The sequence below is a fragment of the Cupriavidus sp. YAF13 genome, from assembly GCF_052113425.1.
Taxonomy (GTDB): Bacteria; Pseudomonadota; Gammaproteobacteria; order Burkholderiales; family Burkholderiaceae; genus Cupriavidus.
On record NZ_JBFRDD010000007.1, the window covers coordinates 1 to 57,478 of the forward strand.

49 protein-coding genes (1 of these 49 cut by a window edge) are annotated in these 57,478 nt (G+C 66.3%); 32 read left to right on the plus strand and 17 right to left on the minus strand.

The window, feature by feature from the left end:
- The 9 genes from AB4061_RS07645 to AB4061_RS07685 all read left to right on the plus strand — a co-directional run.
- Positions 1-567: hydrolase (locus AB4061_RS07645; RefSeq protein WP_441632409.1), on the plus strand; the 567-nt coding region annotated here is incomplete at its 5' end.
- A 116-nt stretch (positions 568-683) separates the two neighbouring features.
- On the plus strand, positions 684-1,673 hold the full coding sequence (locus AB4061_RS07650) for an alpha/beta fold hydrolase (protein ID WP_441632411.1): 990 nt from the start codon (positions 684-686) through the stop codon (positions 1,671-1,673).
- A gap of 81 nt (positions 1,674-1,754) precedes the next feature.
- Positions 1,755-3,626: an amidohydrolase gene (locus AB4061_RS07655; protein WP_441632413.1), complete on the plus strand. Its 1,872-nt coding sequence runs from the start codon at positions 1,755-1,757 to the stop codon at positions 3,624-3,626.
- A 28-nt stretch (positions 3,627-3,654) separates the two neighbouring features.
- On the plus strand, positions 3,655-4,089 hold the full coding sequence (locus tag AB4061_RS07660) for a DoxX family protein (protein WP_441632415.1): 435 nt from the start codon (positions 3,655-3,657) through the stop codon (positions 4,087-4,089).
- A gap of 204 nt (positions 4,090-4,293) precedes the next feature.
- The gene (locus tag AB4061_RS07665) at positions 4,294-4,587 is read left to right on the plus strand and encodes a XapX domain-containing protein (RefSeq protein ID WP_441632417.1); all 294 of its coding nucleotides are present in this window, start codon (positions 4,294-4,296) and stop codon (positions 4,585-4,587) included.
- Positions 4,588-4,591: 4 nt separating this feature from the next.
- Positions 4,592-5,740, plus strand: coding sequence for a porin (locus AB4061_RS07670; protein ID WP_441632419.1), 1,149 nt, complete (start codon positions 4,592-4,594; stop codon positions 5,738-5,740).
- Between the two features lie 33 nt (positions 5,741-5,773).
- Complete coding sequence (locus AB4061_RS07675; protein ID WP_441632421.1) at positions 5,774-6,502, plus strand: YoaK family protein; 729 nt, start codon at positions 5,774-5,776, stop codon at positions 6,500-6,502.
- Positions 6,503-7,069: 567 nt separating this feature from the next.
- Complete coding sequence (locus AB4061_RS07680) at positions 7,070-8,512, plus strand: catalase (RefSeq protein WP_441632423.1); 1,443 nt, start codon at positions 7,070-7,072, stop codon at positions 8,510-8,512.
- Positions 8,513-9,060: 548 nt separating this feature from the next.
- Positions 9,061-9,453 carry a response regulator gene (locus AB4061_RS07685; RefSeq protein WP_441632425.1) on the plus strand — a complete coding sequence of 131 codons (393 nt, stop codon included), beginning with the start codon at positions 9,061-9,063 and terminating at the stop codon, positions 9,451-9,453.
- Between the two features lie 72 nt (positions 9,454-9,525).
- Here AB4061_RS07685 and AB4061_RS07690 read toward each other — a convergent pair whose 3' ends face one another.
- Entirely contained in the window at positions 9,526-10,236 is a 711-nt protein-coding gene (locus AB4061_RS07690; protein ID WP_441632835.1) for a response regulator transcription factor, read from the minus strand.
- Positions 10,237-10,446: 210 nt separating this feature from the next.
- Entirely contained in the window at positions 10,447-11,367 is a 921-nt protein-coding gene (locus tag AB4061_RS07695) for a helix-turn-helix domain-containing protein (RefSeq protein ID WP_441632427.1), read from the minus strand.
- Positions 11,368-11,933: 566 nt separating this feature from the next.
- On the opposite strand from AB4061_RS07695, the gene AB4061_RS07700 reads away from it, so the two are divergent.
- The 9 genes from AB4061_RS07700 (at position 11,934) to AB4061_RS07740 (ending at position 22,856) form a co-directional block, all read left to right on the plus strand.
- On the plus strand, positions 11,934-12,173 hold the full coding sequence (locus AB4061_RS07700; protein WP_441632429.1) for a hypothetical protein: 240 nt from the start codon (positions 11,934-11,936) through the stop codon (positions 12,171-12,173).
- Positions 12,174-12,768: 595 nt separating this feature from the next.
- Positions 12,769-13,467 carry a hydrolase gene (locus AB4061_RS07705; RefSeq protein ID WP_441632431.1) on the plus strand — a complete coding sequence of 233 codons (699 nt, stop codon included), beginning with the start codon at positions 12,769-12,771 and terminating at the stop codon, positions 13,465-13,467.
- An 85-nt stretch (positions 13,468-13,552) separates the two neighbouring features.
- A complete protein-coding gene (locus tag AB4061_RS07710) occupies positions 13,553-13,747 on the plus strand; it encodes a hypothetical protein (protein WP_441632432.1) in 195 nt (64 codons plus the stop codon).
- A gap of 61 nt (positions 13,748-13,808) precedes the next feature.
- The gene (locus tag AB4061_RS07715) at positions 13,809-14,048 is read left to right on the plus strand and encodes a DUF2789 domain-containing protein (RefSeq protein WP_441632434.1); all 240 of its coding nucleotides are present in this window, start codon (positions 13,809-13,811) and stop codon (positions 14,046-14,048) included.
- 168 nt (positions 14,049-14,216) lie between these two features.
- A complete protein-coding gene (locus AB4061_RS07720; protein ID WP_441632436.1) occupies positions 14,217-15,887 on the plus strand; it encodes an amidohydrolase in 1,671 nt (556 codons plus the stop codon).
- A 694-nt stretch (positions 15,888-16,581) separates the two neighbouring features.
- The gene (locus AB4061_RS07725) at positions 16,582-17,919 is read left to right on the plus strand and encodes an HlyD family secretion protein (protein ID WP_441632438.1); all 1,338 of its coding nucleotides are present in this window, start codon (positions 16,582-16,584) and stop codon (positions 17,917-17,919) included.
- 109 nt (positions 17,920-18,028) lie between these two features.
- Positions 18,029-19,306 (plus strand): hypothetical protein, encoded by a 1,278-nt coding sequence (locus AB4061_RS07730; protein WP_441632837.1) that lies wholly within the window; start codon positions 18,029-18,031, stop codon positions 19,304-19,306.
- A gap of 2 nt (positions 19,307-19,308) precedes the next feature.
- Positions 19,309-21,294 carry a glycosyltransferase family 2 protein gene (locus AB4061_RS07735; protein WP_441632440.1) on the plus strand — a complete coding sequence of 662 codons (1,986 nt, stop codon included), beginning with the start codon at positions 19,309-19,311 and terminating at the stop codon, positions 21,292-21,294.
- Between the two features lie 5 nt (positions 21,295-21,299).
- Positions 21,300-22,856, plus strand: coding sequence for an efflux transporter outer membrane subunit (locus AB4061_RS07740; protein ID WP_441632442.1), 1,557 nt, complete (start codon positions 21,300-21,302; stop codon positions 22,854-22,856).
- 12 nt (positions 22,857-22,868) lie between these two features.
- Here AB4061_RS07740 and AB4061_RS07745 read toward each other — a convergent pair whose 3' ends face one another.
- From AB4061_RS07745 to AB4061_RS07755, 3 genes are read right to left on the minus strand one after another with little or no spacing between them, the layout of a single operon-like run.
- On the minus strand, positions 22,869-23,663 hold the full coding sequence (locus tag AB4061_RS07745) for an amino acid ABC transporter permease (RefSeq protein WP_441632444.1): 795 nt from the start codon (positions 23,661-23,663) through the stop codon (positions 22,869-22,871).
- Positions 23,656-24,402: an amino acid ABC transporter permease gene (locus AB4061_RS07750; protein WP_441632446.1), complete on the minus strand. Its 747-nt coding sequence runs from the start codon at positions 24,400-24,402 to the stop codon at positions 23,656-23,658. Before AB4061_RS07750 ends, AB4061_RS07745 begins: the two co-directional genes overlap by 8 nt.
- Positions 24,403-24,436: 34 nt before the next feature.
- Complete coding sequence (locus AB4061_RS07755) at positions 24,437-25,267, minus strand: ABC transporter substrate-binding protein (RefSeq protein WP_441632448.1); 831 nt, start codon at positions 25,265-25,267, stop codon at positions 24,437-24,439.
- Between the two features lie 228 nt (positions 25,268-25,495).
- On the opposite strand from AB4061_RS07755, the gene trhA reads away from it, so the two are divergent.
- On the plus strand, positions 25,496-26,113 hold the full coding sequence (trhA, locus tag AB4061_RS07760) for a PAQR family membrane homeostasis protein TrhA (protein WP_441632450.1): 618 nt from the start codon (positions 25,496-25,498) through the stop codon (positions 26,111-26,113).
- Here trhA and AB4061_RS07765 read toward each other — a convergent pair.
- Both AB4061_RS07765 and AB4061_RS07770 read right to left on the minus strand, forming a co-directional pair.
- Positions 26,110-26,589 carry a GNAT family N-acetyltransferase gene (locus AB4061_RS07765; RefSeq protein WP_441632452.1) on the minus strand — a complete coding sequence of 160 codons (480 nt, stop codon included), beginning with the start codon at positions 26,587-26,589 and terminating at the stop codon, positions 26,110-26,112. The genes trhA and AB4061_RS07765 overlap by 4 nt on opposite strands.
- 128 nt (positions 26,590-26,717) lie before the next feature.
- On the minus strand, positions 26,718-29,159 hold the full coding sequence (locus tag AB4061_RS07770; protein ID WP_441632454.1) for a penicillin acylase family protein: 2,442 nt from the start codon (positions 29,157-29,159) through the stop codon (positions 26,718-26,720).
- A gap of 310 nt (positions 29,160-29,469) precedes the next feature.
- On the opposite strand from AB4061_RS07770, the gene AB4061_RS07775 reads away from it, so the two are divergent.
- The 7 genes from AB4061_RS07775 to AB4061_RS07805 all read left to right on the plus strand — a co-directional run bounded on the left by AB4061_RS07775 (position 29,470) and on the right by AB4061_RS07805 (position 37,556).
- Positions 29,470-30,333: an IclR family transcriptional regulator gene (locus AB4061_RS07775; protein ID WP_441632456.1), complete on the plus strand. Its 864-nt coding sequence runs from the start codon at positions 29,470-29,472 to the stop codon at positions 30,331-30,333.
- A 15-nt stretch (positions 30,334-30,348) separates the two neighbouring features.
- A complete protein-coding gene (locus tag AB4061_RS07780) occupies positions 30,349-31,404 on the plus strand; it encodes a cyclase family protein (protein WP_006159126.1) in 1,056 nt (351 codons plus the stop codon).
- 48 nt (positions 31,405-31,452) lie between these two features.
- The gene (locus AB4061_RS07785) at positions 31,453-32,703 is read left to right on the plus strand and encodes an ABC transporter substrate-binding protein (RefSeq protein ID WP_441632459.1); all 1,251 of its coding nucleotides are present in this window, start codon (positions 31,453-31,455) and stop codon (positions 32,701-32,703) included.
- Positions 32,704-32,757: 54 nt separating this feature from the next.
- A complete protein-coding gene (locus AB4061_RS07790) occupies positions 32,758-33,900 on the plus strand; it encodes a thiolase family protein (RefSeq protein ID WP_441632461.1) in 1,143 nt (380 codons plus the stop codon).
- 48 nt (positions 33,901-33,948) lie between these two features.
- A complete protein-coding gene (locus AB4061_RS07795; protein WP_441632463.1) occupies positions 33,949-34,308 on the plus strand; it encodes a Zn-ribbon domain-containing OB-fold protein in 360 nt (119 codons plus the stop codon).
- 67 nt (positions 34,309-34,375) lie between these two features.
- On the plus strand, positions 34,376-35,374 hold the full coding sequence (locus tag AB4061_RS07800) for a tripartite tricarboxylate transporter substrate binding protein (protein WP_441632465.1): 999 nt from the start codon (positions 34,376-34,378) through the stop codon (positions 35,372-35,374).
- A 61-nt stretch (positions 35,375-35,435) separates the two neighbouring features.
- Entirely contained in the window at positions 35,436-37,556 is a 2,121-nt protein-coding gene (locus AB4061_RS07805) for an acetate--CoA ligase family protein (protein ID WP_441632467.1), read from the plus strand.
- Positions 37,557-37,573: 17 nt separating this feature from the next.
- On the opposite strand, the gene AB4061_RS07810 is transcribed toward AB4061_RS07805, so the two are convergent.
- From AB4061_RS07810 to AB4061_RS07830, 5 genes are all read right to left on the minus strand, one after another.
- Positions 37,574-39,178 (minus strand): sulfite reductase subunit alpha, encoded by a 1,605-nt coding sequence (locus AB4061_RS07810; protein ID WP_441632839.1) that lies wholly within the window; start codon positions 39,176-39,178, stop codon positions 37,574-37,576.
- 122 nt (positions 39,179-39,300) lie between these two features.
- The gene (locus AB4061_RS07815) at positions 39,301-40,308 is read right to left on the minus strand and encodes an FAD:protein FMN transferase (RefSeq protein ID WP_441632469.1); all 1,008 of its coding nucleotides are present in this window, start codon (positions 40,306-40,308) and stop codon (positions 39,301-39,303) included.
- Positions 40,309-40,431: 123 nt separating this feature from the next.
- A complete protein-coding gene (locus tag AB4061_RS07820; RefSeq protein WP_441632841.1) occupies positions 40,432-41,256 on the minus strand; it encodes a DUF4198 domain-containing protein in 825 nt (274 codons plus the stop codon).
- A 67-nt stretch (positions 41,257-41,323) separates the two neighbouring features.
- Positions 41,324-41,848 (minus strand): DUF2271 domain-containing protein, encoded by a 525-nt coding sequence (locus AB4061_RS07825; RefSeq protein ID WP_441632471.1) that lies wholly within the window; start codon positions 41,846-41,848, stop codon positions 41,324-41,326.
- A gap of 53 nt (positions 41,849-41,901) precedes the next feature.
- Positions 41,902-42,537: a PepSY-associated TM helix domain-containing protein gene (locus AB4061_RS07830; protein WP_441632473.1), complete on the minus strand. Its 636-nt coding sequence runs from the start codon at positions 42,535-42,537 to the stop codon at positions 41,902-41,904.
- A 392-nt stretch (positions 42,538-42,929) separates the two neighbouring features.
- Here AB4061_RS07830 and AB4061_RS07835 point away from each other — a divergent pair, with 392 nt between their 5' ends.
- From AB4061_RS07835 to AB4061_RS07850, 4 genes are all read left to right on the plus strand, one after another.
- A complete protein-coding gene (locus AB4061_RS07835; RefSeq protein ID WP_441632475.1) occupies positions 42,930-44,486 on the plus strand; it encodes a methyl-accepting chemotaxis protein in 1,557 nt (518 codons plus the stop codon).
- A gap of 697 nt (positions 44,487-45,183) precedes the next feature.
- Complete coding sequence (gene fur, locus AB4061_RS07840) at positions 45,184-45,630, plus strand: ferric iron uptake transcriptional regulator (RefSeq protein WP_441632477.1); 447 nt, start codon at positions 45,184-45,186, stop codon at positions 45,628-45,630.
- A gap of 92 nt (positions 45,631-45,722) precedes the next feature.
- Positions 45,723-46,001: a hypothetical protein gene (locus AB4061_RS07845; protein WP_441632479.1), complete on the plus strand. Its 279-nt coding sequence runs from the start codon at positions 45,723-45,725 to the stop codon at positions 45,999-46,001.
- A gap of 172 nt (positions 46,002-46,173) precedes the next feature.
- On the plus strand, positions 46,174-46,971 hold the full coding sequence (locus AB4061_RS07850; protein WP_441632481.1) for a MipA/OmpV family protein: 798 nt from the start codon (positions 46,174-46,176) through the stop codon (positions 46,969-46,971).
- Positions 46,972-47,042: 71 nt separating this feature from the next.
- On the opposite strand, the gene AB4061_RS07855 is transcribed toward AB4061_RS07850, so the two are convergent.
- On the minus strand, positions 47,043-47,969 hold the full coding sequence (locus tag AB4061_RS07855; RefSeq protein WP_441632483.1) for a DMT family transporter: 927 nt from the start codon (positions 47,967-47,969) through the stop codon (positions 47,043-47,045).
- 346 nt (positions 47,970-48,315) lie between these two features.
- Between AB4061_RS07855 and AB4061_RS07860 the strand changes: the two genes are divergently transcribed.
- The gene (locus AB4061_RS07860) at positions 48,316-48,633 is read left to right on the plus strand and encodes a PadR family transcriptional regulator (protein ID WP_183034679.1); all 318 of its coding nucleotides are present in this window, start codon (positions 48,316-48,318) and stop codon (positions 48,631-48,633) included.
- Positions 48,634-48,952: 319 nt separating this feature from the next.
- Here AB4061_RS07860 and AB4061_RS07865 read toward each other — a convergent pair whose 3' ends face one another.
- The 4 genes from AB4061_RS07865 to AB4061_RS07880 all read right to left on the minus strand — a co-directional run bounded on the left by AB4061_RS07865 (position 48,953) and on the right by AB4061_RS07880 (position 56,245).
- Complete coding sequence (locus AB4061_RS07865; protein WP_416051353.1) at positions 48,953-49,972, minus strand: putative 2-aminoethylphosphonate ABC transporter substrate-binding protein; 1,020 nt, start codon at positions 49,970-49,972, stop codon at positions 48,953-48,955.
- An 81-nt stretch (positions 49,973-50,053) separates the two neighbouring features.
- Positions 50,054-51,799, minus strand: coding sequence for a putative 2-aminoethylphosphonate ABC transporter permease subunit (locus AB4061_RS07870; protein WP_441632485.1), 1,746 nt, complete (start codon positions 51,797-51,799; stop codon positions 50,054-50,056).
- Positions 51,796-52,896 (minus strand): putative 2-aminoethylphosphonate ABC transporter ATP-binding protein, encoded by a 1,101-nt coding sequence (locus AB4061_RS07875; RefSeq protein ID WP_441632487.1) that lies wholly within the window; start codon positions 52,894-52,896, stop codon positions 51,796-51,798. Before AB4061_RS07875 ends, AB4061_RS07870 begins: the two co-directional genes overlap by 4 nt.
- 115 nt (positions 52,897-53,011) lie before the next feature.
- Positions 53,012-56,245, minus strand: coding sequence for a bifunctional diguanylate cyclase/phosphodiesterase (locus AB4061_RS07880; RefSeq protein ID WP_441632489.1), 3,234 nt, complete (start codon positions 56,243-56,245; stop codon positions 53,012-53,014).
- Between the two features lie 287 nt (positions 56,246-56,532).
- Between AB4061_RS07880 and AB4061_RS07885 the strand changes: the two genes are divergently transcribed.
- Positions 56,533-57,478: the beginning of a diguanylate cyclase domain-containing protein gene (locus tag AB4061_RS07885; protein WP_441632492.1), read on the plus strand. 1,007 nt of this gene lie beyond the right edge of the window; the window shows 946 of its 1,953 coding nt (coding positions 1-946); it begins with the start codon at positions 56,533-56,535; the stop codon falls past the right edge of the window.

Consider the following 57,478-nt stretch of genomic DNA (forward strand, 5'->3'; position numbering starts at 1 on the left):
GTCGTTGGCCTGGCCAAGGCGGCAAAGATCTTCAATATCCCGACGACGATCACCACCGTCGAGAGCGAGTCGTTCTCGGGCTTCACCTATCCGGAACTGCTCGACGTGTTCCCGGACCAGAAGACGCTGGAGCGCACCTCGATGAACTCTTGGGACGACCAGAAGGTGCGCGACGCATTGGCCGCCAATGGCCGCAAGAAGGTGATCGTCGCCGGCCTGTGGACCGAGGTCTGCAACACCACCTTCGCGCTGTGCGCCATGCTCGAAGGCAACTACGAGATCTACATGGTCGCGGACGCTTCGGGCGGCACCAGCAAGGAAGCCCACGACTACGCCATGCAACGCATGGTCCAGGCCGGCGTGGTGCCGGTGACCTGGCAGCAGGTGCTGCTCGAATGGCAACGCGACTGGGCCCACCGCGACACCTATGACGCCGTCATGAAGCTGGCGAAGGAACACTCGGGCGCCTATGGCATGGGTGTCGACTACGCGTACACGATGGTCCACAAGGCCGCCCAGCGCACGGCTACGGGGCACGAATCCATCGCCCCGGTGCCCGCACGCTAAACGCTGATCAAGAAGAAGATAGTCATCGGCCTACGCACGATTTCCGTGTATAGGCCGATGCAACCAGCGATCTCAATCATCCCGGATTTCGAGCCAACTTTCGGCTAGCCCCAATCATGCAAACTGAACACACCCAGGAACACGGTCACAACATCGATGCATCGCGCCGGCAACTGCTGGTAGGTAGCACTGTTGGCGCCGCGGCCGCATCGGTGGCGTCGCTTGCCGCACTGACGCCCACGGCCGCGCAAGCCGCGCCAGCCAGCAGCCGCGCCACGAAGCAGGGCCACTACATCACGACCAAAGACGGCACGCGCATCTTCTACAAGGACTGGGGCACGGGCAGCCCGGTGGTGTTCTCGCACGGCTGGCCGCTCAATGCCGACGCCTGGGACGCCCAGATGCTGTGCCTGGTGCAGAAGGGCTTTCGCGTGATCGCCCATGACCGTCGCGGCCATGGCCGTTCGGACCAGCCCGCGCAGGGCAACAACATGGACACCTACGCCGACGACCTCGCCGCGCTGCTGGACGCCCTCGACATCAAAGGCGCCACACTGGTTGGCCACTCCACCGGCGGCGGCGAAGTGGCGCACTACATCGGCCGTCATGGCACGAAGCGCGTGGCCAAGGCGGTATTAATCGGCGCGGTGCCGCCAATCATGCTCAAGACCGCGGCCAATCCGAACGGGCTGCCAATGGAAGTGTTCGACAGCATCCGCAAGAACGTGACGGAGAACCGCTCGCAGTTCTACAAGGACCTGACTACGCCCTTCTTCGGCTTCAACCGCCCCGGCGCAAAGGTTTCGCAGGGCACCATCGATGCGTTCTGGGCACAGGGCATGACAGGTGGCATTCTGGGCCAGTACGCATGCATCAAGGAGTTCTCAGAGGTGGACTACACCGAGGACCTGAAGAAAATCACCGTGCCGACGCTGATCCTGCATGGTGACGACGACCAGATCGTGCCCATCGACAACTCGGCCCGCCTGTCGGCCAAGATCGTCAAGAACGCCACGCTCAAGGTCTACCCGGGCGCATCGCATGGCATGTGCGTAGTCAACGCCGATCAGGTCAATGCCGACCTGCTTGCCTTTCTGAACAGCTAAGCCGCGATGTCAGTTACCCGCCGGCAATTCATCGCCTCTGCTGCCGCCCTCGGTGCGGCGGCCTCTTCGGATCTTCTCGCCATGACCCCGAACCCGACTCCCGACCTGATCCTCGTCAACGGCAAGTTCGCCACGCTCGACAAGTCCAACCCGCAAGCCGACGCGGTCGCAATCCACGACGGCCGCTTCGTGGGGGTGGGCATGCGCCAGGACATCATGAAGCTCTCGGGGCCGCAGACAAACGTGATCGACCTGAACGGCCGGCGGGCCATTCCCGGGCTGATCGACAGCCACATGCACATCATCCGCGGCGGGCTGAACTACAACATGGAGCTGCGCTGGGACGGCGTGCGCTCGCTGGCCGATGCCATGCGCATGCTCAAGGACCAGGTGGCACGCACGCCCGCGCCGCAGTGGGTACGCGTGGTCGGCGGCTTTACCGAGCATCAGTTCGCCGAAAAACGCCTGCCGACCATCGAGGAACTGAATGCGGCGGCGCCGGATACGCCTGTGTTCATCCTGCACCTGTACGACCGTGCCATCCTCAACGGCGCCGCCCTGCGCGCAGTCGGCTATACCAAGGACACGCCGAACCCGCCGGGCGGCGAGATCGTGCACGACAAGGCCGGCAACCCCACGGGCCTGCTGCTCGCCAAGCCAAACGCCACGATCCTCTACGCCACGCTGGCCAAGGGCCCCAAGCTGCCGCCCGAGTACCAGAAGAATTCCACCCGGCATTTCATGCGCGAGGTGAACCGTCTTGGCGTGACCGGCGTCATCGACGCTGGCGGCGGCTACCAGAACTACCCGGAGGACTATCACATCATCGAAGAGCTGCACAAGGACGGGCAGCTCACGGTGCGCCTGGCCTACAACCTGTTCACGCAGAAGCCCAAGGAAGAGCTGAGCGACTTCAAGACCTGGACATCGACCGTCAAGCCAGGCCAGGGCGACGACCTCTACCGCCACAATGGCGCCGGCGAAATGCTGGTCTACACGGCGGCCGACTTCGAGGACTTCCGTGTCGAGCGCCCCGACATGGCGCCGTCGATGGAAAGCGACCTGGAGCCGGTGATCCGCCTGCTGGCGGAGAAGCGCTGGCCGTGGCGGCTGCATGCCACCTATGACCAGACCATCTCGCGCGCGCTGGATGTCTATGAGAAGGTAGCCAAAGACATCCCGTTCGACGGCCTGAACTGGTTCTTCGACCACGCCGAGACGATTTCCGACCGCAATATTGACCGCATCGCTGCGCTCGGTGGCGGCATCGCGGTGCAGCACCGCATGGCCTATCAAGGCGAGTACTTTGTCGAACGCTACGGTGCCAAGGCTGCCGAAGCCACGCCGCCAATCAAGAAGATGCTCGAGAAGGGCGTCAAGGTGGGCGCCGGTACCGATGCCACGCGCGTGGCGTCGTACAACCCGTGGGTATCGCTTTACTGGCTGACCACGGGCAAGACCGTCGGCGGCATGTCGATGTATCCACAGGCCAACCTGCTCGATCGCGAAACGGCGCTGCGCCTGTGGACCGAGGCCAACACGTGGTTCTCATCCGAAGTGGGCAAGAAGGGCCAGATCAAGGTGGGCCAGCTGGCCGACCTGGCCGTGTTGTCGGCCGACTACTTCTCGGTACCGGGCGACGACATCCAGGACATCACGTCGGTGCTGACCGTGCTCGGTGGCAAGGTGGTCTATGGCGACAGCGAATTCGGCAAGCATTCGCTCGACATCCCCCCCGCGATGCCGGACTGGTCACCGGCCCGCCACGGCAGCCAGTACCAGCCGCGCCCGCAGGCCCAGGCGCGCGCACTGGCGCTGAACACCGCGTGCGGCTGCGCCAGTTCGTGCGGCGTGCATGCCCATGCGCATGCCAAGGCCTGGACCTCGGGCGTGCCGACGTCGGACGAAAGCACGTTCTGGGGCGCGCTGGGCTGCTCGTGCTGGGCATTCTGATCCACGTTGTCCACATCGGAGAGCGGCCATGACCATCTCGACACCCCCGCTAACCACGGCCGGCAACAATACCCACCGGCTGCCTCGCTGGCTGCGCTGGATCGCCCTGCTTTTGCTGTGCGCAGCCTACCTGCAGGGCGGTTTGGTCAAGCTGTTCGTCTTCTCCAGCGCCGTGACAGAGATGCAGCACTTCGGCCTGTCGCCTGCTGTTCCGCTGGCCGGGGCGACGATTGCGCTGGAGCTTGGGGCGTCGGCAATGATCCTGACCGGCTTCTGGCGTTGGCTCGGCGCACTGGCGCTGGCGGCGTTCACGCTGATGGCCACGTTCCTGGCCAACCGGTTTTGGAGCGCACCGCCCGAAGCGCAGTTCATGATGGCCAACGCGTTCTTCGAACATCTGGGCCTGGTGGGTGGGTTCCTGCTCGTGGCGTGGGATGACCTTCGCACGCGGAGACAACCGTGACGCAATCTGCCATCTCCGCGGCCAAGCCTGCATCGGGCGGCACGTTTGCCCCGCTGGCCCAACCCACGTTTGCGGTACTGTGGGTGGCCACGATACTACCGCGCTGATCCCGAACCGCATGCGGCTGCCGCGCGGCGAAGACGGACTGGGCCTGCCGCCGGCGTAGCGCCGCCCCGATATCCCCCGTTTCCAACCTTGTCTCATATGAAGCTCTATCTCATCTCCCTTGGCGCCGGCATCCTGGTCGGCATCATCTATGCATTGATGCAGGTCCGCTCGCCTGCGCCGCCCGCAATTGCTTTGATCGGGTTGCTAGGCATGCTGATTGGCGAGCAGGTTGTGCCGCCGGTCAAGCGCATGCTGGCGGGCGAGCCAGTCACCATTGCATGGTTCCGCGGCGAATGCGTCCCGAAGATTACGGGTACACCGCCCAATGCGGACACGACCGTTGAACCGTCGGCAGCCCTCCGCGCGCGTAGCAAAGAAGGGAACCAGTAACGCCATGAGTCGTCTCCGAAACCAGCCCGAAGCACTTACCAGCCGTACTAACGCAATTGGGCCCCAGCGCATTTACGTCGCCTTGGCAGCGTCCTTGTCCGCGGCCGCCGCACCTGCCGTGGCGGACAGCAATGTGGCGGTCTATGGTCGGCTGAACACAGCAATCGAGTATGTGACCGTGACCACCGCAACCGACGGCACCAGACTAGGCAATACGGCGCGCCTCACGAATAACCGCTCCGTGTTCGGCTTACGGGGCGAGGAACAGTTGGCCAACGGGATCAAGGCGATCTGGCAAATCGAAAGCGCCCTGTCGATTGACAACGGCGCGGGGCAAATCGCCGCACGAGATACCCGGCTCGGCCTGCAGAGCCCGTACGGCACCCTCTTCATGGGCAACTGGGACACACCATACACAAGTGCGACCAAGAGCTACGACCCGTATTACCCCACCACCGCGGGTTACATGGCGCTGATAGGCAATGGCGCTGCGTCTACCAGCGACAATGTCCAGAACACCAGCTCATTTGATCGACGACAGAAGAACTCATTGCACTACCAGTCGCCGACGTGGCACGGCTTGAGCGGCGCCATTGCCTGGGGATTGCCGGAAGAAAAGACAACGGTGCCGCGCAATCCCGCGCTGTATTCCTTTGCCACCGCCTATGACCACGGCAACCTGAACCTGACGCTTGCCTATGAGATCCACCAGCGCTATCAGACCAGCGGACGCAATGACGATGCAATCAAGGCAGGAATTTCCTACCAGTTCCCGTCGACACGCGTCAGTGCCCTGTATGAACGCCTGCACTACCGTACCGCCACTGGAGACCTTACGCGCGATGGCTACTATGTCTCGCTGATACAGCAGCTTGGCACCGGTAGCATACGCGCCGGCTTCGCCTTTGTCGGCAATGGCACCGGCACGGCTATGGAAACAATTGGATCCGTCCGCAGTGGTTCGGAAACCGGCGCATTTCAGGTAACTGTCGGCTATGACTATCCCCTTTCCAAGCGAACCGCGCTATACGCTTACTACAGCCGCATCAACAACCGCAGCAACGCTACCTATGACTTCGCCATCAATAACATCGGCATCAGGGCCGGCGCCGACCCGCAGACGTTCGCCATTGCGATGCGGCACAGCTTCTGACCGTTCGCTGAACAACCTTCGTGGGAGACCGCATTGACACCCCCACAGCTTCCCGACACGGGCGGCCGCGCTGATCTTTCGGGACCGGCGTTCGGCTGCATCCTGGCCTTTGTCGCAGGCTATGTAGACGTGGTCGGGTTCATTTTGCTAACGGGCCTGTTTACGGCACACGTGACAGGAAACTTCCTGATGATCGGCGTCGACATCGCCGGTGATTCGACGGGCCTGCTCGCCAAACTGCTTGCGCTGCCGACTTTTGCCTTGGCGGTCGCTGCCGCCAGGCTGACCGAGTCACGCATCGTACGGAACAAACAATCGGCACCCTCGCTGTTGCTATTTGCCGAGGCCGCGGCGCTGGTTCTCTTCATCATTGCCGGGCTTCACGCCTCTCCCATTTCTGATCCGGGTACGCCGGCAGCCGTCGGCGCCGGCATGCTTGCCGTGGTGGCCATGGGTATTCAGAACTCACTGTCCAGGACGTCTTTGTCAGACCTTGGCCCCACGACGATCATGACGGGAAATACCACGCAAATTATCATTGACTTGGTGGACTTGCCATCCGCATCTGAGGCGGAACGCAAAGCCATACGCGGCCGGCTCAAGAAGATGGTACCGGCGCTCGCGGGTTTCGCATCAGGCGCCGCTCTCGGCGCCCTTGGCTATTCGATGCTCTCGATCTGGTGTGTCATGCTGCCAGCCGTATTGCTGACTGCGCTCAGTCTATTGACTTGGCGCAATGGCGCAAACAGCCTTCAGAAGTGAATTGGCAGACGAGTGAATTCGAGATGCCCTCGCGTTCCTCCGCTACATAGCTTGCAATCGGCAAAAGACCACCGCTGACCGAGCCTTGAGAACTTCCCCCGGCATCGACGATGCGCATGATCGAGCCGGGGAAAGCTTATAACTTCATTGGTATTGATCACTCAAAAGTACCAACGGATTATCCAGGTCTGTCAGCCATCCATACGGTTTGTGGGGCATCACCGAGGTATAGGTTGGAGACTAAGGAATAGTGCTAGCCGTTAGCAATCGTTCGCGGATCTCCCATCGCGCTACCAGTGCCGAGCTGAGCAAGTAGCATTCCGAAGTCCGCGACCAGACCGAAGACCCAGCCGGCTAATACGAACAGACAATAGCCATAGCCTGCATCGCCAATTAATCTCTCCTGGTTTTGCAGGATCACGACACAGCCGGAGCAGTGCACCGTGCGGAGGACAGTCCTGCGCGGAGATGGGTGACTCATCCGCTGCCGCCTCCGGTCTCGCATCCGTGCACTGATTTCCGGCACGAAGATCCCCCCAATCTCCCTCACCAACAAGAAGACTCGCGATGAACAGAGACACTCTCACCACGGCTGCGGGCGCACCGGTTACGGACAATCAGAACTCGCAGACCGCCGGTCCGCGCGGGCCGATGCTGCTGCAGGATGTCTGGTTCCTGGAAAAGCTCGCGCACTTCGACCGCGAGGTCATTCCCGAGCGCCGCGTGCACGCCAAGGGTTCAGGCGCGTACGGCACGTTCCGCGTGACGCACGACATCACGAAGTACACGAAGGCGTCGATCTTCACGGAAATCGGCAAGGAGACGCCGCTCTTCATCCGCTTCTCCACCGTGGCCGGCGAGCGCGGCGCGGCCGATGCCGAGCGAGACGTGCGCGGCTTCTCGGTCAAGTTCTACACGGACGAAGGCAACTGGGACGTGGTGGGCAACAACACGCCGGTGTTCTTCGTACGCGATCCGCTCAAGTTTCCGGACTTCATCCACACGCAGAAGCGCAATCCGCGCACCAATCTACGCGACCCGATTGCCGTGTGGGACTTCTGGTCGAAGCATCCGGAGTCGCTGCACCAGGTCACGATCCTCATGAGCGACCGCGGCCTGCCACAGAACTACCGCCAGATCCACGGCTTCGGCTCGCACACGTACTCGTTCATCAACGCGAACAATGAGCGCTTCTGGGTCAAGTTCCATTTCAAATCGCAGCAGGGTATCTCGAACTGGACCAATGACGAGGCAGCGAAGGTCGTGGCGGCCGACCGCGAAAGCGCGCAGCGCGACCTGTACGAGAACATCGAGAAAGGGAATTTCCCGCGCTGGAACCTGCGCGTGCAGATCATGCCGGAGGCCGACGCGGCAAAGTACCACGTCAATCCGTTCGACCTGACCAAGGTGTGGCCGCACAAGGACTACCCGCTGATCGACGTGGGCGTGCTGGAGCTCAACCGCAACCCGCAGAACTACTTCGCCGAGGTGGAGCAGGTGGCGATGAATCCAGCCAACATCGTGCCGGGCATTGGCTTCTCGCCCGACAAGATGCTGCAGGGGCGGCTGTTCTCGTACGGCGACACGCAGCGTTATCGCCTGGGGATCAACCACCACCAGATCCCGGTCAACGCGCCGAAATGCCCGTTCCACAACAGCTTCCACCGTGACGGCGCAATGCGCGTGGATGGCAACCAGGGCGGCAAGCTCAGCTACGAGCCGAACCGCCAAGGCGAGTACGCGACGAGCGAGCGGGCGGTCGAGCCGCCGCTGGCGCTCGATGGTGCCGCGGACCGCTGGGACCACCGCGTCGACGCGGACTACTACAGCCAGCCTGGGGCGCTGTTCCGCCTGTTCGACGACGGCCAGCGGCAGCGGCTGTTCGCGAACATCGCGGTGGCAATGCAGGGCGTGCCCGAGGAGATCGTGCGCGTGCAGATTGAGCATTTCACCAAGGCCGATCCGACCTATGGTGAAGGAATCCGGCGTGCAGTGAACTGCCTAAAGTGAGCTGACCGATTCACCGCTGTCCTGCTCGGGAGGGGGTGGGAACTTGAGTCGGTACCAGCAAGACTGGCACTCGCCTGCGGTCTGCGATCGAACTGCTGGCGGCACCAAGCCAAGCAAGGTCTCGCGCCTTCGAGCACTTCAGCAAGAAAACGCGTCACTGCGGGCAAGCAGGCCGACTGCAGGCTAAGGGAGCGACGCTGCTCCCCTACTACTGCAGCATCGACAATCCCGATAGCGCTATCTACCATCAATCGTCCATCATCAAACGGTCCCGGGGTCGCCCGCACGCACAAGGACTTTTTGCATATGCGGTGCCATTTCGAAGCAGCCATGCATGTAATACCTTGGTATGAATCGGACAGAATAGCTGGCCGGCTCACTATTGCGGGGGGACTGATTTTCCTGGCCAGCGTGACTTCATCGCAACGTAGCGTGGAACGTGCACCCGGGGGATCGGCAATACCATCGTATGACAGGGTATGCATGGGTCTGGCGTTACGCTTCCAGCAGAGCATTGCCAGCGCTCAACGCGTATACAAGGAGTCAGTGTGATAGCTCTCGCCACGATCGCAATAGTTGACGACGATGCCGCCGTCCGAAATGCCGTGGGGGGGCTGCTGCGTTCGCTCGATCTTGGCGTGCAATTGTTCGGAAGCGGCCAAGAGCTACTGCGGTGGACTTCGCTGCCTTGCCTGTCCTGCGTGATCACGGACGCGAAAATGCCCGGCATGGACGGCTTCGCTTTGATAGAGGCGCTGCGCGCACGCAATCTCGATATGCCTGTCATTTTCATGACTGCATTTGCGCATGAGGGATTTGATCAGCGTGCCAGGGCATTGGGTGCAACGTGCGTCCTCTACAAGCCCTTTCAGGACACGGACATCATCCAATGCATTGAAAAAGCACTACGGCCTCGCACGACGGACTCTCCTTCATCGTAAGTGTGTCGTGCAGTGGATCGATGAGACGTCCTTACATGACCTTCGTCCTCCGCACGCTGCCCGATGCCGTCCCTACGCTAGGGTTGCGGTTCCAAGCTGTCGAGGCTGCAGCCGGATAGCAGGCCGTTCATCGGCTTTGGACTTAAAGGGAAGCAACACGAGACCGAGAGTTTGCGCAAGTAGCACCAGATCGGCGAAGCTCCGGGCCCTCATTTTTCGCATTGCCTGGCATCGATGAACTTTGACAGTCACTACGCTGATGCACATGGCGGCGGCAATCTCCTTGTTTGTCAAACCTGATGCGGCATGCGCCATGACCTCACTCTCCCGCGGCGTCAGGGAGCGAAAGCAGTCGCGCACTGCAGCCAATCGGCACAAGCGCTCACGTCGCGGGCCCTCCTTCTGTAGTGCCTCCGTGACGGCATCGAGCAGTTCCTGTTCACGGAACGGCTTGGAAAGAAAGTGTTGTGCTCCCGCCTTCATAGCAGCAACCGTCATCGGAATGTCCCCGTAGCCGGTCATGAAGATGATGGGAATATGAATACCGAGCTCTGCCATGCGGGCTTGCACATCCAAGCCACTTTGCCCCTTCAGGCGCACATCGAGAACCAGGCAACAAGGCGCATCTGGGAAGCCGAAGGCAAAAAGCTCGGCGGCGGAGCCGAGCAGCACGGCTTGAATGCCGACTGAACGAAACAGGCTTCCCAGCGCGTTTCGCACCTGCAAGTCATCATCGACAACAAGGACCACCGCGTCGTCCTGCGGCGCTGATTCGGCGCGCATCGGTAGTACAGCAGTCACGGTAGGGCCTCCACGTAGCATCGACATCAGAGGCGCGAATCACCCCACGGCTCCATGCGGGGAGATAAGACGCGCCCGGCAGCAATGTAGTGTTACACCAGCCCTTTGGCTTGAACACGTGTGCGCTCTATTGTCGTTTTGTGCTCAGCGCGGGCCAGATAATGGCTGGCGAGTGCCGGCACCCAGGCGTGCCTAGTCCTGCCGACCGCTCCGCCAGTCACCCGGCGTCAGGCCAAGCTTCTTGGAGAAACTGCGTGTGAGATGGCTCTGATCCGCAAAGCCGCACGACGCAGCGATCCCAGCTATCGGCAAGTCCGTGGTGCGCAGCAGTGCCGCCGCGCGCTCGAGGCGACGCTCAAGCAGCCATTCATGTGGTGTTTTGCCAGTACTCTGCCGAAATGCCCGGGAAAAATGGCTTCGGGATAATTGACACGCATCAGCGACCGCCGCAATGGACACGTTTCCGTCGTCAAGTCGCGCCGCGAGGAACTCCTGCGCCCGCGCGAGTATGCGAGGCGAAAGTTGGCCCATGGAGTGAATGCGTTTCCGATTGACACCTCCATAGTGTTCGACCAGGTATGTGCCGATCGCGTGTCCGAGTTGATCGACAAACAACCTGCTGGCGCCTTCAGGCCGCGCGAGCGCGGGTAGGAGTGCCTGGGCGAGATGGGCCAGCACGGCGTCCGTCTGCGCCGCGGCATGTCGCAGTTCAAGACCTGCGGGGCAGCCGAGTTCCAGGGCTGTACGCTCCATGAAGGGGCGCGGCAGTTCGATGAGTACGAAATCAAACGTCCCATACATATCCGCCTTGTAGTCATCCTGGAAGTTCCGCAGATAGATGGAGCCTGCCTCGAATGCATGCATGTTCGCCTGATTCGGACGGAAAATGCGTCGACGATGGCCTTCCATCAGGGAGACGCCAACCAGAAACCCTCGTGCTGAAGCAGGGGTCACTACCTGACTCATCCGCTCAATCACGGAACTCTTGCGATAGAAATGGAGATCGCCGGCGGCAAGCGCCTGATCGTATCGCAATGCCTCCGACAAACAACCCAATGAGTCGCGCTGAATGGCCGGCTTGGCGGATTCGTGAGTAGATGTGGAGAGTCGCATGGCCAGGTAGTCATGATCGTCGCGCCAAGCCAAACACGACCGGGCGACCTTGCGTTACTGAAAATACCGTTGACGCTGGCAGCTCGAAAAGCGCCCGCCTTCCTACAGTCAAACGATTGCTTGGAGAACATACCATCATCGCCAAGCATGAAGGAACTAAGGCTGCTGATTTCGCCCCCGATCGTCAGGCTGATCGCGGCACTCTTGCCGGCCCGGCTGCCGAATACACCTCTTGCGACGCCGCCCGGCCCCGCAAATTGGACGTTGGCCGGAGGTTTACCGAAACGAACGTCTTGCGGTAGCCCAGGGCCTCCATCACTTCTCTGACATCGTCCGATGAAGTTTGCTTCCGCGGGCAGTCCGATTTCATGTAGCCGGGGGCGAGTCAAGCACTTGTGCACCAGTCCTTTCCGGTTACGAACGCGCCAAGCATGTGGGCCACTCATACCAGAAGACGATGGAAACTGTGGACTCATCCGAATAATGTGCGCAAACCCCAAGTCAACATTTGGCTGCGCTAAGCCGGCACTTGAGACAAACACGGGATGAACAATCACGGAGTTTCCATGAATGGCAACATCTACTTGAAGATGGCCCAGCTCCAAGCGGCGGTCCATGCCAATGAACAAGACGCGACATTGTGGCGCTGGTTCTCAGATCAGATGGAGGACCAGACAATGCGCTGCGAACGCAAAAAGGGGGACTGGGTCATTTGCGTGGCCGGTCGCGAGCTGGCGCGTGACCCGTCCTTCGACCTGGCGGTTCGCGCCGCTCACTTCCTTTGCCGCGCACTGAGAGCCTTGTAGACGAGCCGGTGACAATGTACGCGCCGCGCAGGGTCGACAAGCGGCGCGCATACCGCCGCGGCCTTTTCCTGCGGTACGGGGCCTTCCCACTGCTCTGCCGCCTAGACTTCGACGCTCTCGACGTGGCGCATCGCCGGTGTTCGATTGCAGTTCTTCGGTGACGACTCTGGCCATCCTCCCGTCTTCACGCAGTGCCTTGCATACGCAAATGTGATTGGGCGGTCTACGTCGGTTGTCCATTCGTGGGGACCTGAAGGAGTGCTCCCTATTTGTCGCGCTATATCGGTCGCGCGGAAATTTTCAACAATCGGCTGGTTACCCGGCTACCTAAACAAGGTGCGCACTGACAAGAAGACGATGACGCGCGAGACCGCGGAACTCCTGTGGCGCGTCGTCCAAGGGCGATGGACCCACTGGGACAGAGTCCTCTCGCGCCTCAATGAACTAAATTCAATTATTTTGAATAACTATTGCAGAGATAGGCCACTTTCTGGAAAGGGGCAGTCGGTATAGTTCTGCACATAGACAGGCCAGCCCGAATCATCTCTGCCAGACAAAACGCGAATCGTTGAATCAAATTTTTTGGATAAAAATCATGTCGAACGCCAAACTGCAAGTCCTGACCCCGCGCAACAGCCAACTGATCATCATCGACCATCAGCCCCAGATGGCCTTTGGCGTGCAGTCGATGGACCGCCAGACCATGAAGAACAACGTCGTGGGCCTGGCCAAGGCGGCCAAGATCTTCGACGTGCCGACAACCATCACCACGGTAGAGAGCGAGTCGTTCTCCGGCTATACGTACCCAGAGATCCTGGACGTGTTCCCCGGCAAGGAAACGCTGGAGCGCACCTCGATGAATTCCTGGGATGACCAAAAGGTGCGCGACGCCCTGGCCGCTAATGGCCGCAAGAAAATCATCGTGGCCGGCCTGTGGACCGAGGTCTGCAACACCACCTTCGCGCTGTCCGCGATGCACGACAGCGACTACGAGATCTACATGGTTGCCGACGCCTCCGGCGGCACCAGCAAGGAAGCGCACGACTACGCCATGCAGCGCATGATCCAGGCCGGCGTGGTACCGGTGACCTGGCAGCAGGTGTTGCTCGAATGGCAGCGCGACTGGGCGCGCCGCGACACCTATGACGCGGTGATGAAGCTCGTCAAGGAGCACTCGGGCGCCTACGGCATGGGCGTGGACTATGCCTACACGATGGTCCACAAGGCCGCACAACGTACTGCAACCGCGCACGAGTCGATCGCGGCCGTGCATGCGCCGGTGATCGAGAACTAAACGCCCCTGGTCTGCGCCGAACGCTTCCTGTAGTTTTCGGCGCCATACAACCTTCGGCTGCAACGCCACCACGGCTCACTGAAAAATGACACACGACAAGAAGATCGCCACGAAGTGGGAAATGGCGGCGTTTGCATTCCTTACCGGCTTTAATGCACATGCCCACACGTCTTCGTCACTGGGCGTTGTCTCTGGCACGCTCGCTGTTTGCGCGCTGATTGCGCGGGCCATGCATAGCTGGGTAGAACAGCCCGCAAACGCGAGCGCCGCTCTTATTTAAAAATGTGCGGTCCTACGGCGGCGCTTTCATCCGCCAAAACCCTGCTTCCCGGACGTTTCCCATGGACACCCCATTTCACCAGTTTTCCGACCTGTTCGCCCAACTCGGCTTGCCATCCGACAACGCGGATGTTCTTGCGTTCCTTGCGAAGCATTCGTCGCTACCGCAAGACATCAATCTTTGGGAAGCACCATTCTGGACGCCGGCCCAGGCAACCTTGCTGCGCGACGGATTTGACGAGGACGCAGACTGGGCACAATCCGTGGACCAGTTAAATCTTGCGTTGCGCGCACCTGCTTGAACTGGTCGAGATTCTCGCCGGGAGCACAGGTTTAACTTCTTCTATTCGCGAAGCTCTTTGTCCGTCATCCTCTATTAAAATCGTACGTGGCTATAAAATAAGCAGTAGGCATCCTGAGAGCCCACAAAAAAACCAAAGCGCTGTACGACAACAACAAGGAGATTTGACTTGAAACACGCGATCCACAAGAGCCTGCTGGCAGTAGCCGTCGGCTTGACGATGTCGGCCCACGCCGCGCCTACGCTGATCGAATCCGTGCAGGGCTACACCTTGAAGAACGACCAGGTCGCCAGCTTCACCGGCCTGGTGTTCGACCAGGGCAAGGTGCTGGCCACCGGCGACGCCACCGCGCTGCGCGCGCAGTACCCCGATGCCAGGCGCGTCGACGGCCAGGGCAAGACCCTGCTGCCGGGCCTGATCGACGCGCACGGCCACGTGTTCCGCCTGGGCTTCAAGACCACCGAGATCTCGCTGTCGGGCACCAAGGACCTGGCCGAAGCGCAGGGCATGATCCGCGCCTACGGCGACAAGAACCCGCAGCGCAAATGGCTGCTGGGCTACGGCTGGAACCAGGTCAACTGGAAGCTGGGCCGCTTCCCCACCGCGGCCGAGCTGGACGCCGCCGTATCGGACCGCCCGGTGCGCCTGGTGCGTGTGGACGGCCACGCCGCGTGGCTGAACACCAAGGCCATGCAAGCCGCCGGCATCACGCGCGACACCAAGGACCCGGCGGGCGGGCGCATCGAGCGCGACGCCAACGGCAACCCCACCGGCGTGCTGGTCGACAAGGCCATGGCGCTGGTCAACAACGTGATCCCGCCGTACTCGGACGACGACCGCCGCGCCGCGCTGGCCGCCGCACTGGCGCACATGAACGCGCTCGGCCTGACCGCCGCGGGCGACGCCGGCGTGACCGCGCAGGAAGACCGCATCTACCGCGAGTTCGCCGACCAGGGCAAGCTGACCACGCGCATCTACGGCATGATCCGCGACACCGGCGACGACTTCAAGGCGCTCTCCGCCAAGGGCCCGCTCTCTGGCTACGGCAACGACCGCTACTACCTGCGCGCGGTCAAGCTATACGGCGACGGCGCACTCGGCAGCCGTGGCGCGGCGCTGATGGCGCCGTACTCGGATGATCACGTGCACAGCGGCCTGCTGTTCATGAGCGACGCGGCCATGCAGGCGAGCGTCAAGATGGCGATCAAGGCCGGCTACCAGGTCAACGTGCACGCCATCGGCGACGCCACCAACCACCAGGTGCTGGACGCGATTGAAGTCGCCTACAAGGAAGTCGGCGGCCGCGAGCTGCGCAACCGCATCGAGCACGCCCAGGTGGTGGCGCTGCCGGACATCCCGCGCTTCAAGCAGCTCGACCTGATCGCCTCGATGCAGCCCACCCATGCCACCAGCGACATGAACATGGCTGAGGACCGCATCGGCAAGGAACGCATCAAGGGCGCGTACGCCTGGCAGACCATGCTCAAGCAAGGCACCGTGATTGCCGGCGGCTCGGACTTCCCGGTGGAATCTGCCAACCCCTTCTACGGCCTGCATGCAGCGGTCACGCGTACCGACCACGAAGGCCGCCCGATCAAGGGCTGGCATCCGGAGGAAGCCATGACCCTGACCCAGGCCTTCCGCGCCTTCACGCTGGACGCCGCTTACGCGGAGCACCAGGAGAAGACGCTGGGATCGCTGGAGCCGGGCAAGTGGGCCGACTTCATCCTGGTCGACCAGGACCTGTTCAAGGTGGCGCCGGCCGAGATCTGGAAGACCCGCGTGACGCAGACGTGGGTGGCGGGTGAGCGCGTGTACGCGGACGCAAGCGCACGTTGATATTGATACGCTGAATTGCGGAGTGCCCTGGCGTGTATGCTTCGCCATGGCATGATCGAGAGGCCGGCCCTGCGCCGGCTTTTTTTCATGCGCGCTGCCTCGTCACAGCGTGTGTTGCAAACAGAAAACATCCATTGCCCAACCCCCCAGGCAGCAAGCGATCAAGTGGCGAGCATGGCGCACAGGCCATTGCGCCATGGGAGGAAACAATGCCAGCAGAGGCCGCGGGGAATGTCTCACCCTCCGAAAATGTGCCCATGCGCATGTGAAAGCCAGGTCTCTGCCCGCATGGGAAATGGGGGTATCGGATGCCATTGATTTCAACGGTGTGACATCCTGCTCTTACACATTCTTACAGCAGTGGCGCCGCTTCTTGGCTAGCCTTCATTCACTCGCCACCGTGCAGCGAACCCGAGTCGTGCACATCCGCGAGTATCGTCGATGGCCCTCGGGCCATACGCATTCGCCCCGCTCCTGGCGTCAGCTGGAGCGCGGGCAGATCAACGGACCCGGCACGTCCTGGTCCACACACAGATGCGCAAGCGGCCCGGCTGGGCCGTGAAACAACGCATCGCGAAAGAAATATTGGGGGACTTGCTTTACAGGGAACGTGCGTCTTGCCGACACGCCCGGTGCCGACGGCTTGCCGCTCGTTTTGCGACCCCGATCGCGCGAACTTGCCAGTGAGGATGCCATGAGCGACAAAATCGAACAAAGCCGTCCCCCGGCCACGCACCTGCCCGAATTGCGCACAGACCGTCTGGCGCCCGCGAGAGGCAGCCGCGAGCTGAGCCAGCGCCGCCTCTGGCATGTGGTGCCACGCCTGACCAGTTACGGCGTGGCCGCCTTTATCGTCTGGGTGATCTTGGCCGTGATGTTCCCCCCCGTGTTCACGCGCTCGTCCGAACGCGCCGTGGTCGATGGACCGGTCAACCTGGTCACCACGCCGGTCGAAGGCGTGGTGGCAGGCCAGCGGATTTCGGTGGGCGCCTCATTTGCGCCGGGAGACACGCTGATGAGCGTGCAGAACCAGAATGTCGACCGCGCCTTGCTGGTGGAACTGACAGGCAAGAAGCTGGACAACCAGCAACGCTACGATGCGGCCAAAGCCAAGCTTGAAGGCGATCAGGCCCGTCTTGACGCTACCGACCAGGAGACCAGGAAATACCAGGCAGCCGCGCAGGCCGAGCACGCCGCCAAGATCCGCGGCATCCAGGCCCGCATGGCAATGGCCAAGGAACAGGTGGACCAGCAGGAAGACGTGGTGAACCGCAACCAGGCCATGCAATGGGCGGGCGCGGTCAGCGAGGCCTACACCAATGCCTCCCGCTACCAGTTGTCGATCCTGTCGAACTCCAAGGAAGCGATCCGCGCCGAACTCGACAACGCGCTCAGCAACAGCCAGGCGGCCAAGGGCAAGGTGTACCTCTCCAGCACCGATGGCGCGGTCTCCACGCTGGCGCAGCGGCACGACGAACTGAGCGCGGAGATCACCCAGCTCAAAGCGGAGCTGACCCAGCTTGAGCAGTACGGCAAGTCGGTTGACGCCCTGATCGCAGAGGAAGGGCAGCGCGTCCAACGCATGTCCAACCTGGATATCAAGGCCTACGATTCCGGCATGGTCCAGGACGTGCTGGCACCGCCCGGCACGCGCGTCGCGGCCGGCGCGACCTTGCTGCGCAGTACCAATTGCGCGCAACCCCGGGTGGTGGCGGTGTTCCCCCGCAGCCTCAGCAACGATCTGTTGCCCGGCAACAAGGTGACGGTGCGCGTGGACGGCGTGGCCGCGCCGTTGGCCGGCAAGGTTGCCGAAATCCTGCCGCGCGCGCCCGATGGCGAGCAGGCGCGCTACTTCGTGCCGTTCCCGCCCATCGAAAAAAACGAGATCTACCTGATCGCCAAACTGGACAAGCCCTTGCCGGCGCTGCCCCTGCAGAGCGCCGGCGCGGCGGCGGATCGCTGTGCGCTGGGCCGCTGGGCCAAGGTCAGCCTCGACCAGCCTTGGTGGGGCCACATGCGCGCGCTGATCTGACGGCGGCGAATCCGACGCACGCCAGGAGATCGCCATGAACCGGGCCTCACTCACCTCGCTCACCTCGCTCACCTTACGCCGCCGAATGCTGCCGCCGCTGCTGGCCGCCATGACCAGCCTGGCCACGATCCTGGCGCCGCCCGCCGCCGCCCAGGCGCCCCCGGCGCAAGCGCGCGAGCAGTTGCTGGCAGGTGCCTGCCAGGCCATTGCCGCGCGGGTCGCGGCGGTGCCCGGCCAGGGCCCGGTGATGCTCGGCAGCTACGAGCCTGCACCGGGGCAGGGTCCGCTTGCACCCGCTTTGCAGCAAGCGGCGTTCGTCTACGACAACGCCCTCGCCGGCATCGCGCTGGTGGCCTGCCACCGCGTTGGCGATGCGCGCCGCATAGCGGACGCCATGGTTGCTGCCAGCGTGCGCGATCGCCACTACCACGATAACCGGCTGCGCAATGCCTACCGCGCCGGCGCGCTGCCGGCGGGCCCCGCGCCGCTGCCCGGCTGGTGGGACACGCCGAGCCAGCGCTGGTTCGAGGACGCGTACCAGGCCGGCACCGCCACGGGCAATGTGGCATGGGCCGCGCTGATGCTGCTGGCCGTCTACGACAACACCCACGAACGCCGCTATCTCGACAGCGCCGCGGCGTTGATGGGCTGGGTCGACGCCACGCTCTTCGATGCCGGCCCCCCGGGCGGCTTCATCGGCGGCTACTTCGGCGAGGAACCCAGCCCCACCCGCCAGTCCTGGAAATCCACCGAGCACAACGTCGATGCCTATGCCGCGTTCAGCTGGCTGGCCCGCCTCAGCAACGATCCGCGCTGGCCGGTGGCGGCACGGCGCGCGCGCGGCTTCGTCGAAGCGATGTGGCAGCCGCGCGAAGGCCGCTTCGTGATCGGCACGCGCGACGATGGCCGCTCGCTCAATAGCGGCCCCTCCGCTCTCGATGCGGTGTTATGGCCGCTGATCGCCGTGCCAGACGCGCCCGCGGACTGGCGCAGGGGCCTGGACTGGACCCGCGAGCGCCACGGCGTCAAGGGCGGCTACGGCTTTAACGGCAACCCCGACGGCGTCTGGACAGAAGGCACGGGCCAGGCCGCACTGGTGCTGCGCGCCAGCAGCCGCGCGCAGGATGCCTCACCGCTCTGGCCACTGCTGCTGTCGCAGCGCGCGCCCTCCGGCCTGCTTTACGCCACGCCGGAGCAACGCATCCGCACCGGCCTCTCGATCGGGCCGACCTCCACCACGGAGGACTTCTACTACTACCACCTGCCCCACCTCGGCGCGACCGCATGGGCGGTGCTGGCCGCCGCAGGCTGGAACCCCTTCCGTCCTTCCGGATGTGTCGACGCCGCTTGCACCAGCGCCATTTCCGCTCCCCCGTCCAAGGAGTAACGATGTTTGCATTCTTCCTCGATGCCAGGGCGCTGCTCGTCATCAACGCCGCCACCTTGTTGCTCGCCTGGCTTTGCATGCGGGGAGATCGCGCCCGGGACTCCGACCGTTGCGTGTTCGGTGCCATCACCGCGACCCTGCTGCTCGTCTACCTCGCCTGGCGCTGGACCCAGACGCTGCCCGAATGGCAAATGACCTTCCCGAGCCTGTGGGCGCATGCCTTCTTCGGGTTCGAGATCATGACGATCGCCTACACCGTGATCTCCATCGTCACGCTGACGCGCGGCAGCAATCATGCGCCAGCGGCCGATGCAGGCGAGACAGCGCTGCGGCGCAGCGGCACGGTGCCGCGCGTCGATGTCTTCATCGCAACCTACAACGAAGGGCTGGAAATACTGGAGAAGACCATTGTTGCCGCGCTGGCGATCGACTATCCGGATTTTCGCGTGTGGGTGCTCGACGACACCCGGCGCGACTGGCTGAAGGCGTTCTGCGCGCAGGTTGGCGCCAACTACGTCACGCGTCCCGACAACACGCATGCCAAGGCGGGCAACCTCAACAATGGCCTGCAGCATAGCGCCCGTGCGGAACATGGCGGCGGCGCGCCCTACATCATGGTGCTCGATGCCGATTTCGCCCCGAACAAGAACATCCTCATGCGCACCATCGGCCTGTTCGCCGACCCCAAGGTCGGCGTAGTGCAGACGCCGCAGTTCTACTACAACGCGGACCCGATCCAGTACAACCTGCGCTCGACCGAATGCTGGGTCGACGAGCAGCGCGCCTTCTTCGATGTGATGCAGCCCGCCAAGGACGCCTGGGGCACCGCCTTTTGCATCGGTACGTCCTTCGTGGTCCGGCGCGAGGCGCTCAGCTTGATCGGCGGCTTCCCAACCGGCACGGTCACAGAGGATATCCACCTGACGTATCGCCTGATGCCGTACGGCTATGTCACGCGCTGGCTCAACGAGCGCTTGAGCGTGGGCCTGTCCGCCGAAGGCCTGCCCGAGTACATCAGCCAGCGCAGCCGGTGGGGACTAGGCACGATCCAGGTAGCGCTCACGGCCGACGGGCCGCTGCGCGGACGCGGCTACACACTGGGCCAGCGCGTGCACTACGTGCACGGCCTGCTGCACTGGCTGAGCCGCCCTTTCACGCTCATGCTGCTGGCCGGGCCACTGTTGTATTGGTACTTCGACGTACCGACGCTGTACGGCGAACCGATGCAGTTCCTTGCCTATGGGGTGCCCGCGCTGCTGCTTTACTGGGCCTACAGCATCTGGGTAACCGGCTCGCGCGCGCTGCCCATCTTTACCGAGGTCACGCAGATCGTGTCCGCGCTGGCGGTCAGCGCGACGCTGGTCAGCGCGTTCTTCAAACCGTTCGGGCGTCCGTTCAAGGTCACCAACAAGGGGCTGGATCGCAGCAAGCTGGTGATCCACGGGAAGTTCGCCGCGCTCTATGGCTGCCTGATCTTGCTCTCCGGCATGGGCCTGGCGCGCGCGGTGGCCGCCGATGCGGCAGCCTCGGGACTCGTCTTCAACATCGCGTGGACCGCCGTGTCGATGGTGCTCTACCTTACCTCGCTGCTGGTCTGCGTGGAACTGCCACGGCCGCGCAAGGAGGAACGCTTCCCCTACCGGGAGCGAGCCCTGCTGCGGATCAACGGCAAGGCAGCTTGCGGCGGGCACGAGTACACGGCCACTACCGTGAACCTGTCCTGCAATGGCGTCGCCATTACCAGCGCGATGGCGGCGGCGATTCCGGTCGGCGCCGAGGGCGCGGTCTGGATGGAGGCGACCGGCTGGGTGCCGTGCCGGATCGCGCGCCGCCAGGGCAAGCTGCTCGGGCTCGCCCTGCATCTGGACATGGCGACGCGCCACCGCTTGATACGGCTGCTCTTCAGCGAGCCCGCCCACAACGTCGCCAGCCAGGGCAATCCCCGGCTGGCCATTTCGCGGCTCGTGTGGCGCGCCTTTTCCGGATGAATCCCATGCAAAAGACTCTCGCCCCTATGCTGCGCACGCTCTGCATGGCCCTGCCGCTTGCGCTGGCCGCATGCACCCTCGAGCCCACGTACCAGCGTCCCGCACAGCCAGTGCCAGAGGCCTGGCCCACCGGCCCGGCATACGCTGCCGGCGCGCCGGCAGCGGCCGAAACCAGCACGGCGGCGGCCGACCTGGGCTGGCAGGACTTTTTCGTCGATGCGCGCCTGCGGCGCCTGATCGAACTGGCGCTGGCCAATAACCGCGATCTGCGCGTCGCCACGCTCGCCATTGAACAGGCACGCGCCCAGTACCGTATCCAGCGCGCCGCGCAATTCCCCGCGATCGGTGCCAGCGCGGGCATGCTCAGCCAGCGCGTGCCCAGCGAACTGCGCGCGCCCGGGCAGTCGGCGGTCATCACGCAGTACAGCGCGGGCGTGGGCTTCAACGCGTTCGAGCTGGACTTCTTCGGGCGCGTGCGCAGCCTCAAGCACGAAGCACTCGAGCAATATCTCGCCACGGAGGAAGCGCGCCGCAGCGCCCATATCAGCCTGGTCGCCGAAGTCGCCAGCGCCTACCTGACCTGGCGCGCCGACCAGGTGCTGCTGCAAATCTCGGAGGACACGCTGAAGAGCCAGCAAGCCGCCGCCGAAATGATCGGGCGCAGCAAGCGCGCGGGCGCCATGGCAGAGCTGGACCTGCACCGTGCCGAAACCCAGGTGCAGACCGCGCGCGTGGGCGTGGAGCAATACACGCGGCAGGTCGCGCAGGACGAGAATGCCATCAGCCTGCTGATCGGCGGCCCGCTGCCGCAAGACCTGCCACCACCCGAGCCCTTCGAGTCGACAAGCCTCGTTGCCGAACTGCCAGCCGGCCTGCCCTCGGCATTGTTGCAGCAAAGGCCCGACATCATGGCCGCCGAGCACCGCCTGAAAGCCTCCAACGCCGACATCGGCGCCGCGCGGGCGGCCTTCTTCCCGACCATTTCGCTGACTGGCGCGGTTGGCTCGGCCAGCACCAATCTGGCAGGGCTGTTCGCCGCAGGCATGGGCGCGTGGACCTTCGCCCCGCAGATCACCCTGCCGATCTTCAATGCCGGCAGCAACCAGGCCAGGCTCGATGCCTCCAAGGTGCAGAAGGACATCAATATTGCCGCCTACGAAAAGACGATCCAGACCGCGTTTCGCGAAGTGGCAGACGGCCTGGCCGCGCGCGGCACCTATGACCGGGAGGCCGCCGCGCAGGAAACCCTGGTCAAGGAAGCCAGCGAAACCCAGCGCCTGTCGGAGATGCGGTTCAAGAACGGCGTGGACGACTATTTCGCGGTCTTCGATGCCCAGCGCCAGCTCTATACCGCGCAGCAAACCCTGGCCACCATCCGGCTGGCCCGCCTGACCAGCCGTGTCGCGCTGTACAAGGCGCTTGGCGGAGGATGGTCGGAGCACACGGCCGCCGTGACGCCAGCAGCGCCGGCGAGCGCGCAAACGAGGGCGCCGGTTGCTCCGGCAACACCGCGGCCCGCACCCGCCGTGGCGCAGGGCGCGGGCGCGACACCGGCACGATGAATCGCACCGCAGCTAGCGGGGCCCGATCGCTACATGCCGGCCCCGGGCCTTGGACCGGGCAGGCGCAAGCGCATGCGCCTCGGGCCGGCCCCGCCGCGCTGTGATGGCGGCCTGGCGCTGCGTCGCACGGCAGGCCAGCGCCGCTACGCTCTCGATCGCCAGGCAAATCAGGAAATAGAGCAATGCGACGGCAAGGAACACCTGCGCCGCATAGCCCACGCTGCGCCCGTTGACCTGCGTTGCCACGGTCGACAATTCCACTACGCCCACGATATAGGCCAGCGACGTATCCTTGGCCAGCGACACCCATACATTGCCCAGCGACGGCAGCATGGCGCGCAGCGTCTGCGGCAGCACCACCTGCCAGAGTGCCTGCAACGGCGTCATGCCGAGCGCCAGCGCCGCATTGCGCTGGCCGCGCCCGATCGCGTCGAAGCCCGCCGCCATGACCTGCGCGATGTAGGCCGCGCCGATCAGCGCGAGCGCCAGCACCACGGTCTGCACCTCGCCCACGTGAACGCCCGCCAGCATCGGCAGCAGGAAGTAAGCCCAGAAGATCAGCATCAGCACGGGAATCGCGCGCAGGCAGGCCAGCAGCGCGCGCACGGCACGCGCCAGCGGTGCCGGCGCCAGGTCAAGCAGCACGGCAACGCCAATGCCCAGCACGGTGGCACCCGCGCAGGCCAGCAGCGCCATCCACAAGGTCAGCGCGGCGCCCGCCAGGGGACCGTTGGGGAATGTGCCAGCCAGCAGGTAGGGCAACTGCTTGAGCACGATGGCCCAGCCGGAGAGATCGGCATCAGCCACGCGCGGCCTCCGTCCATCCCAGGCGGCGCAGCAGCACCGGCGCCGCCGCCTGCAACAACACGATCAGCGCAACGTAAAGCAGCGTCGCCAGGCCGAAGGCCTGGAAGGTCATCAGGCTGTCGGTCTCCACCTGCCGGGCGGTGTAGGACATCTCTGCAAAGCCGATCGCCATCGCCAGCGATGTGTTCTTGATGGTCTGGCAGAACTGCCCCACCATCGGCCGCGCGGCAACCCGCAGCGCCTGCGGCAGCACCACGCGCCAGAATGCAGCGGCGGGCGTAAAGCCCAGCGCCAGCGCCGCCGCGCCCTGGCTCGCGGGCACATTGGCAAGGCCCGCCTCGAACTCGCGCGCATAGAAGGCACTGGCGTAGAGGCCGATGCCCGCCAGGCTCGCAAGCGCCTCCAGCGAAGGCGCGGGCACGTGCAAGCCGCCGATGCGCCATCCCTGCCAGTCATACAGCGCGCCGATGGCGCCATCGCCCAGCAGCTGCGCCGCGCCGAAATACCAGAAGAACAACTGCACCAGCAACGGCGTGCGGCGCAGGAACCCAACGGCGCCGCGCGCCACCAGGCGCAGCGGCATGATCGGGCCGCGCACAAGTGCCAGCCAGCCGGCGGCAATCGCGCAGCCAAGCACGAACACCGCCACCGACAGCGCCACGGTCAGGCCAAAGCCGGCAACGATCCAGCCGCCATACTTTGCCGGCAGCGACTGCAGCAGGATCGCCTGCCCCTGCATGGCTAGCCCTGGCCGGAAATGAAGGAGGTCGTCCTCACTTCAGCGCGCTGCCAATCGTGAAATCCCGCGCTAGCGGCGCCGTGCTCTTCGGCCCGAACCACTTGTCGTAGATGCGCGCCGCCGTGCCGTTCTTCTCCAGCTCCGCCAGGATGCGATCGATCTCCGCGGTCAGCCGGTCCTCGCCCTTGGGAACGCCCACGCCCATGTACTCACGCGTCAGCGTGAACGACGAAATCTCGAACTGATCCTTGTTGGGCAACGTCGCCAGCAAGGCGCCCAGCTTGGCGCCATCCTGCGCAAACGCCTGGATCGCGCCGCTGCGCAGCGCGGTCAGCGCCAGCGGGGAATCGTCATACGCAATCACGCGGGCGTCCGGGTACTTCTGCCGCAGCGTGGTCTCCTGCGTGGTGCCCTTGTCCACGCCCAGGCGCCACGCCTTCAGGTCGTCCGGCTGCTTGAGCGTGCCCTTCCTGGCGATGAACTGCAAGCCGCTGGCGAAGTACGGCGTGGAGAAGCCGATCTGCTGGCGGCGCTCATCGGTGATGGTGAAATTGGCGGCAACGATGTCTACCTTCTGCGATGCCAGCAGGGCAATGCGGTTAGCCGGGTTGGTCGCGCGGAACTCAGGCTTCACGCCCAGCCGCCTGGCGATCTCGGCCGCGTAGTCCACGTCCAGGCCAGCAGGGGTGGTACTGCCGGCCTCGACAAAGCCGAACGGCGGGTTCGCGTCGAACACGCCCACGCGCAGCACGCCAGCCTTTTTGATGTCATCCAGGCGGTCCGCCATGGCGGGGCTCGAAGCCAGCACGGTGAGGCCGGTGAGCAGCGTCAGGGCAGCCTTGAACAGCGGCGAAGGGATACGCATGGGGAGTCTCGCTAAAGGTTGGATGGCGAGACGATAGCGGGGGGCACGCAGGCCGGGAACGAATGGTTTCGCAGATGGTTATGCTATCCCGGGGAGCCCCATCGGCAGGCCCCGACGGCTCGCTTTCCGCGCCCCCTCGAAATCCATGCAAAAATACCCCGATAACGCACTGCAACAAAGCCCCCTGCAATCGCCCCTACCAGCGACCACTACAGGAGAATGAACAATATGTACCGTGGAGAACGTTTCAACGGCTACAGCCATTTGGCGGGCGCCGTCCTGGCCGCCGCCGGCACGGCAGTCCTTATCACCAGCTCTGCCCTCTACCACGACGCCTGGAAAGTCGTCAGCTCCGTCGTCTACGGCGCCACGCTGGTCTTCCTCTACACCATCTCCACGCTCTATCACAGCCTGCGCGGCCGCCCCAAGGACATCCTGCGGCGGCTCGATTACTGTGCCATCTACCTGCTGATCGCCGGCAGCTATACGCCCTTCGCGCTGGTCACGCTGCGCGGGCCCTGGGGCTGGACGCTGTTCGGGGTGAACTGGGGACTGGCGGTGATCGGCATCGCGCAGGAGCTGTTGATTGGCCACCGCACGCGCGTGTTCTCGCTGCTGATCTATGTACTGATGGGCTGGCTGGTGCTGTTTGCCTTTGGCCCGCTGGTGGCGGCGCTGCCGGCCGCCGGCCTGTACTGGCTGGTGGCGGGCGGCGCGCTCTATACGGCCGGCATCGGGTTCTTCCTGTTCGACGAAAAGGTGCGGCACTTCCACGGCATCTGGCACCTGTTCGTGCTGGCGGGCAGCGCCTGCCAGTTTGTCAGCATTCTCTGGTACGTGGGCTAGCGCCTGGCGTCCTCGAGCACCAGGCGCATCGGCACATAGGCAATGCCTTTCGCCTGTGCGCGGGGGCCGATAGCCTGGAAGCCGAAGCGCTCGTACACCACGGTTGCGAACGGGCTCGAATTGACGGTGAATTCACGCACTTCGCCGGTGGCGATCGCGGCCTGGCTGGCGGCTTGCCAGAGGGCTCCGGCAACGCCGCTCCGGTGCATCCGTGGGGCGACAAACAGGTGGAAGAGGTGGCTGACATCACGCATCGCAAGGATGCCGGCCAGCTGCTCGCCGCGATAGGCAACCAGATAGTGGAAGCGCGGGCTGGCGACATATCCGGCGATCGCATCCGGCGAGAGGCTGGCGAGAAAGTCCTCCGCGCCGGCCCCGGATGCCTCGATCGTGAAATAGTGGGCGACGCTCATGGCAAGCGCGCTGATGGCGGCAGCGTCTTCGGTGCCGGCTCGGCGAATGACCAACGTTTCCATGGTGGCTCGGGCTGATGATAGCCATCCAGTTTGTCATGGCGCGGGCCGGCGCGCCACATGCCTGATGCGGCGCGCGTGCTGGAGATGGCGCCGCAGCCAGGCGCGAGCCAGATGCGTCTGCCGCAGGTTTACTGCGGCACCAGCTCCACCCTCTCCCGCGTCTCCTTCTCCACCGCCTTGCGCGTGTAAAGCAGCGGGAAGTAGTCGCCCCTCGCCCACATCTGCGCCAGGTCGCGATAGTGCGGGCTGGTGGGATTGCCGGATTGCCCGGGTGCGTTGACCACGCGCGAGGCATCCCAGTTGCCCACGTCCAGCACCATGCGGAACGACGCGCCCGCGGTGAGCTGGTAGTCGCTATTGCGGTAGCTCGTGTTCATCGGCGTGAAGGAAGACCCGCCGATCGGCCCGGCGTTGACGTCGTAGCGCTGGCGCGCCGCGTTGTCCAGCAGCGGGTCGAGCGGATGATTGAACACCGCGGTGTGCAGCTTGCCCCATTGCCAGGCTTTAGGGTCCGGGCCGAGCTTGCGCTCCACTTCCGCCATGGCGCTCTTGAGCGAGGCCACGATGACTTCGTTGCGGCGCTCCACCGGCATCCACGGCTCGGGCTTTTCCAGCACGGCCAGCACGCGGCTGGCGTCGCCGTAACCTGCAAGCTTGGCGCCTTCCGGCGACAACGCCGCGCGCACCACCGCCGGGCGCAGGTACTTGCTGAACCAGACTTCGAACAACGCCGCCGGCGCGCTGTCGGCGCGCTCGTTGCCGTCCCAACCGCGCAACAGGTCGAGTCCCCGCCGCGCCTGGGCGTCCTCGGTGCGTACATTGGCCAGCAACGCCACCGCGCGCAGCGCCGGCAGCGAGGTGGTGTCGTTCTGCCACGCCATGCTGTCCGCCACCGAGGAATGCGGGTTCGCCGCCGCCAGGCTCTTGAGCCGCCGCGCGCGCGCCGTGTCGCTCCATTCGTAGCCCACGCCCATCTTGGCCGCGGGGTGGTTGGGCGGGATGTTGTTCTCGTTGGCGGTCACCACATAGCCGGCGGCCGGGTTGTAGGCCCACGGCAGCTCATCCATGTTGCGGTAGCCCGCCCACTCGTAGCGGCCGTCGCCCGGCACCGGCGTCAGGCCGTCCCAGTTGGGGCGGATGACGGTCAGGCCACCGGGGATCCAGCCGATGTTGCCTTCGCGGTCGGCGTAGACCTGGTTCTCGCCGGGGGCGCCCCAGCGGTTCATCGCCGCGCGGAACTGGTCCCAGTTCTGGGAGCGCATGTAGTCCATGGAGCCGAAGTACGGCGCCATGCCCAGGTCCAGCCAGGCCGCGCGCAGCGCATAGGCGTGGTTGCCCTTGGCATCGGTGACCAGCACCGGGCCGTGGCGGGTGAAGTCCAGGCTGACCTTGCGCGGCGTGGCCTCGCCCTTGACGGCGATCTCTTCGGTCACGGTTTCCATCGGTTCCCAACGGCCGCGGTACTTGTACTCGTGCGGCTGCGCCGGGTTGGTCTCGTAGACGTAGAGATCCTCCTGATCCATATAGAAGCGGGTCAGGCCGAAACCGATGTTGTCGTTGTGCCCGATCGAGATCCCCGGCAGGAACGGCTCCCCGGCACCAATCACCGACATCCCCGGCGCGTTCAGGTGGCTGATGTAGCGCAGGCTGGGCGCACCGTGCGCGCGGTGCGGGTCATTGGCCAGGATGGGGCGGCCGGTGCTGGTGCGCGAGCCCGAGATCACCCAGTTGTTGGAGCCGAGGCTGCGCGCGGTGTCGCTGTTGGTGTCAAGCACCGCATACAACGCTTCGTGCGGGATACCCTGCGCCTTGGCCGAAGCCCACCACTCTTTCGGAAAGCGCGGCGCGGCAGTGGCGAGCTCATAGGCGCGGCGCAGCTCCACGGTCGGCAGCGCGCAGGGCTCGAGGCCGTCCGGCAGCTTGGGCTGGATCGGCGGATCCAGCTCGCGCTGCACCCAGTCGGTGCGGGCGGCATCGGGCTTGACCTGGCAGTAGACCTGCGTGCGATTGACCTCGCCCATGAAATTGAGCGTGAGCCCGTGATGGCGGATGCGCACGATGTCTTCCGCACGCCAGCGCGCGGGCTTGTAGTTCAACACGCGAAACTCCGGCGGCAGCAAGTCCGGCCTGCTCTCCGTCTGCGCCACGTAGGCGTTCACGCCGGCCACGAACGCCTCCGCCACGCGCTTGGCATCCGAGCCATAGGCCAGCCACTCGCGGTACATGTCGCCGCGGAACAGCACGGCGCGCGCCATGCGGTCCCCTTCCACATAGGCCGGCCCAAAGTCCTTGGCCATCTCGCCCAGGCCACGCTTGCGCCACAAGTCGATCTGCCACAGGCGGTCGCGCGCGGCCATGAAGCCTTGTACATAGAAGGCGTCGTACAGCGTGTTGGCGTAGATATGCGGCACGCCCCAGCGGTCGATCAGGATGCTGGCGGGCTTCTCAAGGCCCGCCACCTGGAAGCGTTCGTTGGCGGCGGTTGCGGCGGCCGGTGGCACGGCCTGGGCGGCGGCTGCGGCAGTGCTCAGGATGAGCAGCGCGGCAAGGCTGCGGGCTCGGCAAACCATGGTGTTTCCTTGGGGACGTGGGGATCGCATTGGGCAAAAATCGGGGGTCGCGAGCCATGCTGGCGCGGCGAATCGCCGCCAAGGATAGCGGAAGTCGCCAGGGTGAGCCTAATCGGGCAACCCGTTTTTGCGGGATGGCAGCCCGGCACACGCCCCGGGAACCGTCGCGAACGCCCAACTGGCGCGGCTTTGCGCCAATTTCAGCGGGCAAAACTTTGATGCAGTGCAGAATGACGAGGCACGTGTGGAAGCCTATAACCCAAAAACCGGTTTCATTCCCCGAAATCGGCCGACTCCGGAGTGCGCTCGCGTGACGGTACCGACTACCTCCCTCCAGAAGGCCTGCAGGCTGCTGCGCGTGCTGTCGGACGCGCGCAATACGCGCCTGACCGACCTGGCCGTGGCGGCTGGCGTCGACAAGGCCTCGGCGCTGCGCCTGCTGGACACGCTGGCGGCCGAAGGCTTTATCGAGCGTGACCCCGACACCAAGGCGTTCACGCTGGGCCCCGAATGGCTGGCGCTGCGCGCGGCCAGCGTGCGCCGCATCGACCCGCGCGCCAGCGTGCGGCCGGCGTTGATCCGGCTTGCCCAAGCCTTCGAGGACACCACCATCCTGTCCGTGCCAAGCGGCTGGGAATCCGTCTGCCTGGAACTGCGCCCCGGCACCTTCCCGATCCGCGCGAACTATCTCGACGTGGGCAGCCGGCGCCCGCTTGGCGTCGGCGCGGGCAGCCTGGCGCTGCTGGCAGCGCTGCCCGATGCCGAGGTGGAAGCCACCTTGCACGCAATCGCACCCGCGCTCAAGCGCTATCCGCGCATCAGCGCGGCGATGCTGCTGCGCGAGGTGGAGGCCACCCGCGCGCGCGGCTACGCGGTACTGCTGGATGTGGTGGTGGAGCGCATGGGCGGCATTGCCGTTGCGCTGCCGGACCCGGATGGCTACCCGCTTGGCGCCATCAGCATCGCCGCGCTCAATGAGCGCATCACCGAGCGCGAGCCCGCGCTCGCGCGCGCGCTGCGCCGCGAAGCCGAAACCGTCTGCGCCGCCTGGACGCCGCCGGCGCCCAACTCGGCGGCGGCACGCCGGCGCAACGCCACCCTGGCCAGCGCCACACCAACGGCCAAGATCCCGACTGCGCGCAAGACGCAGCGAACCACCACGACCGACCTGTAACCGGAGACATTGAGCATGCGCTGGAAGCAACGACCACAAGGTTCCAACTGGGGCGATTTCGGCCCCGACGACCAGCTTGGCCGCGTCAACCTGATCGGCGCCGAGCAGGTGCGCAAGGGCGCGCGCGAGATACAAGCCGGGCTGTCGTTCTGCCTGTCGCTGCCGCTGGATTATCCCGGCGGCAACAAGCTCAACCCGCGCCGCCATCCGCCGGTGCTGCGCCCCACCTTCCGCGACGACATACCCTATGTGAACTTCCCGCTGGCCAAGGTCAACCCAACCGCCACCGATGTGATCAGCGACGACCAGGTGCTGCTCTCGCTGCAGTACTCCACGCAGTGGGACTCGCTCGCCCATGTGGGCGCGCTGTTCGATGCGGATGGCGATGGCCGCCCGGAGCGCGTCTACTACAACGGCTATCGCGCCAACGAGCACATCGTGGGCCCGGTGGACTACGCGGAGGACGATCACTTTGCCGCGCACGCCTGCGGCCACGACCACAGCGAGGCGCGCGCGCTCGGCATCGAGAACTTCGCCGTCAAGGGCATGCAGGGGCGCGGCGTGCTGGTGGACCTGGCCAATGCCTTTGGCCAGGATTTCCGCAACGTGGGCTACGACGACCTGATGCACGTGCTGGAGGCCGACCGGGTGGAGGTGGAGCCCGGCGACATGCTGTTGCTGCGCACGGGCTTTGCCGAAGTGGTGCTGTCGATGCAGCGCGAGCCGGACGAAGCCGTGCTGCATCACAGCTGTTGCGCGCTCGACGGCCGCGACGACCGCCTGCTGAACTGGATCACCGATGCGGGCATCGCCGCGCTGATCGCCGACAACTATGCGGTGGAGCGCTATCCCGCGCGGCCCGCGCCGGCCGACCAGCCGAATCATCCGCTGCTGCCGCTGCACCATCACTGCCTGTTCAAGCTCGGCCTGCCGCTGGGCGAGCTCTGGTACCTGAAGGAGCTCGCGCAGTGGCTGCGTGCCAACCAGCGCTCGCGTTTCATGCTGACCGCGCCGCCGCTGCGGCTGCCGGGCGCTGTGGGCTCGCCCACCACACCGATCGCTACCGTGTAGGCACCAACAAGAAAGCACGTCAACAAGACAAAGCTGGAGGAGACCACCATGAACCGAAACCACTCGCTGCTGCGCCGCCCGCTGGGCGCGCTCGCCATCGCCGCCGCGCTGCTGTGCGGCGCAGGACAGGCCAATGCGCAGCCGGCCAAGGCCGGCATTTCCGATGACGAGGTCAAGATCGGCCTGATCCTCGACATGAGCGGCCTGTACGCCGACGTGACCGGGCGCGGCAGCGCCACCGCCGCGCAGATGGCCATCGACGATTTTGGCGGCAAGGTGCTGGGCAAGAAGATCGAGCTGGTGGTGGCCGACCACCAGAACAAGGCCGACATCGCCGCCAGCAAGGCGCGCGAATGGTTCGATACGGGGCACGTCGACGCCATCCTGGACGTGGCCGCCTCGGCACCGGCGCTGGCGGTGCTGGAGGTCGCCAAGCAGAAGAACAAGATCGTGGTGTTCTCCGGCCCCGGCACCGAGCGCATCACCAACGACCTGTGCACGCCGGTCTCGGTGCATTACGCCTATGACACCTACGCGCTGGCCAATTCCACCGCGCGCGCGGTGGTGCAGCGCGGCGGCAAGACGTGGTTCTTCCTGACCGCCGACTACGCCTTCGGCCACACGCTGCAGGAATCCGCCACCACCGTGATCAACGAGACCGGCGGCAAGGTGCTCGGCGCGGCGCGCCATCCGATCGGCGCCAGCGATTTTGCTTCCTACCTGCTGCAGGCCCAGGCCAGCAAGGCACAGGTGGTGGGCCTGGCCAACGCGGGCGGCGACGCCGTCAACGCCATCAAGGCGGCCAGCGAGTTCGGCCTGACCAAGGGCGGCGCCCAGCGCATGGCGGGGCTGCTGCTGTACATCAACGACATCCACGCCATCGGCCTGAAGACCGCATCCGGGCTGCTGCTGACCGAAGGCTTCTACTGGGACATGAACGACGCCACGCGCGCGTGGTCGCGCCGCTACTTCGAGAAGCTCAAGAAGATGCCGAACATGAGCCAGGCCGGCACCTATTCGTCGGTGATGCATTACCTCAAGGCGATCCAGGCCGCAGGCACCGACGAAACCGCTGCCGTCATGAAGCAGATGAAGGCGATGCCGATCAACGACTTCTTCGCCAAGAACGGCCGCATCCGCGAGGACGGCCGCATGATCCACGACATGTACCTGTTCGAGGTCAAGACGCCGGCCGAATCGAAGTACCCGTGGGACTACTACAAGCTGCTGGCCACGGTGCCCGGCGACCAGGCCTTCATGCCGGTGGCCAAGTCGCAGTGCCCGCTGCTCAAGCGTTGAAGCATTTGCCGTATTTGAAGTATTTGGAGTATTCGAAGTACTAAGAGAGGCACCATGCAACACGCAGCTTACCTGCGCGGCGCGGGCAATACGCGCTTTGGCCGGGTCGAGGGCAGCACGCCGCTGACGCTGATGGCGCAGGCCGCCGACGCCGCGCTGGCCGACGCGGGCCTGGCCCGCGCCGACATCGACGGCGTGCTGTGCGGCTATGCCACCACGCTGCCGCACCTGATGCTGGCCACGCGCTTTTGCGAGTACGCTTCGCTCGATCCCGCCTACGCGCACGGCGTGGCCTCCGGCGGCGCCACCGGCGGCGTGATGGCCATGCTGGCGCGCGAGCTGGTGGGCGCCGGGCGCTGCCGCAACGTGCTGGTGGTGGCCGGCGAGAACCGCCTCTCCGGCCAGAGCCGCGACCAGTCCATCCAGACGCTGGCCCAGGTTGGCGAGCCGGACATGGAAGTGCCCAACGGCGCCTCCGTGCCGGCTTACTACGCGCTGCTGGCCTCGCGCTATCTGGCCGAGACCGGCATGCACGCCGACGCGCTCAGCGGCTTCGCGGTGCTGATGCGCGAGCACGCGGCGGGACACCCCGATGCGCACCTGCGCGAGCCGCTCACACTGGATGCGGCACGCGCCGCCAAGCCCATCGCCACGCCGCTGCGGTTGTCGGACTGCTGCCCGATCTCCGATGGCGCGGTGGCGCTGGTGGTGTCCGCCGAGCCGGGCGGCGGCACACCCGTGCGCATCACCGGTGCGGGGCAGGCGCATCGCCACCAGCATCTGTGCGCGCTCGACAGCGTGCTGGCTACCGGCGCCGCCGACGCCGCGCGGCGCGCGCTCGCGCAAGCGGGCAATACGGTCGGGCAGATCGACTACCTGGCGATCTACGACTCGTTCACGATCACGCTGGCCATGCTGCTGGAAGAGCTTGGCATCGCCGCGCGCGGCGGCTCGCCGCAGCGGCTTGCGGCAGGCGACTTTGCGCGCGGCGGCGCGCTGCCGCTCAACACGCACGGCGGCCTGCTTGCCTTCGGGCACTCGGGCGTGGCCGGCGGGCTGATGCATCTGGCGGAAGCCACACGGCAGCTTGCGGGCAAGGCTGGCGCGCGCCAGTTGCCGCCGCGCAAGCGCGCGCTGTTTCACGCGGATGGCGGGGTGTTGTCCTCGCACGTGAGCCTGGTGCTGGAGGCAGCATGAGAACGCTTGCAATACCCGCCGCTTCGCGCCTTCGCCAAGGACATCGCCATGAGCACTGACCATCCCTATCAGGCAGGCCTCGACGCAGGCGTGGTGCGCTATCAGGCGTGCGAGGACTGCGCTGCGTGGCAACCGCTGCAGCGCCATGCGTGCCGCGCTTGCGGCAGCACGCGGCTGGCGTGGCGCGACGCCACGGGCAGCGCTACCGTGCACAGCGTCACCGAAGTCGCGCGCGCGCCCACCGAGGATTTCCGCGCGCTGGCGCCTTACACGCTGGTGCTGGCCACGCTTGACGAAGGCCCGCGCGTCATGGCGCATGCCGAGCCCGGCGTGACGATCGGCGAGCGCGTGCGCGCGGGATTCATGCGCCATGGCGGGCGCACGCTGCTGCGTTTCCAGCGCGAATAGCCGCATGGCCTGGCGTAACACGACGCGGCTCGACGCAGCAACACACATCGACACCCAGGAGACCAACATGGTCCGAACCTTGCCGCTTCGGCGGCCCGCGCGCGCCCTGCTGATGGGCGCGATGGCAATGGCTGCCGTGCTGCTGGCCGCGCCCGGCGCACGCGCGCAGGACTGGCCGACGCGTCCGGTGCGGCTGGTTGTGCCCTACCCGCCCGGCGGCCCCACCGACATCGTGGCGCGCGTGGTCGGGCAGAAATTGTCGGCGCAGCTCAAGCAGCCCGTGGTGATCGAGAACAGGCCCGGCGCGGGCGGCAATATCGGTGCCGAGGCCACCGCGAAGGCCGCGCCGGATGGCTACACGCTGCTGGTGGCGACCACGGCGCACGCCATCAACATGACGCTGTTCACCAAGCCCGGCTACAACACGCAGAAGGACTTCGCCCCGGTCTCGCTGCTGACGCGCGGCCCGCTGGTGCTGGTCACGGCGCCCGCCACGCCGGCGGCCAATGTCGCGGAGCTGATCGCGCTGGCCAAGGCCAGGCCGGGACAAGTCAGCTTTGCCAGCTCCGGCAACGGCCAGTCCACGCACCTCGCCGCCGAACTGTTCAACAGCATGGCGGGCACGCACATGACCCACGTGCCGTACAAGGGCAGCGCGCCCGCGCTCACCGATGTGATGGGCGGGCAGGCCACGGTGATGTTCGACACCATGCTCTCCGCCATGCCCTTCGTGCGCGAGGGCCGGCTGCGCGCGCTGGCGATCACCGGGGCGACCCGCTCGCCCGCCGCGCCCGATGTGCCCACCATGGCGCAGGCTGGCCTGCCCGGCTACGAAGCCACCGCGTGGAATGCCCTGCTCGCGCCGGCGGCGACACCACAGGCCGTGATCGCCACCTTGAGCAGCGCGCTGAAGGCCGTGCTTGAACAGGACGATGTACGCGCCAAGTTCGCTACGCAGGGCTTCGCCGCGGAATGGACGGCGCCTGGCACCACGGCGCAGTTCCTGAACCGGGAGATCGACAAATGGGGCAAGGTGGCCAAGGCCTCCGGCGCCACCATCGATTGAGCCATTCACGCAGTTCCCAGAAGCCGGGCATGCCGGCCTTTGATTCCGGATCGAATTCATCATGAACCAGACCTTGCAAGCCTTGCTGGCGCCGCGCTCGATCGCGGTGATCGGCGCCTCCGACCATATCCACAAGATCGGTGGCCGGCCCATCTACTACATGCGCGAGCATGGCTACGCCGGCAAGCTTTTCCCGGTGAACCCGCAGCGCGACACCATCCAGGGGCTGCCCGCCTTTGCCTCGCTCGATGCACTGCCCGAAGTGCCGGAGCTGGCCATCATCGTGGTGGGCGGCGACGCAGCCGTGTCGGCGGTGCGCGATTGCGCGCGGCTGGGCGTGGCGGCCGCGATCGTGATCGCCTCGGGCTTCGGTGAAGCCGGCGAGCAAGGCCGCCGCCAGCAGGACGAGATGGTGCGGGTTGCCGCCGGCGCGGGGCTGCGCCTGGTTGGCCCGAACAGCCAGGGCCTGGCCAACTTCGGCACCGGCACCATTGCCAGCTTCTCCACCATGTTTATCGAAGTGCCGCCGCTGGATGGCCCGGTGGCCGTCGTGAGCCAGAGCGGCGGCGTCAGCGCCATGGTCTACGGCCTGCTGCGCGGCCAGGGCATCGGCGTGCGCCATATGCACGCCACCGGCAACGAGGCCGACATCACGGTGAGCGAGCTGGCGCTGGCCGTGGCGCACGATCCCGATGTGCAACTGATCCTGCTGTACCTGGAGAGCCTGACCGATCCGGCCGTGCTGGCGCAAGCCGCGGCGGTGGCGCGCCGCCGCGGCGTGCCCGTCGTTGCCGTCAAGGCGGGCCGCTCCAGCGCGGGCCAGCGCGCGGCGGCGTCGCACACCGGCGCCATCGCCAATGAAGACCGCGCGGTGGGAGCCTTCCTGGCGCGGCACGGCATCTGCCGCGTGGATGATGCGCACGCGCTGGCGCGCTGTGCGCCGCTTTACCTGCGCGGCTGGCAGGCAAGCGGGCGGCAGCTGGTGGTGGTGAGCAATTCCGGCGCGAGCTGCGTGATGGCGGCCGACGCGGCGGAGCCGCTCGGGCTTGCGCTGGCGCCGCTGTCGCAGGCCACGCAGGCAGCGCTGGCGCAGCGCCTGCCCGGCTTCGCCTCAACGGCAAACCCGGTCGATGTCACCGCCGCGCTGCTGACCAACAGCGGGCTGTTTGGCGACGTGCTGCCGGTGGTGGCCGCCGACCCGGCCGCCGACCTGCTGTTGCTCGATATCCCGGTGGCGGGCATGGGCTACGACCTGCCGCGCTTTGCGCGCGATGCCGCCAGCTTTGCCGACAGCGCCGGCAAGCCGATTGCCGTGGCGGCCTGGCAGGCACCGGTGGCAGCGGCGTTCCGCGCGGCCAACGTGCCCACCTATGCCAGCGGCGCCGAGGCGCTGGCAGCTTTCGCGCAACTGGTCGCGCACCAGCAGCAACTGCGCGATGTGGCCGCGGAAGACACGGCCGTCGCCGCGCATCGGCCCGCGCCAGGCGATGCAGCGGGCGCTGCGTCGAGCGCCACCGGGCACACGCTGAGCGAGGCGGCGAGCCTCACGCGCCTGGCGTTGGCCGGCATCCCGGTGGTAGCGCACAAGCTGTGCCAGAGCGTGGACGAAGCGGTCGCGGCCTGGCGCGAGCTGAAAGGACCCGTCGCAGTCAAGGCCAGCTCGCCGCAAGTGCCGCACAAAAGCGAGCACGGCCTTGTCGCCTTGAACTGCAACGATGAACATGCCGTGGCGCAGGCCTTCCTCACGCAGACCGACATCCTGGACAAGCTCGGCGCGGCCTGCGAAGGCGTGGTGGTGGCGCGCATGGAACGCGGCCAGCGCGAATGCATGGTGGGCGCGCACTGGGATCCGGCGTTCGGGCCGGTGGTGCTGGTGGGAGACGGCGGCAAGTATGTGGAGGTGCTGCGCGACACGGCCGTGCTGCTGGCGCCGTGCAGCGAGGCCGCGGTGACGCGCGCCGTGGCTGGCCTGCGCATTGCGCCGCTGCTGGCGGGCGTGCGCGGCGAGCCGGCTGTCGATGTGGCGGCGCTGTGCCGGATCGCCGTGCGCGTGGGCCAGCTGATGCATGAGGCCAACGGCGCGATCCGCTCGATCGACCTCAACCCGGTGATGGTGAGCGAGGGCGGGGCGGTGGTGGTGGATGCGCTGATGGAGGTGGCAGAGGACGCTGCGCCGGCCTGACGATTTTCCGGGCAGTCTCAGTAGACGTCGCGCCGATACCGGCCCTGCTCGCCCAGGCGCAGCAGGGCCTCTTCGCCCAGCGCGTCCGACAGCGCCGCGTTGACGCCACCGGCCATGCCCTTCAGGCTGCCGCAAACGTAGATGGCCGCGCCGGCTTCGATCCATTCGCGCAATGCGCCGGCCGATGCGCGCATGGCGTCCTGCACGTAATGCAGCGCCCCGCCATCGCGCGAGTAGACCAGGTCCAGCCGCTGCAGCACGCCATTGGCCTGCCATGCGGCGAGCTCAACGTGGTGAAATGCGTCGTGCTCAGCGGTGCGCTCGCCAAACAGCAGCCAGTTGCGATGATGCCCGGCCGCGGCGCGCGCCTTCAGGTGCGCGCGCAGGCCGGCCAGGCCGGTGCCGTTGCCGATCAGGATCAGCGGGCGATCGTCGGCGGGCGGATGAAAGCCGCGATTGGTGCGGATGCGCAGGGCGATACCCGCGCCCGGCTCCGCATGGGCGGTGAGCCAGCCGGATGCCAGGCCGAGCCGGCCATCGTCATGGCGCGTCTGGCGCACCAGCAAATCCAGTTGCCCGTCGCCCGGCAGCGAGGCAATCGAATACTCGCGGTGCGGCAGCAGCGGCAGCGTATCCACCAGCCGTTGTGGCGTGACGCCGGCCAGCGCGGCAAGATGCGGGTCGGGCAGGACGATGCGCGTGGCGAGCGCCCGCGCCAGTGTGGTGGGTGCGCCATCGCAGCGCACGGCGGTGTCACCGTCCAGCGAGAGTTTTGCCAGCACGCGCGCCACCTCGGACGGCGCAAGACAGGGGCCGATCTCGGCAATGTCGCCGGCCTGCCACGACAACGCGCCGTCGGCAACGGCAGGCACCAGCGCAAGGTGGAAGGCCGGCGCGCCCGGGCTGCCGGGATTGAGCAGCCTGCGCTCATGCAGGCGCCAGTCGGCGTAGCGCGGCTTTTCCCAGTCGGCGATTTCGGCGCCGCCGGCGAGCGCGCTGAGATGGTTCTGCCAGTGGCGCAGGGCCCCGGCATCGCCGTTGTCCACTTCCACCATGTCGAAGAGCGCCTGCGCATGCTGGCGCTGCATCCATGCCGACAGCGCGTGGCCGAAGGCGCAGTAGTTCGCGTAGCTGCGGTCGCCAAGCGCGAGGATGCCGTAGCGCAGCTCGCGCAAGCCGCCCGCGCCTGCGGCGGCCGTCAGGCGGCGCGCAAAGCCCGAGGCGCTGTCTGGCGCGTCGCCCTCGCCCGTGGTGCTGACCACGAACAACGCCTGGCGGCAATGGGCAAGACGCCCAGCCTCCAGCTGGTCGAACGATAGCAACTGCGCGCTCACGCCGGCATCCTGCAGCGCCTGCGCGGTCTGCAGCGCAAGCTGCTCGGCAAAGCCGCTCTGGCTCGCGTAGGCCACGACCGTGGCGCCGTCCTTGGCCGCGGACAGCTGGCCGGCGCGCGCATGCCGCTGGCGATGCCGGCCGATCACGGCGGCACAGAATCCGGCATAGGCCGTCACCACGCCGGCGGCCATGCCGGCGCGGTTGGGCGCGAGAAAGCCCAGAGCGCTGCCAGCCACGCCAGCCAGCACGCCGAGCAGGGTCACGGCATCGAGGACACGGATGCGCATGCGGGAATCGCCGGAATCGCCGGATTTTCCGGATTCGCCGGCGTGGCCTTCGTGGCCCTGCCGGGCCGGGCTTGCCGTGGCCGGCGAGTCCATCGGCAGGGAGGAGGCGGTATCAGGCGTGGTCATGACAGCATGGCCTCGAAGGCCGGCGACAAGCGTTCGTCGAAGCCGTCGCTGCGGCGGATCAGGAAGCGCGCGGCCAGCGCATGGCGGCAGGCGAACACCATGCCGGCCTCGGGGCCCAGCACGGTCAACGCGGTGGACAGCGCGTCGGCCATCATGCATTGCGGATGCAGCACCGTGACCGAGGCCAGCGCGTGGCTGGCCGGATAGCCCGTGCGCGGGTCCAGCGTGTGGGCATAGCGCTGGCCGCCGCTATCGAAGTAACGTCGGTAGTCGCCCGAGGTGGCAACCGACAAGCCATGCAGCGCGACCAGCGTCTCGTGCCCCGCCGCGCCACCGCCCGGCGGCGTTTCCAGCGCGACCCACCACGGCATGCCGTCGGGCTTGACGCCATGGCCGCGCAGCTCGCCGCCGATTTCCACCAGGTGGCTGTCGATGCCCAGCCCGCTCAGGTAGCGCGACACCGCATCCACACCAAAGCCCTTGGCGATGGCACAGAAATCCAGCCGGATGCCGCCGGGCTGCTGCACACGGCTGCCGGCCTCGTCGATGGCAATGTGCTGCCATGCGCATTGCGCGCGCGCCTGCTCCAGCGCCGCCAGCGCGGGCGCTTGGGCACGCTGCGGCGCCGGGCCGAAGCCCCACAGGTCGACCAGCGGCCCGGCGCTGGGATCAAAGGCGCCGCCGCTGTCGCGCGCCACTTGCAGCGCGGCCTTCAGCACGGTGAAGCAATCGGCTGGCAGCACCTGCCAGCTGCCGGGTGCGGCGCGGTTGAAGCGGCTCACGTCCGACGCTTCATCCCAATTGCTCATCTGCGCGACGACCTCGGCCAGCACGGCGCGGATGCCGGCATCGAGCGTGTCCTGATCGGCTGCCGAGGGCGATGCGGCCCAGGCCACCGACCACGTGGTGCCCATGGTCTCGCCTTGCCGCCGGCACAGGCGTGACGTCGCGACGGGCACGGGCGGCACGGCACCAAGCGAAAGGGGAACCAGGACACGCTGCATAGGAGACGGACAGGGGACGGACAGGGGACGAAAACGGCGAAAACACAAAGAGCCCGCTGGGGGCTCAGGACTTGCGCAGGCGGCGGGGCTCACGCGCCGCCGCCTGCTGCTGTGGCATTGCGCTTACTGCGGCAGCACTTCCACCGTGGCCGCATAACTGGCGCGGCGCGTCTTGGCTTCCTTGACGGCAACCTTGTCGTCGCGCACCTCGGCTTCCATCCAGTACATGCCCGGGGCCGGCCACTTGACGCTGAACTTGCCGTCGGTGTCGGTGGTGAACGCCATTTCCTGCAACTGGTCGCGGTAGCGGATGCCACCCGGCACCACGGCTACCTTGACGTTGGCGGCAGGCTTGCCGTCCAGCAGCAGGCGGAAGCTGGCAGCGTCGCCGGCGACCAGGTCGTTCGGGTGGGTAACGGGCGCCAGCTCCAGGCCCCGGCCAGTGGTCTGCAACACCTTGGCGGTGGGCTTGCCCGCCGTCACGAAGGCTTCCAGGCGGCTGTCGGCCTGCGTCACCTGCAGGTCCTGCGCGCCGGCCGGCACCTCCTTGGCGAAGGCTTCGGGCGAACCGCGCCAGCGCTTGGCCTGGCCGTCCACCTTGTAGCTGGCAAACAGGCCGTGGTTGACCATGGCCACCTTGTAGGTACCGGGCTGGGTCAGGTGCACGTCGAAGGTGCTGCGATAGCGGCCGGTGCTGGCGTTCTCGACCTTGGCCGCGGCGCCGTCCGGCGCGGTCACGGCGAGGTTGTCGAGGCGCAGCGGCACGTGCTCGAAGTAGAACAGGTCGTTCGACACGGCGGCGTCGACGGTCACCCAAGGGTCGCTGCCCGACAGCACGGTCGCCGACGGCAGCAGCCACTGGCGGTGTGCGTGGGCGGCCAGCGGCATCAGCGCGGCCAGGGCCAGCGCGGCGGCCTGGACGGACAGTTTGGTGGCGAAGGTCTTCATCGTCATGCTCCTATTCCTCTTGCTATTGAATGCAGGGCGGGTTGATCGGATCGGATCGGTTCGAGGCTCAGGGCTTCAGGTCGACCGAGACGCCGCCAAGCTCATGCTCGCCCTTGGCCTTGGCCGAGGCGGCTGACTTCGGCGGCCAGGCAAAGGGCACGCGCAGCAGCTCGCGGCCACCGACCTCGCGGACGGCTTCCACGACGAGCTGGTACTCGCCGGCGGGCAGCTTGCCCAGCGGTGCCTTGGCGTCCGTGAAAGTGAGCGTGTGCTCGCCGGCTGCGCGCGTGGCGCCGGATACGCCATCGGCGGGCATCTGCATGTCGCGCCCGGCCTTGCGCCACCACTGGCGCATGTCCTTGAGCCACTTGGTGCCTTCGCCGTCCTTGTGCTTGACGTCATACCAGACGGCCAGCGTGGCGGCCGGGCTCTGGTCGGCGCGCTCGATCCACATCGAGACATAGGGCCGGTGGTATTCCGCGACGTTCAGGCGCGGGATCTCCACCTTGACGTTCATTTCTGCCGCGACGGCCGGGCTGGCGAACGGAGCCGCGGCCAGGCCGGTAAGGGTGACGGTAAGCAATCGGCGCATAACGGGACCTCGTCTTTGAACGGTAAATGGGATCAGGTGATCGTTAGTGATCGCTAGTGGATGCACAGCAGCGCCAGCAGCAGCGGCACCACCAGGCCCAGCCCGACCAGCGGCCAGGTCGCCATGCGGCCACCGGCGTGCAGCTTGAGCAGGAACAACCCGGTCACGCTGAAGATCAGGCAGGCCGCGGCGAACACATCCAGGAACAGGCTCCAGGCGCGGCCGGTGTTGCGGCCCTTGTGCAGGTCGTTCAGGTAGGAAATCCAGCCCCGCGTGGTCTTCTCGTACTGAGCCTCGCCGCTGTCCAGTGCCACGCTGACCCAGGCGTCGCCACCCGGGCGCGGCAATGCGACATAGATCTCATCGGCCTGCCACTCGGCTTCACGGCCATGGGCGTCGATATCGAGTTCCTGCGACAGCCAGTCGGCCAGCGCCGCCGGCACCGGGCCCTTGTCGCCATGCGTGGCCTTGCGCAAGGCCGCCGTGAGGCTGGCCGGCGCGCTCGCCGTGCGCGTGACCACTTGCGGGCGGGCCTCGATCTGGCCAGCGTGGTTGAGCGTGAAGCCGGTGACGGCAAACAGCAGCATGCCGATCAGGCACATTGCCGAACTGATCCAGTGCCACTGATGCAGGTGTTTGAGCCAGAAGGCCCGGCGCTGCTGGCCTGCCCCTAGCGATGTTTCAGTCATGTTTGTTGATCTTCCGGCGCCCGGCAACCTGCTTCTCCGGTGCCTCACTGGTCAGCTTGCCGCGTCCGCGCGAAAGTGCCGCGCCCCATGCCAGGTGACGGTCCAGGCAAATAAGGCGAAAGGATAATGGTTCTCATTTGAAATCGCAATGCTTGCGCTGGCGAGCTGGCGTTACGTTCCATTACACGCCCGGCGCGCGCCGCTAAGTGCAGCGTCATCCGCAGCGCAAAGCGCGTTTGTGCGGTTGCAAGCACGTCACTGCCAAATTCCCCTGAAAGCCTTGCTGCACCTGAGGAAATCCCCTAGCGAGCGGTCGTCAAGTTTGTCCTCCGGGCCGCCGATATGGCGTCAGCAGTGCTGTAAATCCATAGCTAGAAAAAAGGGGAGAGAGAATGCTGGAGCGCCTGAGCCTGAGGAAAAAATTGCTGTTGCCATTGCTGCTGAGCTGGGTCTGCCTGCTCGGGCTGACGCTATGGGACGCCTGGCAGATGCGCGAGCTGCGCCTGGCGGAGCGAAAGCTCGACCTGGCGCACGTCACCGAAACCGCGCTGTCCATGGTCCAGTCGTACGAGGCACTGGGGCGCAGCGGCAAGATGCCGATGGAAGACGCCAAGCAGCAGGCCCTGGAGCGCGTGCGCGCCATCCGCTTCGGCGAGGACGGCTACTTCACCCTGATGCACTCCAACGCGGTCGTGGTGATGCACCCGTTCAAACCGGAGATGAACGGCAAGAACATGGAAGACACCAAGGACCCGAAGGGCACGTATCTGTTCCGCGATATCGCCGCGATCGGCAAGGGCGCGGGACAGGGCTACGTGCAATACCTGTGGGCCAAGCCTGGCGCCGAGGCGCCGCAGCCCAAGCTGAGCTACGTGGCGAACTTCAAGCCGTGGGACTGGAACTTCATCGCCGGGGTCTACCTGGACGATATCGACGCGGCGTTCCACCGGGCGCTGCTCAAGTCGCTGGCCTTGCTGCTGGGCATCGGCACGGTGATGACTGTCGTGGTGCTGCGCATCGCCAACAGCCTGCATAAACAGCTGGGCGGAGAGCCGGCGCTGACTTCGCGCATCGCCGCGCGCATCGCCGAAGGCGACCTGGCCAGCGAAGTGCACACCGCGCCCGGCGACAACCACAGCGTGCTGTTCGCCATGCAGCAGATGCAAACCCGCCTGACCGGCGCTATCGGCAGCATCCGCGGCTCGGCGGATTCGATTGCCGGAGCGGCCAGGGAGATCGCCACCGGCAACGCCGACCTGTCGCGCCGCAGCGAGGAGCAAGCGGCGTCGCTGGAGCAAACCGCGGCCAGCATGGAGCAGCTCACCGGCACCGTGCGCCAGAGCGCCGACAACGCGCGCCAGGCCAGCCGCCTGGCCGAGGGCGCATCGGAGATCGCGGTGCGCGGCGGCGTCATCGTGGGCAAGGTGGTCAACACCATGGGCGAGATCAAGGCCGCCTCCGGCAAGGTGGTCGACATCATCGGCGTGATCGAGGGCATCGCCTTCCAGACCAATATCCTGGCGCTCAACGCGGCGGTGGAAGCCGCCCGCGCGGGCGACCAGGGCCGCGGCTTCGCGGTGGTGGCCGGCGAGGTACGCAGCCTGGCGCAGCGCAGCGCTACCGCCGCCAAGGAGATCAAGGCCTTGATCGGCAACTCCGCGCAGCGGGTGGATGATGGCTCGGCGCTGGTGGAAACCGCGGGGCAAGCGATGGACGAGATCGTGGAAGCGGTCAAGCGCGTGACCGACCTGATGGGCGAGATGCGCGCCGCCACCGAAGAGCAGACCGGCGGCATCGAGCAGGTCAACCAGGCCGTGACGCAGATGGACCAGATGGCGCAGCAGAACGCTGCGCTGGTGGAGCAGGCAGCCGCCGCGGCTGCCTCCCTCGAAGACCAGGCCGATGCGCTGCACCGCGCCGTTGGCACGTTCCGGCTGGCGGGCGCCTGAGATCCGCATAGGGCAGTAACCAGCAGTAGCCAGCGGCGCCCCGGGCTCGGCATGCCGGGCGCCGCCATCGCGCGCTTGACTGCGCGCTTCGCGTGCGCCGGGGACTTTCCCCGCTTGCCCGGCGCACGTTTTCTTTTTCCGCGTTTCCCCCGTGTTTCCTCCCGCGCTTGCGCGCAGCTGGTGGCCGCGCCACCCGCAAAGCCCTTCCAAAACAAGTTGAAAAATTTTCCTTGTAATGAGATTAATTCCCATTTACTATGGCTTCACTGACTGACGCAGGCAAGCAAGGAAGCAAGACATGCCTGGCCCGGCGCCAGGCACCAGAACACAGGAAGGCCAGCGGCAAGTCCGAGGCAACCAGAATTTTGAGATGTCGCAACGCGGCATCCATCACCGTCTTTTGTGGGGACCGCTCCGTACCGCGGAGCGTTTGGCAGTAGCCAGTCACCGGAGGATCGGGAAAGCAACCAGACCCCGCTTTCCCGATCGCCTCTTCGGCTGACAAGCCAAGCCATTTTTTTATTCCGCGAGCCGTGCACCACGGCTCGCAGCAGCGTGCGGCCTTCCTTGCAGGACGCCGCCCGCTGCACGCCTACGGTTGGAATCGCGAACGTCCGCCCAATGCGCGTGACGGCGCAGCCGGCCCAGACAGCTTCATTTCCGATTGATGCGCCCCATGCGGGCGCTAAGCCGCAGCATGCTGATGCCTCCCAACAGTACCGAACCCATTGACCTCAAGCGTGCCGGACTCAAGGCAACGTCACCGCGCGTTCGCGTGCTGGAAGTCTTCCGTGCCAGCCCACGGCGCCATCTCAGCGCCGAAGACGTCTACCGCATCCTGCTGGCTCAGGAAGTGGATGCCGGCTTGTCGACGATCTACCGCGTGCTCAACCAGCTGGTGCAGGCCAACATCCTGCTGCGCCACAGCTTCGAAGCCGATCACGCGGTGTTTGAGCTCAACGAAGGTGGCCACCACGACCACCTGATCTGCGTGGCCTGCGGCCGCGTGGAAGAATTCCGCGACGAAGCCATCGAAATCCGCCAGCGCGAAGTGGCAAGCGCCAATGCCTTCGTGCTGCGCGAGCACATGCTGGTGCTATACGGCCTTTGCCCTGAATGCCGAGCCGACAAATCCATCAACTGATACGGCCCTCGTTCCACCGCCCCCCATTGTCGGAACCACGGCCTCGCCCGTCCCCGCCCGTCGCGGGCGCCGGTGCGCAACCGGAGTCCATCATGGATCGCCAGACTAAGCCCCTGACCGAACTCAAGCGCCTGCTCAACGATTGCCTGCATGCGCAACCCGGCTGCCACGGCTGCCAGCTGCACGCCGTGTGCGTGCACCGGCCGGACCACACGGGGTGCAACTGGAGCGCGGAGGTCGATTTCCCGGGGACGAGCGAGGAAGAAGCAATACGGAGCTTGCCGCTGGCACGCCGGGTGGTCGTGATGGTCAGGGAGCGCTTCAATGTGGAGCGGATGAACACGGGCGAACCGGGCTTGGGCCTGGCATAAGCCAGGCTCAAGTCCCCGGCACGGTTCACGCACGCAGGTAGCACTTGCGTTAAGGCACAGGGGTGAGCGCTTTCCACCCTGCCAAATCCCCCCACCCCCACCCCCTCCAGTTAAAATCCCCCGCTAGCCCCCGCGCTCAGCGCGGCCCCACCCAAATCCGCTCCGCATCCAAATGCCCATCCCCTTCGCGCCCCGCCGCGCACTTCTGGCTCTAGCCCTCACCCTGGGCGCCACAGCCGCCTGGGCAGCGCCTGACGTGCCGGCCACCACCGCGCCCGCCAGTAACTGGAAGATCTCGGCCGGCCCGGGCGTGTACGCCGCGCCGGATTTCCCCGGCTCCCGCCGCACGCTTGTCTATCCGATCATCTACCAGGACATCGACTACGGCGGCCGCTTCTTCTCGCGCGGCTTCGACCTGCTCGGGGTCTACGCGCTCAACAACGACATCTGGCAGATCGGCGCCGACTTCCAGTTCGACCCGACCTGGCGCAAGAGCAAGAATGACAGCCGGCTAAGGGGCCTGGGCGACGTCAACATGACCATGCGGGCGCGCGCATTCGCGCAGGCGCAGGTGTCGTTCGTGACGTTCTCGGCGGACGTGGCGCAGGATATCGCTGGCCAGGGCCAGGGCCTGATCGCGAATGGGGATGTGCTGTTCAGCCTGCCAGCCGGTAAGTGGCTGTTCACGTTGGGGCCAGGGGTGACCTGGACCAACGGCAAGTACATGCAGACATTCTTTGGCGTCACGGCGGAGCAGAGCGCGCGTTCCGGCCTGCAGACGCACGCCGTGGGTGCTGGTCTGCGCGAGTGGCATGCAAACGGCATCGTCACCTACGAGATCTCGCGCAACTGGTCCGCGCTAGCCTCCGTGACCTTTGCCCGGCTGCAGGGCGACGCGGCCAGCAGCCCGATCACCGAGCGGCGCCAGCAATGGACCACCATGGGCGCCGTGACCTACCGTTTCCGCTAAGCAGGAGTAGTACGGATAGCGCAGGTAGGGCGAGATGAGCTGGATGAGCGACGTGGCCGAGCCTTCCCTCGTCAGGGCCGGCCCGGCCCTGACGCCACCGCAGTCGCGCCCGTAGCCGGGGCGGCGGGCCGCAGCACCAGCCAGACGGCCATTCCGATCAGCGCTCCGCCGGCGGCGTGTGCCCACGACAATTGCTCGCCAAGGAAGATGGCACCCCAGACGATGCCGAACGGCGGGATCAGGAAGGTCACGGTCAGCGAGCGAACCGGGCCCAGGTCGGCAATCAGCCGGTAGTACAGGATGTACGCAATCGCCGTGCAGAGCATCCCCACCCCCAGCATCGCCATCCACACGCCAGGGCCAGCGGCCGGCAGCGTGTTTTCGCGCATCAGTGCAACCGCGCTGAAGGGCAGCAGGAACAGGGTGGCGCCAACCATGCTGCCCGTTGCCACCAGGCGCGCGTCCAGACCGCCCTGCGCGGTGATCCAGCGCCGCGCGAGGAAGCCCGCCAGACCGTAGCATGCTGTCGCCACCAGGCAGGCAGCGGCGCCGAGCAACACCTGGGGCGAGAACGCTACCGGTCCGGTACGGGTCAGCACCGCGACACCGGCAACACCGAGGACGACGCCGCCGGCCTTGGCCAGCGTCAAGCGCTCGCTAAAGCACAGCGCGCCGATCAGCACACCCATCAGCGGCGTCATGGCGTTGAACACGGCAGAGTAGCCGGCCGGCAGCCACAGCGCAGCGAACGAGTACATGGCGAAAGGGATGCCGGAATTGATCACGCCCAGCACCATGACCTGCCGCCACTTGCCGCGCATGTTCCAGCGCACGCGCATCATCGCCAGGCAGGCCGCGAGCGTCAGCGCCCCGATCAGTACCCGCAGAAAGGCGGCGGTCAGGGGACCAAGCACCGGCGCGCTGATCCGCAGGAACAGGAAACTGGCGCCCCAGATGGCGGCAAGGCTGAGCAGGCGGATCAAGTCGGAGGGTTTCATGGGGAGAAAACGAGGATGGTGTGCCCGGATTAAACCCCGGCGCCAGAGTGGCCGCAAGCTGGTTTCGGACATCTCCCTGCCCCAGATTGCCGCTAAAAAGCGAAGTTTTATGCGCTTTTTAGCGGAATCACGACGTTGACACCCTACTGACGAGGGGACAGCTACACGAGTTGCGTGACAAGTCGCGTTTAGTTATTTTAAAATCTGATCTGCGCCAGAGTTAATTGACCCCTCCGACGCATTCCCGACAAGCCGCCACTCACGTGGCGGCTTCTTTTTTGCGGCGCACGGTTCACAACTATAAATCAACGTCAACCGCAATGGGAGATGACGCGTTTGCAGCGTCATGAAACGACAGTTCCTTGGCTTGCTAGCCCGCATTTACGTCCTCCAATTTGCCGTCGAAGTGCCGGCCACCGTGGCCATGCTCGCCGAGATGCTGATGGAGTACGGCTTCCAGGTGGATATTGGCACCGTCCGTCCCTTGCTGCGCGCCTTGCAGATGGAAGGCTACATGGAAAGCGTCCTGCGCGACGGCATCGGGCGCGTCTACCTGATCACGGAACGTGGCCGGGAAGAGCTGCGCAGCAGCCGCAGCCATGTGGACGACTTGTATCGCCGGCTGCACTCGCGCAACGATCCCTCGGAAGCGTCCCACAGCTGATTGCCAGCACGGCGGCCAGGCTTGGCCGCTTTTGCGCAGCGCCCCGGCGGCGCTCGCACCGGGGCAGCGTGAGTCCACACTCACGCCCTCGCCTCTCTTCACATTACCCCCGTACGCTGCCCACCAGAAACGCCCAGACGGGGCCGTTTTGCCGCAACTCGTCATGCGACGAATAACGTACCCGTTTCTGCGTGGACCACCATGCTTTGCATCAATGAAAGCGCCCGGGCAAGCCGTACGCGCTGGATTGCGCACCACTTGCCCGGGCTTTGCCGGCTAACGCTGATCGCCAGGTTTTACCTCTTCGCTTCTTACTGATTTACTTCTTCTCGGCCTTGCCTTCGTAACGCTTGCTCCACTCGGCGAGAATGCGGTCCCGGTTGGCGCTGGCCCACGTGAAGTCGTTCTTGATCAGGCGCTTCTCGTAGTCGGCCGGCAGCAGCGGATCCGGCTTGGCGATGCCAGGGATGGCCAGCACCGCGAAGTTCTTCTCGTACAGCGCCATGGCGTCGGACGAGGCGGAGAAGTCGGCCAGCTTGCGCGCCGCATCCAGGTTCTTGGTGCCCTTGATGATCGCGGTGGCCTCGATGTCCCAGCCCAGCCCTTCGGACGGCAGCACGATGTCGATCGGTGCGCCTTCCTTCTTGGACTTCATTGCACGGTATTCAAACGCGATGCCGATCGGGAACTCGCCTTGCGCCGCCATCTTGCAGGGCTTGGAGCCGGAGTGCGTATACAGGCCGATATTCTTGTGCAGGGCGTCCATGTAGGACCAGCCCTTTTGCTCGCCCATCATTTGCAGCCAGGCGCTCACGTCCAGGTAGCCGGTGCCCGACGACGCCGGATGCGGCATGACGATCTTGCCGGCGTATACCGGCTTGGTCAGGTCGGCCCACGACGTGGGCTTGGGCAAACCCTGCTTTTGCGCCTCGATGGTGTTGAAGCAGATTGCCGCGCCCCATACGTCCATGCCAACCCATGCCGGCGGATTGGCGGCGCTGCGGTATTGCGCGTCCACCGCCGCCAGGTTCTTCGGCGCGTACGGCTGCAGCATGCCTTCCTTGTCGAGGATGGCGAGGCTGGAACCGGCGAGGCCCCACACCGCGTCGGCGCGCGGCGCGGCCTTCTCGGCCAGCAGCTTGGCGGTCACGATGCCGGTGGAGTCGCGCACCCACTTGATCTCGATGTCCGGGTTGGCCTTCTCGAACGCGGCCTTGTACGCGGCGATCTGATCGGCCTCCAGCGCGGTGTAAACCGTCAGCACGGTATTGGCATGGGCAGCGCCGGCCAGCAGCGCGAAGGCGGCCACGGCGGTGGCGGTGCGGAACAGGTGAGTCATGGTTTCTCCTTGGAAGGCATGTCGTGAAATTCGGATCGTGAAATGCGTGTCGTGGCGCCGGCGCTGGTCAGCGACGGCAAATCAAGGGGCTGGCGCGCGCCAGGCTTGCGTGCGGCGCAGCCAGCCGCGCGCGGCGCCCATCAGCAGCAGGCAGGCCAGCGCCGAGGTCAGCAGGATCAGCGTGGACATGGCCGCGGCCGGCGCGGTGTCGCCGGCATCGTCCATGTTCAGTACCGAGATCGCGGCCAGCACGGTATCGGGGCTGTACAGGAAGATCACCGCGGATACCGTGGTCATGGCCGAGACGAACAGGTAGCGGAAGATATCGATCAGCGCGGGCAGGCAGATCGGCACCGTCACCCGCCAGCAGGTGACCAGCGGCGCCACGCCCAGCGACAGCGCGGCGGCCTCGAACTCGGCATCGAGCTGGCGCAGCGCGGCCGCCGCGGTAAGGTGGCCGGTGGTGTAGAAGTGGGCCACGTTGCAGATCACCAGCAGCGTCATGGTGCCGTAGAGCGCGTGCAGCGGATTGGACGGCGCGTTGAAGAAAAACACATAGCCCAGCCCGAGCACCAGGCCGGGCACCGCCATCGGCAACACAAAGCCGGCACGCAGCACGCCATGCAACCACGCCGGCCCGCGTGTGCGCTCGGTCAGCCACGCGCCGAAGAAGATCGCCAGCGTGCCGGCCAGCGCGCTCAGCGCGGCCAGGCGCAAGCTGTTGCGGTAGGCCAGCCAGCCGCCGCCATCCATATTGTCGAAGTCGTAATGCGCCAGCGTGAGCTGCAGGTTGTACGGCCACAGCTTGACCAGCGAAGCGCCCACCGCCGCCGCCAGCATGGTCAGCAAGGCGGCGCCGATCACCATCACCACCAGCGTGCAACACGTGTCGCGCAGCCCGTCGCGGCCCGGCACATAGACCTGGGCGCGGCTCGACATCTGCGCGCGTTGCCGGCGCTGCATGGCGATGTCCACGCCGAAAGTCAGCAGCGCCGGCAACAGCAGCAGCATGCCGATCAGCGCGCCGCGCGCGAACTGCTGTTGCCCCACCACGGCCTTGTAGGCTTCCAGCGCCAGCACCGGATAGCCGCCGCCCACCACCTTGGGCACGCCGAAATCCGTCACCACCAGCGTAAACACCAGGCACGCCACGCCAAACAGGCCGTGCCGCGCGCCCGGCAGGGTCACCGTGAGGAAGGTGCGCCAGGCGGAGGCCCCCATGGCGCGCGCGGCCTCGTACAGGCGCGCGTCGGCCAGCGAGAGCGCGGCCATCAGCACCATCAGCGCATGGGGAAACGTATAGAAGGCCTCGCCCAGCACGATGCCCCAGAAACCATAGATGCCGCCCGCGCCGAATGCGCCCTTGAAGACGCCCTGGTTGCCGAACAGGTAGACCAGCGCGATGCCCGGCAGCAGCGAAGGGGCAAACAGCGGCAGCAGCGCAATGCCCCGCCAGAGCGGCTTGAACGCGATACGGGAGCGTTGCAGCGCGTAGGCAAAGCCGAAGGCCAGCGGCACCACCAGCGCGGCCACGGTCAGCGAGACGGCCACGCTGCGGCCCAGCAGCGGCAGGAAATTCGGGTTGGCGACCAGCTCGGCCACGCGCGCGGGCAAGGCCCAGCGCCCGGCTTCATCGAACCACGCCTGGCCAAACAGCGCCAGCAGCGGCAGCACCAGCGCCACGGCCAGCCCGGCGAGCCAGAGCCACTTCATCGCGGCGGGCGCGGCATGCGCGATGCAGTCCGCCGCGCTGCCGGCGCCACACCCGCGACTGACGGCGGCATCACTCTCGGCCTTCGCCCCGGCCGCGGGCAATGCGCGCGTCATGCGAACACCTGCAGCGCCTGGCTGGGCAGCGACACCCAGAACTTGTGGCTGCCCGGCGCCGGCAGCAGATGGCGCTCCTCGCGCAGCACGTCGGCAAACAGCGTATGGCCCGGCAGGCGGTCGGCCTCCAGCATCAGGCGATAGCGGCTGCCCAGATAGGTCTGGTCGACAATGCGCGCCAGCAAGCGGTTGGGCTCGCCTTCCGCGGGGTGCAGCCGGATGGCTTCCGGGCGGCAGCACAGCCGGGCTGCGCCATCGGCCACCTCGCCCGCGCGGGACGGGGACACCGCCAGGTCGAGCTCGCCCACGCTGAAGGTATCGCGCCCGCTGAGCCGGCCATCCAGCCAGTTGGCCTGGCCGATGAATTCAGCCACGAAGGCCGAGGCCGGGCGCTCGTAGATCTCGCCGGGCGTGCCGACCTGGGCGATGCGCCCGCCCTCCATCACGGCGATGCGGTCCGCCATCGCCATGGCTTCATCCTGGTCGTGCGTGACCATGACGGTGGTCACGTTCAAGCGCCGCTGCAACTGGCGCAACTCCAGCCTCAGATGCTCGCGCACCCGCGCATCGAGTGCCGACATCGGCTCATCGAGCAACAGCAGCGAGGGTGCCGGCGCCAGCGCGCGCGCCAGTGCCACGCGCTGCTGCTGGCCACCCGAGAGCTGCCCGGGGAACTTGCGCTCGCTGCCCGCCAGGCCTACCAGCGACAGCATTTCCGCGACGCGGGCCTCGCGATGCGCACGTCCCATGCCCCGGCCCTGCAAACCATAGGCCACATTCTGGGCCACCGGCAGATTGGGAAACAGCGCATAGGACTGGAACAGGATGCCGTAGTCGCGCGCCTGCGGCGGCAAGCCCGTCAGCTCGCGCCCGCCGGCGTGGATACGGCCCGTGTCCTCGCGCTCCAGCCCCGCGATGATGCGCAGCAGCGTGGTCTTGCCGCAACCCGAAGGGCCCAGCAGGCACAGCAGTTCCCCCTGCGCCACCGACAGCGAAACGCCGTCCAGCGCCTGGAACCCTCCCGCCCCTCCGAAACGCTTGCCTACCTGCTCGACCGCCAGGAACGCGCGGCCCGGCGCGGACTCACCTGCTTGCATGGACAACCCTCTGCGCTTTGATAACAGCGGGCAGCATAGGAGCGGCGCATGCCAGCCGTGTGGCAGTTGGGCAAAGAATCCCGATGCAGGTATCGGCGGATTTTGGGGATGGGCCTCAAACCGTGGCCGGCACCCGTTGTGCCCAGGCGCGCATGGTCGCTTCACCGCCTGCCGCGCAGATCTCCATCAGGCCGGCCAGCGGCACCGCCTGGCAGAACAGGTAGCCCTGCACGGCATCGCAGCCGTGTTCGCGCAGGAAGGCGAACTGCGCGGGCGACTCCACGCCTTCGGCCACCACTTGCAGGTGGAGCTGGTGGCCAAGGGTGATGATGGCGGCCGCCACGGCCTGGTGATGCTCATCGTGCGCAACGTCGTCGACGAAGGCTTTGTCGATCTTCAGCTTGTCGATCGGCAGCCGCGTCAGGTAGCTCAAGCCCGAATAGCCCGTGCCGAAATCGTCGATCGACAATCCCACGCCGAGCGCGCGCACGCGCTCGAAGGTGTCGATGGTCTTGCTGCCGCCCTCGATCAGGATGCCCTCCGTCACCTCGATGGTGAGGCTCGAAGCCGGCAGCCCGGCGGCCGCCAGGCATTGCTTGACCATGGCGGGAAACCCTTCCTGGCGCAGTTGCAGCGGCGAGATATTCACCGCCACATCCAGCTCCACGCCAAGCTCGCTGCGCAGGTGCTGGATCTCGCGGCAGGCCGTGGCAAGGATCCACTCGCCCAGCGGCATGATCAGGCCGCTCTGCTCGGCAATCGGGATGAACTCCGTTGGCGGGATCACGCCGCGCTCGGGCGTTTCCCATTGAATGAGCGCTTCCACGCCGGCAATGCGCAACGTGGCCGTGTCGACGATGGGCTGGTAGCGCAGCTTGAACGCCTGCGTGGCCAGCGCGCGCCGCAGCAGCCCCTCGATGGTGAAACGCGCCATGGATGCCTCGGCCATCTCGCTGGAGAAGCGGCTGAGCTGCGCCCCGCCGCGGCGCTTGGCCGCGTACATGGCGGCATCGGCATTCCTGAGCAGGTCGGCCAGGTTGTCGCCGTCGTCGGGGCACAGCACCATGCCGATCGAGGGCGTCACGCGCAGGCGCTGGTTGCCTAGCTGCAGGTCTTCCGACAGGCGGGCCAGGATCTTGGCGGCGACCAGCTCGGCCTCGCTGTCCTGGCTCAACGGGTCGAGCACCACCACGAACTCGTCGCCGCCCATGCGGGCGACCAGGTCGGCGTGGCGCACCGCGGCCTTGAGGCGATCGGCCACGATACGCAGCACCTCATCGCCGATATGGTGGCCGAGCGATTCGTTGATGCGCTTGAACTGGTCGAGATCGAGCAACAGCAGCGCGATGCGCTCGCCCTTGCGCAGCGCGCGCTGCAGCACCAGTTCCGTGCGTGCATGCAGCTGGGCGCGGTTGGGCAGGCCCGTAAGCGCGTCGTGATGCGCGAGGTGCCGGATGTACTCGTCGGCACGCTTGCGCTCCGTCAGGTCATGCGCGATGGCGAGATAGCCGCCGGCATCCAGGCCACCGATGCCGGCCTCGCCAGCAAAGGCCGGGACCGCCACGTCCCCCGTGCCGCCGGGCACGTGCGGCTCGGGCAGCGCGGTCAGCGTCAGTTGCACCGGCAGGCGCGAGCCGCCCTTGCGGACATAGGTCCACTCCTGTTCGTCGGTCAGCCCGAGCCGGGCCTTGCCGACCACGGCGGCCAGGCCCGGCGCCACCGGCTCGCCCAGCTCGCTGGTGAGCACGGCCGCGCGCGCCGCAACCTCCTTGGGATCGAGGAAGTCCAGGTAGCGCATGCCTGCGGCCACCTCGCTGGCCTGGTACCACAGCATGCGCTGGCCGGCGCGGTTGATGCCGGTCACCGTGCCGTTGCGGTCGAAGGTGATGACGCACAGCGCGGTGTGATCCAGCACGCGTGCGCTGCGCTCTGCCGCGTCGGCGGCCGCCAGTTCGGCGCGGCGGATGGCGCTCTGGTCCGTCACTACCCATAGCACCCGGCCGGGCCCGGCAGCAGGCACCGGCGCCACCGCCACGCGCACGGGAATGATGGTGCCGTCGGACCTGCGGGCGTGGCTCTCCAGCCGCCCCTCAAGCGCCATCGCCGCCAGCCTGGCGGCATCGGGCAGCAAGGTGGCGATGAGGGTGCCGGGGAACTGGTCCGGCGCCTTGCCGAACAGCGCGGTGGCCGCCGCGCTGGCGATCTGGACACAGCCATCGGCATCGCATACCAGGAAGGCATCGCTGGCGCTGGCCAGGCCCGCGCGCTGCAAGGCGCCATCCGCCTGCCGGCCCTGGCGCGCCCGCGCCGCGAGCTGCCACGCCATGCGCTGCTGGCGTGCCAGGCCAAACACGATCCAGGCAAGCAGCAGCGTGCCTGCCGTGCCGATCGCCAGTACCAGCGTGGAGCGCCGCGGGCGATGCGCCGATTCGAAGGCCGGCGTGGTGATGGCGCGCAAGGTCCAGACCCTGCCGCCATAGGTCAGCTCGCGTTCGGCCTGCATCAACGGCGCCGGGACCGGCGTGCTGGCCGGCCCGGGCCCGGGCTCGGCGTCGCCGGCCAGGAACGCGCCGGGCTTGGTGTCGCGTCCTTCATATAGCATCAGCGACAAAGTGCCGGCCGCGGGCAGGCTGACCCCGCGCAGCAGGTCTTCCAGGCGCAGCGAGGTATAGACATAGCCGGTCACGGCCAGCTGCCGCTGGGTGGGGGTGTTCAGCGGCAGGCCACTGCCGTACACCGGCAGGTACAGCACCACGCCACGCTGCGGCGCCTGCGTTTCGCTCTCCCGCGTGAGTTCCACGCCGCCGCTCAGGCGCACCTCGCCGCTATCGCGGGCAGCCTCGGCGGCAGCGCGGCGCACGGGATCGGACATGATGTCAAAGCCAAGCGCCCGCGTAATGCGCCCGGCGAAGGGCTCGACATACACAACCGGCGCGTACACGTCGCGCGGGCCCAGCGGGTAGACCTCGAAGCCGGGCTGGCCCTCGCGGCGCATCGTCTCGACCAGCCGGTCGAGCTCCCTTGACGCGGTCAGGCGCGCATAGCCGATCGAATGCGTGCCGGGCGGCAGGTCATCCAGCTGGGTGGTGTACAGGTAGTTGCGCCACTGCTCGCGGGTGAGGGCGGGATCGGCGGCAAACAGCCCGCTGGTGCCGCGCAGCAGCTGCTCGTTGTCCTGCAGGCGCCGTTGCAAGGCGGAGAAGACCGGCGAGAACACCGCCTCGAAATCGCCCCGCGCCACCTCGCGCTCGAGCGTATGCATGCCGCGCCAGGCGCCGCCAGTCGCCAGGGCGCCGGCCGCGGCGACCAGCAGGGACAGCAGGACTGGCGAAATTGAGGGCAGTTTCATGAATTGGGGGTGCGGATGGGAGCCCTCGGTGGCCTCCCCCTGCCGCCGCAGGGCGACGGCCCACTATACCGTGGCGGCAATGGCTCGCCCACCCCCGGCGCGCCACTGTAACGTGCGGCGCCACACGGTGGCGGGCGCGGCCCGCGCGCGCCCATGCCAGACTCGCGCGGGACTGGCGCTTGTGGTAGGGTTGGCGGGCCTGCAAGCCTGCCGAAGCCCGACTCCCGGCAACCATGCGGGCCGGCCGTCCAGAAGGCGCGCGCCGTCCCCCGACACCGCCGGCTCGCATGCCCCAAGTTTCGCTTTCCCTGAAGGCGCGTCTCGCGCTGATTACCACGGCGCTTGCCGCCGTGCTTGGTACCGGCATCGTGCTGGCATCGCTCTATTACGCGCACGACGACCTGCGCGCCGCGCTGCAAGACCAGCAGGACTCCATCGTCAAGCTCGCCTCGGACCAGCTCGACACCGCCATGGAAGACCGCATCACCCTGCTGTCCCACGTGGCGCCGCAACTGGCCGGCGAGCTCGCCCGCCCGGGCGCCGAGCTGCGCCTGCTGCTGGAGCGGCGGATTCCCGTGCCCGGCGCCTTCAATGCGTTCATGCTGGCCGATGCCCAGGGGCGCGTGCTGGCCCGGGATGGCGTGCAGGTCAGCATTGCCGACCGCGACTACTTCCGCGAAGCCGCGCGCACCCTTGAACCCGTGATCACCCCGCCTATCCGCGCCCGTATCAATGGCGCGACCGGCGTGCTGGTGGCGGTGCCCATCGTCTCGAAGCAAGGCGAATTCCTTGGCCTGCTGGGCGGCTGGCTCGATCTGTCGAGCGCCAACTTCCTGGTGGAGATCACCCACAACCGGCTCGGCACCACCGGCTTCTATTGCCTGGTATCGGGAGGGCGGATGCCGGTCTATGTGCGGCACCCCGATCCGGCCAAGGCCACGCAGCCGGCCCGCGCGCTGGGAGACACCTGCGGCGTCGACGACCGCAGCGGGCGCATCGAGTTTCTCTCGCCCGCCAGGCCGCTGATCTCGCGCTACCTGATGGAGAGCACCGGTTGGGAGCTGGTGGCGGTGCTGCCCGCGCAGGAGGCGTTCGCGCCGCTGCACGCCATGCAGGTGCGCTTCCTCGCGCTGGCCCTGCTGTCGCTGGCGGTGGTGGCCCTGCTGATCTGGCTGACGGTGCGGCATCTGCTGACGCCGCTCACGCGCCTGCACCAGGTGGTAAGCGATAGCG

What these genes read in the sequence shown, in the direction of transcription:
- AB4061_RS07870 (WP_441632485.1), bottom strand. Translation starts at nt 51,799, where the DNA reads ATGACGCGCGCATTGCCCGCGGCCGGGGCGAAGGCCGAGAGTGATGCC.
- AB4061_RS07730 (WP_441632837.1), top strand. Translation starts at nt 18,029, where the DNA reads ATGACCAGCCTGGCCACGATCCTGGCGCCGCCCGCCGCCGCCCAGGCG.
- AB4061_RS07815 (WP_441632469.1), bottom strand. Translation starts at nt 40,308, where the DNA reads ATGCAGCGTGTCCTGGTTCCCCTTTCGCTTGGTGCCGTGCCGCCCGTG.
- AB4061_RS07660 (WP_441632415.1), top strand. Translation starts at nt 3,655, where the DNA reads ATGACCATCTCGACACCCCCGCTAACCACGGCCGGCAACAATACCCAC.
- AB4061_RS07830 (WP_441632473.1), bottom strand. Translation starts at nt 42,537, where the DNA reads ATGACTGAAACATCGCTAGGGGCAGGCCAGCAGCGCCGGGCCTTCTGG.
- AB4061_RS07740 (WP_441632442.1), top strand. Translation starts at nt 21,300, where the DNA reads ATGCAAAAGACTCTCGCCCCTATGCTGCGCACGCTCTGCATGGCCCTG.
- AB4061_RS07875 (WP_441632487.1), bottom strand. Translation starts at nt 52,896, where the DNA reads ATGCAAGCAGGTGAGTCCGCGCCGGGCCGCGCGTTCCTGGCGGTCGAG.
- AB4061_RS07715 (WP_441632434.1), top strand. Translation starts at nt 13,809, where the DNA reads ATGGACACCCCATTTCACCAGTTTTCCGACCTGTTCGCCCAACTCGGC.
- AB4061_RS07735 (WP_441632440.1), top strand. Translation starts at nt 19,309, where the DNA reads ATGTTTGCATTCTTCCTCGATGCCAGGGCGCTGCTCGTCATCAACGCC.
- AB4061_RS07680 (WP_441632423.1), top strand. Translation starts at nt 7,070, where the DNA reads ATGAACAGAGACACTCTCACCACGGCTGCGGGCGCACCGGTTACGGAC.
- AB4061_RS07865 (WP_416051353.1), bottom strand. Translation starts at nt 49,972, where the DNA reads ATGACTCACCTGTTCCGCACCGCCACCGCCGTGGCCGCCTTCGCGCTG.
- AB4061_RS07770 (WP_441632454.1), bottom strand. Translation starts at nt 29,159, where the DNA reads ATGGTTTGCCGAGCCCGCAGCCTTGCCGCGCTGCTCATCCTGAGCACT.
- AB4061_RS07795 (WP_441632463.1), top strand. Translation starts at nt 33,949, where the DNA reads ATGAGCACTGACCATCCCTATCAGGCAGGCCTCGACGCAGGCGTGGTG.
- AB4061_RS07655 (WP_441632413.1), top strand. Translation starts at nt 1,755, where the DNA reads ATGACCCCGAACCCGACTCCCGACCTGATCCTCGTCAACGGCAAGTTC.
- trhA (WP_441632450.1), top strand. Translation starts at nt 25,496, where the DNA reads ATGTACCGTGGAGAACGTTTCAACGGCTACAGCCATTTGGCGGGCGCC.
- AB4061_RS07835 (WP_441632475.1), top strand. Translation starts at nt 42,930, where the DNA reads ATGCTGGAGCGCCTGAGCCTGAGGAAAAAATTGCTGTTGCCATTGCTG.
- fur (WP_441632477.1), top strand. Translation starts at nt 45,184, where the DNA reads ATGCTGATGCCTCCCAACAGTACCGAACCCATTGACCTCAAGCGTGCC.
- AB4061_RS07850 (WP_441632481.1), top strand. Translation starts at nt 46,174, where the DNA reads ATGCCCATCCCCTTCGCGCCCCGCCGCGCACTTCTGGCTCTAGCCCTC.
- AB4061_RS07705 (WP_441632431.1), top strand. Translation starts at nt 12,769, where the DNA reads ATGTCGAACGCCAAACTGCAAGTCCTGACCCCGCGCAACAGCCAACTG.
- AB4061_RS07810 (WP_441632839.1), bottom strand. Translation starts at nt 39,178, where the DNA reads ATGCGCATCCGTGTCCTCGATGCCGTGACCCTGCTCGGCGTGCTGGCT.
- AB4061_RS07710 (WP_441632432.1), top strand. Translation starts at nt 13,553, where the DNA reads ATGACACACGACAAGAAGATCGCCACGAAGTGGGAAATGGCGGCGTTT.
- AB4061_RS07695 (WP_441632427.1), bottom strand. Translation starts at nt 11,367, where the DNA reads ATGCGACTCTCCACATCTACTCACGAATCCGCCAAGCCGGCCATTCAG.
- AB4061_RS07820 (WP_441632841.1), bottom strand. Translation starts at nt 41,256, where the DNA reads ATGAAGACCTTCGCCACCAAACTGTCCGTCCAGGCCGCCGCGCTGGCC.
- AB4061_RS07765 (WP_441632452.1), bottom strand. Translation starts at nt 26,589, where the DNA reads ATGGAAACGTTGGTCATTCGCCGAGCCGGCACCGAAGACGCTGCCGCC.
- AB4061_RS07755 (WP_441632448.1), bottom strand. Translation starts at nt 25,267, where the DNA reads ATGCGTATCCCTTCGCCGCTGTTCAAGGCTGCCCTGACGCTGCTCACC.
- AB4061_RS07750 (WP_441632446.1), bottom strand. Translation starts at nt 24,402, where the DNA reads ATGCAGGGGCAGGCGATCCTGCTGCAGTCGCTGCCGGCAAAGTATGGC.
- AB4061_RS07780 (WP_006159126.1), top strand. Translation starts at nt 30,349, where the DNA reads ATGCGCTGGAAGCAACGACCACAAGGTTCCAACTGGGGCGATTTCGGC.
- AB4061_RS07690 (WP_441632835.1), bottom strand. Translation starts at nt 10,236, where the DNA reads ATGCGCGCCGAATCAGCGCCGCAGGACGACGCGGTGGTCCTTGTTGTC.
- AB4061_RS07800 (WP_441632465.1), top strand. Translation starts at nt 34,376, where the DNA reads ATGGTCCGAACCTTGCCGCTTCGGCGGCCCGCGCGCGCCCTGCTGATG.
- AB4061_RS07790 (WP_441632461.1), top strand. Translation starts at nt 32,758, where the DNA reads ATGCAACACGCAGCTTACCTGCGCGGCGCGGGCAATACGCGCTTTGGC.
- AB4061_RS07650 (WP_441632411.1), top strand. Translation starts at nt 684, where the DNA reads ATGCAAACTGAACACACCCAGGAACACGGTCACAACATCGATGCATCG.
- AB4061_RS07855 (WP_441632483.1), bottom strand. Translation starts at nt 47,969, where the DNA reads ATGAAACCCTCCGACTTGATCCGCCTGCTCAGCCTTGCCGCCATCTGG.
- AB4061_RS07725 (WP_441632438.1), top strand. Translation starts at nt 16,582, where the DNA reads ATGAGCGACAAAATCGAACAAAGCCGTCCCCCGGCCACGCACCTGCCC.
- AB4061_RS07665 (WP_441632417.1), top strand. Translation starts at nt 4,294, where the DNA reads ATGAAGCTCTATCTCATCTCCCTTGGCGCCGGCATCCTGGTCGGCATC.
- AB4061_RS07785 (WP_441632459.1), top strand. Translation starts at nt 31,453, where the DNA reads ATGAACCGAAACCACTCGCTGCTGCGCCGCCCGCTGGGCGCGCTCGCC.
- AB4061_RS07825 (WP_441632471.1), bottom strand. Translation starts at nt 41,848, where the DNA reads ATGCGCCGATTGCTTACCGTCACCCTTACCGGCCTGGCCGCGGCTCCG.
- AB4061_RS07700 (WP_441632429.1), top strand. Translation starts at nt 11,934, where the DNA reads ATGAATGGCAACATCTACTTGAAGATGGCCCAGCTCCAAGCGGCGGTC.
- AB4061_RS07880 (WP_441632489.1), bottom strand. Translation starts at nt 56,245, where the DNA reads ATGAAACTGCCCTCAATTTCGCCAGTCCTGCTGTCCCTGCTGGTCGCC.
- AB4061_RS07670 (WP_441632419.1), top strand. Translation starts at nt 4,592, where the DNA reads ATGAGTCGTCTCCGAAACCAGCCCGAAGCACTTACCAGCCGTACTAAC.
- AB4061_RS07805 (WP_441632467.1), top strand. Translation starts at nt 35,436, where the DNA reads ATGAACCAGACCTTGCAAGCCTTGCTGGCGCCGCGCTCGATCGCGGTG.
- AB4061_RS07845 (WP_441632479.1), top strand. Translation starts at nt 45,723, where the DNA reads ATGGATCGCCAGACTAAGCCCCTGACCGAACTCAAGCGCCTGCTCAAC.
- AB4061_RS07860 (WP_183034679.1), top strand. Translation starts at nt 48,316, where the DNA reads ATGAAACGACAGTTCCTTGGCTTGCTAGCCCGCATTTACGTCCTCCAA.